Source organism: Rhodoferax sp. RT5P35, assembly GCF_056521385.1.
This window is the reverse complement of record NZ_JBWMAX010000001.1, coordinates 1-56,107: the sequence shown is the minus strand read 5'-3', so window position 1 is coordinate 56,107 and position 56,107 is coordinate 1. Positions and strand designations below refer to the sequence as shown.

General features: G+C 62.7%; 51 protein-coding genes, 2 tRNA genes and 2 riboswitches (1 of these 55 cut by a window edge). Of the genes, 31 read left to right on the top strand and 22 right to left on the bottom strand.

Translation table 11 applies throughout. The features are described 5' to 3' along the window. On the top strand, positions 1–3 hold the 3' portion of the coding sequence (locus AC097L_RS00265) for an ArnT family glycosyltransferase (RefSeq protein ID WP_479584105.1). Its footprint begins 1,494 nt before the window's first position; 3 of the gene's 1,497 nt are visible here — the last part of the coding sequence; its start codon lies beyond the left edge, outside the window; its stop codon occupies positions 1–3. A 16-nt stretch (positions 4–19) separates the two neighbouring features. Here the strand turns inward: AC097L_RS00265 and AC097L_RS00260 are convergent, their stop codons facing one another. Beyond that, on the bottom strand, positions 20–3,742 hold the full coding sequence (locus AC097L_RS00260) for a hypothetical protein (RefSeq protein WP_479584104.1): 3,723 nt from the start codon (positions 3,740–3,742) through the stop codon (positions 20–22). A gap of 175 nt (positions 3,743–3,917) precedes the next feature. Between AC097L_RS00260 and AC097L_RS00255 the strand changes: the two genes are divergently transcribed. Then, positions 3,918–4,808, top strand: coding sequence for a DMT family transporter (locus tag AC097L_RS00255; protein ID WP_479584103.1), 891 nt, complete (start codon positions 3,918–3,920; stop codon positions 4,806–4,808). A 70-nt stretch (positions 4,809–4,878) separates the two neighbouring features. After that, positions 4,879–5,901: a GGDEF domain-containing protein gene (locus AC097L_RS00250; RefSeq protein WP_479584102.1), complete on the top strand. Its 1,023-nt coding sequence runs from the start codon at positions 4,879–4,881 to the stop codon at positions 5,899–5,901. 51 nt (positions 5,902–5,952) lie between these two features. Here AC097L_RS00250 and AC097L_RS00245 read toward each other — a convergent pair whose 3' ends face one another. From AC097L_RS00245 to AC097L_RS00235, 3 genes are all read right to left on the bottom strand, one after another. Continuing rightward, a complete protein-coding gene (locus AC097L_RS00245) occupies positions 5,953–7,209 on the bottom strand; it encodes a TIGR03862 family flavoprotein (protein WP_479584101.1) in 1,257 nt (418 codons plus the stop codon). Between the two features lie 138 nt (positions 7,210–7,347). Beyond that, entirely contained in the window at positions 7,348–7,935 is a 588-nt protein-coding gene (locus tag AC097L_RS00240) for a hypothetical protein (RefSeq protein ID WP_479584100.1), read from the bottom strand. Positions 7,936–8,080: 145 nt separating this feature from the next. Next, positions 8,081–8,626: an ABC transporter ATP-binding protein gene (locus AC097L_RS00235; RefSeq protein WP_479584099.1), complete on the bottom strand. Its 546-nt coding sequence runs from the start codon at positions 8,624–8,626 to the stop codon at positions 8,081–8,083. A 212-nt stretch (positions 8,627–8,838) separates the two neighbouring features. Next, positions 8,839–8,940: riboswitch (TPP riboswitch) on the top strand. Between the two features lie 75 nt (positions 8,941–9,015). Between AC097L_RS00235 and AC097L_RS00230 the strand changes: the two genes are divergently transcribed. After that, a complete protein-coding gene (locus AC097L_RS00230) occupies positions 9,016–10,305 on the top strand; it encodes a purine-cytosine permease family protein (protein ID WP_479584098.1) in 1,290 nt (429 codons plus the stop codon). Between the two features lie 52 nt (positions 10,306–10,357). Here the strand turns inward: AC097L_RS00230 and thiD are convergent, their stop codons facing one another. Further along, on the bottom strand, positions 10,358–11,197 hold the full coding sequence (gene thiD / locus AC097L_RS00225) for a bifunctional hydroxymethylpyrimidine kinase/phosphomethylpyrimidine kinase (RefSeq protein ID WP_479584097.1): 840 nt from the start codon (positions 11,195–11,197) through the stop codon (positions 10,358–10,360). A gap of 41 nt (positions 11,198–11,238) precedes the next feature. After that, a riboswitch (TPP riboswitch) is annotated at positions 11,239–11,337 on the top strand. A gap of 25 nt (positions 11,338–11,362) precedes the next feature. Here thiD and AC097L_RS00220 point away from each other — a divergent pair. The 6 genes from AC097L_RS00220 (at position 11,363) to AC097L_RS00195 (ending at position 14,555) form a co-directional block, all read left to right on the top strand. Further along, on the top strand, positions 11,363–12,442 hold the full coding sequence (locus tag AC097L_RS00220) for an FAD-dependent oxidoreductase (protein WP_479584096.1): 1,080 nt from the start codon (positions 11,363–11,365) through the stop codon (positions 12,440–12,442). Then, positions 12,439–12,636, top strand: coding sequence for a sulfur carrier protein ThiS (thiS, locus tag AC097L_RS00215; protein ID WP_479584095.1), 198 nt, complete (start codon positions 12,439–12,441; stop codon positions 12,634–12,636). The genes AC097L_RS00220 and thiS overlap by 4 nt, the downstream gene beginning before the upstream one ends. A gap of 3 nt (positions 12,637–12,639) precedes the next feature. After that, a complete protein-coding gene (locus AC097L_RS00210) occupies positions 12,640–13,440 on the top strand; it encodes a thiazole synthase (RefSeq protein ID WP_479584094.1) in 801 nt (266 codons plus the stop codon). Between the two features lie 36 nt (positions 13,441–13,476). Continuing rightward, positions 13,477–14,307, top strand: coding sequence for a thiamine phosphate synthase (locus tag AC097L_RS00205; protein WP_479584449.1), 831 nt, complete (start codon positions 13,477–13,479; stop codon positions 14,305–14,307). Between the two features lie 31 nt (positions 14,308–14,338). Continuing rightward, positions 14,339–14,414 (top strand) — tRNA-Asn (locus AC097L_RS00200). A gap of 65 nt (positions 14,415–14,479) precedes the next feature. Then, a tRNA-Asn gene (locus AC097L_RS00195) sits at positions 14,480–14,555 on the top strand. A gap of 89 nt (positions 14,556–14,644) precedes the next feature. Here AC097L_RS00195 and AC097L_RS00190 read toward each other — a convergent pair. After that, positions 14,645–15,124, bottom strand: a complete 480-nt coding sequence (locus tag AC097L_RS00190) for a hypothetical protein (protein WP_479584093.1) — start codon at positions 15,122–15,124, stop codon at positions 14,645–14,647. A 670-nt stretch (positions 15,125–15,794) separates the two neighbouring features. Between AC097L_RS00190 and AC097L_RS00185 the strand changes: the two genes are divergently transcribed. The 4 genes from AC097L_RS00185 to AC097L_RS00170 all read left to right on the top strand — a co-directional run bounded on the left by AC097L_RS00185 (position 15,795) and on the right by AC097L_RS00170 (position 19,038). After that, positions 15,795–15,977 carry a hypothetical protein gene (locus tag AC097L_RS00185; RefSeq protein WP_479584092.1) on the top strand — a complete coding sequence of 61 codons (183 nt, stop codon included), beginning with the start codon at positions 15,795–15,797 and terminating at the stop codon, positions 15,975–15,977. A 1,042-nt stretch (positions 15,978–17,019) separates the two neighbouring features. Then, positions 17,020–17,280 carry a hypothetical protein gene (locus tag AC097L_RS00180; RefSeq protein ID WP_479584091.1) on the top strand — a complete coding sequence of 87 codons (261 nt, stop codon included), beginning with the start codon at positions 17,020–17,022 and terminating at the stop codon, positions 17,278–17,280. A 50-nt stretch (positions 17,281–17,330) separates the two neighbouring features. Further along, positions 17,331–17,945 (top strand): flavin reductase family protein, encoded by a 615-nt coding sequence (locus tag AC097L_RS00175; RefSeq protein ID WP_479584090.1) that lies wholly within the window; start codon positions 17,331–17,333, stop codon positions 17,943–17,945. 172 nt (positions 17,946–18,117) lie between these two features. Further along, positions 18,118–19,038, top strand: a complete 921-nt coding sequence (locus tag AC097L_RS00170; RefSeq protein ID WP_479584089.1) for a hypothetical protein — start codon at positions 18,118–18,120, stop codon at positions 19,036–19,038. 134 nt (positions 19,039–19,172) lie between these two features. On the opposite strand, the gene AC097L_RS00165 is transcribed toward AC097L_RS00170, so the two are convergent. Beyond that, a complete protein-coding gene (locus AC097L_RS00165; protein ID WP_479584088.1) occupies positions 19,173–19,544 on the bottom strand; it encodes a COG4315 family predicted lipoprotein in 372 nt (123 codons plus the stop codon). Between the two features lie 215 nt (positions 19,545–19,759). On the opposite strand from AC097L_RS00165, the gene AC097L_RS00160 reads away from it, so the two are divergent. Together AC097L_RS00160 and AC097L_RS00155 are read left to right on the top strand one after the other, a co-directional pair. Then, the gene (locus AC097L_RS00160) at positions 19,760–20,716 is read left to right on the top strand and encodes a LysR family transcriptional regulator (protein ID WP_479584087.1); all 957 of its coding nucleotides are present in this window, start codon (positions 19,760–19,762) and stop codon (positions 20,714–20,716) included. Positions 20,717–20,741: 25 nt separating this feature from the next. Further along, positions 20,742–21,320 carry a glutathione peroxidase gene (locus AC097L_RS00155; protein WP_479584086.1) on the top strand — a complete coding sequence of 193 codons (579 nt, stop codon included), beginning with the start codon at positions 20,742–20,744 and terminating at the stop codon, positions 21,318–21,320. A 66-nt stretch (positions 21,321–21,386) separates the two neighbouring features. On the opposite strand, the gene AC097L_RS00150 is transcribed toward AC097L_RS00155, so the two are convergent. Both AC097L_RS00150 and AC097L_RS00145 read right to left on the bottom strand, forming a co-directional pair. Next, the gene (locus tag AC097L_RS00150; RefSeq protein WP_479584085.1) at positions 21,387–22,022 is read right to left on the bottom strand and encodes a response regulator transcription factor; all 636 of its coding nucleotides are present in this window, start codon (positions 22,020–22,022) and stop codon (positions 21,387–21,389) included. Further along, positions 22,019–23,383, bottom strand: coding sequence for a cache domain-containing protein (locus tag AC097L_RS00145; protein ID WP_479584084.1), 1,365 nt, complete (start codon positions 23,381–23,383; stop codon positions 22,019–22,021). Before AC097L_RS00145 ends, AC097L_RS00150 begins: the two co-directional genes overlap by 4 nt. Before the next feature lie 156 nt (positions 23,384–23,539). Between AC097L_RS00145 and AC097L_RS00140 the strand changes: the two genes are divergently transcribed. After that, entirely contained in the window at positions 23,540–25,645 is a 2,106-nt protein-coding gene (locus tag AC097L_RS00140) for a carbon starvation CstA family protein (protein WP_479584083.1), read from the top strand. Continuing rightward, complete coding sequence (locus AC097L_RS00135) at positions 25,638–25,850, top strand: YbdD/YjiX family protein (protein WP_479584082.1); 213 nt, start codon at positions 25,638–25,640, stop codon at positions 25,848–25,850. Before AC097L_RS00140 ends, AC097L_RS00135 begins: the two co-directional genes overlap by 8 nt. Positions 25,851–25,943: 93 nt before the next feature. On the opposite strand, the gene AC097L_RS00130 is transcribed toward AC097L_RS00135, so the two are convergent. Both AC097L_RS00130 and AC097L_RS00125 read right to left on the bottom strand, forming a co-directional pair. After that, positions 25,944–26,717, bottom strand: a complete 774-nt coding sequence (locus AC097L_RS00130; RefSeq protein ID WP_479584081.1) for an anti-sigma factor — start codon at positions 26,715–26,717, stop codon at positions 25,944–25,946. 10 nt (positions 26,718–26,727) lie between these two features. Beyond that, complete coding sequence (locus tag AC097L_RS00125) at positions 26,728–27,321, bottom strand: RNA polymerase sigma factor (protein WP_479584080.1); 594 nt, start codon at positions 27,319–27,321, stop codon at positions 26,728–26,730. Positions 27,322–27,502: 181 nt separating this feature from the next. On the opposite strand from AC097L_RS00125, the gene AC097L_RS00120 reads away from it, so the two are divergent. The 9 genes from AC097L_RS00120 to AC097L_RS00080 all read left to right on the top strand — a co-directional run bounded on the left by AC097L_RS00120 (position 27,503) and on the right by AC097L_RS00080 (position 36,916). After that, positions 27,503–27,895 (top strand): c-type cytochrome, encoded by a 393-nt coding sequence (locus AC097L_RS00120; RefSeq protein WP_479584079.1) that lies wholly within the window; start codon positions 27,503–27,505, stop codon positions 27,893–27,895. A 39-nt stretch (positions 27,896–27,934) separates the two neighbouring features. Beyond that, the gene (gene serB, locus AC097L_RS00115; RefSeq protein WP_479584078.1) at positions 27,935–28,648 is read left to right on the top strand and encodes a phosphoserine phosphatase SerB; all 714 of its coding nucleotides are present in this window, start codon (positions 27,935–27,937) and stop codon (positions 28,646–28,648) included. 193 nt (positions 28,649–28,841) lie between these two features. Then, on the top strand, positions 28,842–30,764 hold the full coding sequence (locus tag AC097L_RS00110) for a PrkA family serine protein kinase (RefSeq protein ID WP_479584077.1): 1,923 nt from the start codon (positions 28,842–28,844) through the stop codon (positions 30,762–30,764). Between the two features lie 25 nt (positions 30,765–30,789). After that, complete coding sequence (locus AC097L_RS00105) at positions 30,790–32,061, top strand: YeaH/YhbH family protein (RefSeq protein ID WP_479584076.1); 1,272 nt, start codon at positions 30,790–30,792, stop codon at positions 32,059–32,061. 3 nt (positions 32,062–32,064) lie between these two features. Next, positions 32,065–33,597 carry a SpoVR family protein gene (locus AC097L_RS00100; protein WP_479584075.1) on the top strand — a complete coding sequence of 511 codons (1,533 nt, stop codon included), beginning with the start codon at positions 32,065–32,067 and terminating at the stop codon, positions 33,595–33,597. 148 nt (positions 33,598–33,745) lie between these two features. Beyond that, positions 33,746–34,183 carry a CopG family transcriptional regulator gene (locus AC097L_RS00095; RefSeq protein ID WP_479584074.1) on the top strand — a complete coding sequence of 146 codons (438 nt, stop codon included), beginning with the start codon at positions 33,746–33,748 and terminating at the stop codon, positions 34,181–34,183. Between the two features lie 16 nt (positions 34,184–34,199). After that, the gene (locus tag AC097L_RS00090; protein WP_479584073.1) at positions 34,200–35,303 is read left to right on the top strand and encodes an extracellular catalytic domain type 1 short-chain-length polyhydroxyalkanoate depolymerase; all 1,104 of its coding nucleotides are present in this window, start codon (positions 34,200–34,202) and stop codon (positions 35,301–35,303) included. A 30-nt stretch (positions 35,304–35,333) separates the two neighbouring features. After that, entirely contained in the window at positions 35,334–36,275 is a 942-nt protein-coding gene (trhO, locus tag AC097L_RS00085) for an oxygen-dependent tRNA uridine(34) hydroxylase TrhO (RefSeq protein WP_479584072.1), read from the top strand. A gap of 41 nt (positions 36,276–36,316) precedes the next feature. After that, positions 36,317–36,916 (top strand): glutathione S-transferase, encoded by a 600-nt coding sequence (locus tag AC097L_RS00080; protein ID WP_479584448.1) that lies wholly within the window; start codon positions 36,317–36,319, stop codon positions 36,914–36,916. A 121-nt stretch (positions 36,917–37,037) separates the two neighbouring features. Here the strand turns inward: AC097L_RS00080 and AC097L_RS00075 are convergent, their stop codons facing one another. The 8 genes from AC097L_RS00075 to AC097L_RS00040 all read right to left on the bottom strand — a co-directional run bounded on the left by AC097L_RS00075 (position 37,038) and on the right by AC097L_RS00040 (position 47,349). Continuing rightward, positions 37,038–38,150: an acyltransferase family protein gene (locus tag AC097L_RS00075; RefSeq protein ID WP_479584447.1), complete on the bottom strand. Its 1,113-nt coding sequence runs from the start codon at positions 38,148–38,150 to the stop codon at positions 37,038–37,040. A gap of 80 nt (positions 38,151–38,230) precedes the next feature. Beyond that, complete coding sequence (locus AC097L_RS00070; RefSeq protein WP_479584071.1) at positions 38,231–39,187, bottom strand: NAD(P)H-dependent flavin oxidoreductase; 957 nt, start codon at positions 39,185–39,187, stop codon at positions 38,231–38,233. Positions 39,188–39,270: 83 nt separating this feature from the next. Then, on the bottom strand, positions 39,271–41,061 hold the full coding sequence (locus tag AC097L_RS00065) for an acyl-CoA dehydrogenase (RefSeq protein ID WP_479584070.1): 1,791 nt from the start codon (positions 41,059–41,061) through the stop codon (positions 39,271–39,273). Between the two features lie 201 nt (positions 41,062–41,262). Continuing rightward, entirely contained in the window at positions 41,263–42,195 is a 933-nt protein-coding gene (locus tag AC097L_RS00060) for an electron transfer flavoprotein subunit alpha/FixB family protein (protein ID WP_479584069.1), read from the bottom strand. Position 42,196: 1 nt separating this feature from the next. Further along, entirely contained in the window at positions 42,197–42,946 is a 750-nt protein-coding gene (locus AC097L_RS00055) for an electron transfer flavoprotein subunit beta/FixA family protein (RefSeq protein WP_479584068.1), read from the bottom strand. Between the two features lie 226 nt (positions 42,947–43,172). Beyond that, positions 43,173–44,840: a PAS domain-containing protein gene (locus tag AC097L_RS00050; protein WP_479584067.1), complete on the bottom strand. Its 1,668-nt coding sequence runs from the start codon at positions 44,838–44,840 to the stop codon at positions 43,173–43,175. Between the two features lie 188 nt (positions 44,841–45,028). Continuing rightward, positions 45,029–46,336 carry a mechanosensitive ion channel family protein gene (locus AC097L_RS00045; RefSeq protein WP_479584066.1) on the bottom strand — a complete coding sequence of 436 codons (1,308 nt, stop codon included), beginning with the start codon at positions 46,334–46,336 and terminating at the stop codon, positions 45,029–45,031. A gap of 59 nt (positions 46,337–46,395) precedes the next feature. Further along, positions 46,396–47,349, bottom strand: a complete 954-nt coding sequence (locus AC097L_RS00040) for a histone deacetylase family protein (protein WP_479584065.1) — start codon at positions 47,347–47,349, stop codon at positions 46,396–46,398. 56 nt (positions 47,350–47,405) lie between these two features. On the opposite strand from AC097L_RS00040, the gene AC097L_RS00035 reads away from it, so the two are divergent. From AC097L_RS00035 to mltB, 4 genes are all read left to right on the top strand, one after another. Continuing rightward, positions 47,406–48,326 (top strand): AAA family ATPase, encoded by a 921-nt coding sequence (locus AC097L_RS00035; protein ID WP_479584064.1) that lies wholly within the window; start codon positions 47,406–47,408, stop codon positions 48,324–48,326. 7 nt (positions 48,327–48,333) lie between these two features. Beyond that, on the top strand, positions 48,334–49,296 hold the full coding sequence (locus AC097L_RS00030; protein ID WP_479584063.1) for a DUF58 domain-containing protein: 963 nt from the start codon (positions 48,334–48,336) through the stop codon (positions 49,294–49,296). Positions 49,297–49,362: 66 nt separating this feature from the next. Then, positions 49,363–51,366: a transglutaminase TgpA family protein gene (locus tag AC097L_RS00025; protein ID WP_479584062.1), complete on the top strand. Its 2,004-nt coding sequence runs from the start codon at positions 49,363–49,365 to the stop codon at positions 51,364–51,366. 26 nt (positions 51,367–51,392) lie between these two features. Then, the gene (mltB, locus tag AC097L_RS00020) at positions 51,393–52,478 is read left to right on the top strand and encodes a lytic murein transglycosylase B (RefSeq protein WP_479584061.1); all 1,086 of its coding nucleotides are present in this window, start codon (positions 51,393–51,395) and stop codon (positions 52,476–52,478) included. A 46-nt stretch (positions 52,479–52,524) separates the two neighbouring features. On the opposite strand, the gene AC097L_RS00015 is transcribed toward mltB, so the two are convergent. The 3 genes from AC097L_RS00015 to AC097L_RS00005 all read right to left on the bottom strand — a co-directional run bounded on the left by AC097L_RS00015 (position 52,525) and on the right by AC097L_RS00005 (position 55,900). After that, positions 52,525–53,688: a phytanoyl-CoA dioxygenase family protein gene (locus AC097L_RS00015; RefSeq protein WP_479584060.1), complete on the bottom strand. Its 1,164-nt coding sequence runs from the start codon at positions 53,686–53,688 to the stop codon at positions 52,525–52,527. A gap of 227 nt (positions 53,689–53,915) precedes the next feature. Then, positions 53,916–55,136, bottom strand: coding sequence for a GAF domain-containing sensor histidine kinase (locus AC097L_RS00010; protein WP_479584059.1), 1,221 nt, complete (start codon positions 55,134–55,136; stop codon positions 53,916–53,918). Positions 55,137–55,315: 179 nt separating this feature from the next. After that, positions 55,316–55,900, bottom strand: a complete 585-nt coding sequence (locus tag AC097L_RS00005) for an acyloxyacyl hydrolase (RefSeq protein WP_479584058.1) — start codon at positions 55,898–55,900, stop codon at positions 55,316–55,318. Between the last annotated feature and the right edge of the window lie 207 nt (positions 55,901–56,107).

Genomic DNA, 56,107 nt, shown 5'->3' with positions numbered 1-56,107 from the left:
TGACTTTCCCTGCGCACCATTACTCTGCCCACTGCGCCATGGCCAGGGGGACGTGGGTGTTGTCCATAGCCCGCTCGGCGCTTTTGCTGGCGATGGACGGTAGCCACAACTCGATCACGCCGGGTGTGGCTTTCAGCGCGTCAGGCAGGTTGCGGATCCACACCTGGTCGGGCGCGCCGGGCAGCACCCAGGGGGCACCCAGATACTGCGACAAAGCCTTGGCGCAGGCCTGGCTGCCTGTGGCCGTGGCCAGAGCATTGGGGTTGCTGCGGTCGTGCAGCACAAAGGTGGGTTTGGGCCAGGGCTCGGGGCGGCGTTGCTGGCGCAGGTCGGCGCTGCGCACCACGTTCTCCACCGGGGCGACCTGCACGGCGGCGCTGACCTGCAGGTTCAAGGTGTCGCGCAGCACATTGGCTGCCGCAAACGATGCCGGGTCGTAGACCTGGATGTACAGCGTGGTTTTGCCAGTGCAGGCCTGGGCGACCGCCTGGGCCTTGGTGTCCGGTACGTTGGGGTCCACCGGCACCACGACCGGCGGCAGCTGTACCACCGGTGGTGGTGGATAGGCCGACCCCACGCTGGGCGGTGCTACCGACAGCTGGAACAAAGCCATCACGCCCAAGGCATCCCATTTTTTGCCTAGGGTGTCGCGCAGGTTTTGGCTGGCCCGTGCCTGGTCGGCGGGGCTGGCACCGTTGACCCAATAGCCCATGGCACTGCTCAGGATGGGAGGCTTTTTGACCAGGCTGCACAGGTCTTGCACCCTTTGCTGGATGGCGTTGCTGCACACAAAATAATTCTCCAGCTTGGCGCACTGCCCGGTGATCTGCTCCACCAGCCGCTCCACACCCGAGGCATCGACGCGGCGCATGGCCGGGCTGTCGCGGCGACCCAGCAGGTCTTCGGTTTGGGTCAGCATGTGCTGGGGCAGCTTGGGGCAGGCCTCTTCCAGGGTATCCAGTTTTTCGGACACTTTGGCATACAGCTGGCTGGTGTCGGCTTGCAAATCGCTGCTTTTTCGCTGCAACTGGTCTTGCACCTGCCACAGCGACACGATCAGCGTGCCGGAGGCCCCCAGGCCCAGCGTGGTGCCGATGGCGGTGGCCCGCACGCCGCGCCGCCACAGAGGCTCGGACGGTTTGGAGTCGCCGGTTTTGACCCCACCCAGCCGGGCCGCTACCTGCATGCCGTGGTGGGCCGGGCTGCGCCAGCCGGGCAGCAGGGCCAGCCATTCGTCGGTCAGGGCGCGGCCAAAGTCTTCGCCCAGGCGGTGGTAGCTTTCCCACTGGGCCTCGTCAAAGGACTGGTCGGCGGTGGATTCGTGCGGAAAGCCGGGGTGCTTTTGTTTGTAGGCCAGCAGGTCCACGTCCAGCGCGTCGTGCATATTGGGCTTGACCACCAGCAGCGTGCCTTCCGGGCGGACCAGCGCGCCCGCCACACCGGGCCGCGGGCGGTAGCGGATACGCGCCAGCAGCACGCCCCGGCAGGAATGGTTGTCTTGCATGTCTTCGGGCGACAGCACGGTGACCTCGCGGCGCTCTTGGGTGAAAAGCCGGGTCAGTACCCGTGCGGCCTCGGCATGGCTGTAGAAGTCGATCTCGGCGCAGAAATCGATACGGGCTTTGCGCACCAGGTTTTCCAGGTCGCCAAACTCGTAGTCGGGGTCGCAGCTGGCATCGGACAGGATGATGAAGTCCAGCTCGCGCTTGAGCAAGGCGTACACCCCGGTGTTCTCGAAATGCCCGCCGTCCGACAAATACCACCAGGGCCGCTCCACCCCGTAGAAGGTGGCCAGCGCCTCGTTGACCAGCATCATCGGCTTGGGACACCAGCGCCAGCCAAACCAGCTGCCCCACTTCAGGTCCGGGCTTTTGGTGGGGGCGCGCATCCAGTGGCCCAGGCGCACGCCCAGCAGGTACAGCAGCAGCGCCAGGCCGCGCGAGGTGTAAGCCCCCGCCCCCGGCGATGCCGCGGCCCCCGACACCGCTACCCAGCGGCCTAAAGTGCCCACGTCCTGCCCCTTCTTTTGGGCGATGAAGTTCTCCGGCCCCACCTCAAAGCCGCGCCAGCTGGCGGTAACGGCCGCGCCCTTGCGGTCGGCGTTGTACAGGCCGCTGCGGTAGTCGCGGGTCTGGTTCAGGCAGGTGTTGACCAGGTGGATGGGGCCGCCCTTGTGCTCGGGTGCGTAGCTGTGCATGTGCATGTCGTCGCCGTCGACCACCTCGGTCACATTGGAGCGGGGTTGTGTAGGGTCGTTCATATGGCGGTTTTTGTTGCCCGCCGCCAGGTAGGCGCGCACCAGCCGGGCCCGGTAAAAGCTGTGCAATGACGAAGAGTTGGCCATTTGCGCATTTGCCGCCGTCAGCACCATCCAGGTGGCCCAAGCCGCCAGCAGCAGCCCGGCCCGCGGTACCGCGGGCACGTCCACAAACACCCCAAACGGGTTCAGCGCGAACACAAACCATTGCACCAGCACCAGCCAGCCCAGCCCCAGCCCCACACAGGCCAGCAGGCTGGCCAGATTCACCAGCCGGGGCACCCAGTTCTGCTTTTGCTTGCTGGTTTCGGCGGCCATTTGCTGCAGCGGCTGCACCAGGTTGCGCAGCACCAGCAACACAAAGCCGCCCACCCCCAGGCCGCCCCACAGCCACGACGGGTTGCCGCCGCGCTTGGCGTCCAGCGCCTCCAGCCAGGCCTCCAGCAGCCACCAGCTCAGCATATCCAGCACGCCCAGCGCCAGCAAACCCAGGGCCAGCAGCAAAGCCCCGCGCAGGGCGCTGGTGAGCCCATGGCGGATCTGGGCCACCAGCAGGGAATGCGATGCGTTGCGCGATTGCCAAAGCCACAGCACCACCCCCGCCTGGCCCAGGGTCAGCGAACCCATGCCCAGCGCGCAGGCGTTCAGCCAGCCCGGCCCCTGCGCCACCGATACCCCCAGCCCCGCCCTGCCCACGCTGCCCCACAGCAGCGCCGTGCACAGCCCGGCCACCAGCACAAACACCGCGTCGCGCACCCCCAGGTGGTGCGTCACCAGCATCTTGTCGCCGCCCGCATCGCGCGCCGCCCAGTAGCCCCCGATCAGGCCCGGCACCGTGGCCAGCGCCACCGCCAGCGACAGCACCCACCACGGCGTATGCCACGCCGCCCAGCCGTCTAGCCACTGCAGGCGGTGCTGCACCAGGTGCGGGGCCAGCACCAGCAAGCCCAGCGCAAAGCAGGTGAACATCAGCTCGGTGTGGATAGCCAGCCAGGCCCGCAAATAGGTGGCCACGGCCGTGCCGGTATCGCGCGAACCGGCGGGGTTCAGGTAGCGGCCATTGCGGCGCAGCCAGGCCAGCACGGGCGAGGCCCCGTCGGCCATCAGCTTTTGCGCCGCCTGGATGCCGTAGGTATCCACCAGCCGCCCCCACATGGCTCCGATGTAGCCGCCGCCCGACACCGTAGATAAATAGTCCAGCCGCCCCAGCAGGCCGTCGCGGGCCAGGCCGCGCGACATACTGGCGCTGCCGCAGCGGTTTTGCGCCAGGCCACGCATCAGCCCCAGGGCAAACGTGGCGCTGCGTATGCCGCCGCCCGACAAGGCCAGGCCCACACGGGGCAGGTCCAGGTCGCTGGCATCGCCAGGGCCAGTGGCCGTAGTGGCCGGTGGCTGGGCCAGCACGTGCTGCCTGCGCGCCAGCACTGCCGCCCGCTCGGACGCGCAAAGCGCTTGCAGGCTGTCGGGATGCGGGTCTGTGGGCATGGGTTTCTCCGGCGGGCGGCTGGTAGGCCATTTTGAACCTGCGCCCCCCAGACGGCATCCCTACGATGCAGTACGAGCCTGTATAGTCAAGCGCTACACAAAAAATAGCTGCTAGCGCAGGTGCAATCTGCGCTGGAAGCCTAAAAACCTTATAAATCCACGTATCCTCCATCCCATGCTGAAACTTTTATCCACCCGCTGGCACGGCCTGGCGGGCAATACCCGGGGCGTGCTGCTGGTGGTGCTGGCCATGCTGTGCTGGTCGGTACTAGACGCCTGCAACAAGCGCCTGATGGCCGAGGGCATTGCGCCCCGGCAGGTGCTGTTTTTGCAGTCCACCGTGGTCTTGCTGATGCTGGCCCCGCTGATCGCCTGGACGCGGGGCCGCGTGGTCCGCACCCGCAACCCGCGCATGCACCTGTTGCGCGCGGGCTTTATCGTCACCTCGGCCGGGTGCGCGGCCTGGGCCGTGTCGCACCTGCCCCTGGCCGAGGCCAGTGCCTACCTGATGACCGGCGCGCTGTTCATGCTGCCGCTGGGCGTGTGGCTGCTGGGCGAGCGCCCGCACTGGCTGCGCTGGTTGGGCGTGGCGGTGGGCTTTGGCGGCGTGCTGGCCATATTGCAGCCGGGTACCGGGGCCTTCCAACCCGCCGCGCTGGTGGCCTTGTTGGGCGCGTTGATGGAAGCCATGCTGGGCGTGGTGCTGAAAAAATACTCGGGCCGCGAGCACCCCATTGCCATCCTCACCTGGAGCCAGACCGCCTGCTGGGTCAGCTTTGGCGTACTCAGCGGCTTCGCCCTGCCCAGCGTGCCGCCTGCGCTGTGGGTGCTGCTGCCCATCGTGGGCCTGGCCGCGTCGGGCATTTACCTGTCATACTTTTTTGCCTACCGTGCGGGCGACGCTTCGGCGGTAGAGGCGGGCAGCTTTTCGCTGCTGCTGTTCAGCCCCACGCTGGGCTATGTGTTTTTTGCCGAAACCCCGGCGGCGGCCTTCTGGGCCGGCGCGGGTTTGCTGGTGTGCGGGATTGCGCTGGTGATTGTGGAGCCCAGCGGACGGGCGGGGTAGCGACCGGCCAAGCCCTCTTTTTGCCCCAAAGCCTCAGGCAGAATACGTGTCACAAATGGAGGACCCTTTCATGGATGCTTTACTCCTTCGGCTCTCACAGTCCGTCGCCTCGGCCCGCACGCTAGAGGATTTGACACGCCCTTTGCTGGAGATGCTGGAGGCGGTGACAGGGCTGGAATCCACCTACCTGACCACTATCGACCTGCAAAACAGCTTGCAGCACGTCCTGTTTGCCCATAACTCCCAGCAGTTGGCCATACCAGAGGGCATCACCGTGCCGTGGGCCGACACCTTGTGCAAGCGTGCCTTGGACGAAAACCGCTTCTACACCAGTGATGTGCCGGCCCGCTGGGGCGACTCGGATGCCGCACGTGCGCTGGGTATCCAAACCTACATCAGCATTCCCGTGAAAATGGACGACGACGCCCTGTATGGCACCCTGTGTGCAGCCAGTGCATCGGCACGGCCGCTGCCGCCCAACGCCGCCCATACCCTGCATTTGTTTGCCAGGCTGATTGCCCAGCATATTGAGCGCGAACGGCTGCTGGAGCAATTGCATAAAACCAATATCGAGCTGGCCTCCATGGCTCTCACGGATACGCTCACCGGCCTGCCCAACCGGCGCTCCATCATGGCCGAACTAAAACGCACCCTGGCCCGGGCACAGCGGGATGCCACCGGGGTGTTGGTCAGCTTTATTGATTTCGACGGCTTCAAACAAATCAATGACACCTATGGACACCAGGTGGGCGACCAATTTTTGGCCGCCATGGCCGAGAACATGTCGAACGGCCTGCGCGCGGGCGATGTGCTGGCTCGCCTGGGTGGGGACGAGTTCGTCGCCGTGGGCCGTGGACCTCGACTGGACGACGCCACCAGCGACGCAGTCCACCTGTTCCAGCAGCGCCTGACCGAGCAGTGCGCCACCCGCCTGCAACTAGGCGAGCTGGAAATCCACTCGGGCGGTGCCAGCGTGGGAGTGGTGTTGATCAACCCCCACACCACCACGGCTGAACACGCCATCACCCAGGCCGATGCCGCCATGTACGAAGTCAAACGCTTGCGCCGCCTGGAACGCAAGCCGCAGGTCTGACACAGCCGAAAGCTATCGTTTAAATAGCTGCCACCGCAGGCAGTATCTAGGCTAGAGCCCTAAAAACCTTAAAACACCCTGCCCGGCCCGCTGGCCGCTGGCCATGCTGGCGGTAAGCAGATAGCCGCCGGTGGGAGCCTCCCAGTCCAGCATTTCGCCCGCAGCGAACACGCCCGGCAGCGGCTCCAGCATCAGGTCGGGGGTCAGGGCTTCAAAAGCGATGCCACCGGCGGTGCTGATGGCCTCGTCGATGGGCCGGGTGGCCACCAGGCGGATCGGCAGGGCTTTGATGGCGGCAGCCAGCGCGGCCGGGTTCTGCAACGCGGCCTTGTCCAGCAGTTCGTGCAGGATGCCTGCCTTGATGCCTTCCAGCCCGAGGCGGCTTTTCAGGTGGCTGGACAGCGAACGGGTGCCGCGCGGGTGGGCCACGTCGGCCAGCACGCGTTCGGGGGTTTTGTCGGGCAGCAAATCCAGCAGCACGGTGGCGTGGCCGTGCAAGGCGATCTCGTCGCGCACCAGGCTCGACACCGCGTAGACCAGGCTGCCTTCGATGCCGCTGGCGGTGGCCACAAATTCGCCCTGGCGGCGGAACGTGTCGCCCTGGCTGTTGGTGAACGACAGGGCCACGGTTTTGAAGGGTTGTCCGGCGAAACGGCTGCTGAAATGTTCGGTCCAGCCCGCCACATCGAAGCCACAGTTGGCAGGCACCAGGGGTACGACCGGCACCTTGGCCGCCTGCAGCAAAGGCACCCAGGCACCGTCTGAGCCCAGGCGCGCCCAGCTGCCGCCGCCCAACGCCAGCACCACCGCGTCGGCGGTCAAATGCACCAGGCCCTTCGGTGTGTCGAAAGTCCAGGTGGTGCCCTCTGTATGGCCCTCCAGCCCCACCCAGCGGTGCCGCATGTGGAACTGCACCCCGGCCACGCGCAGGCGGTGCAGCCAGGCGCGCAAGAGCGGGGCCGACTTCATGTCGGTCGGGAACACCCGGCCCGAGCTGCCCACAAAGGTGTCCACACCAAGAGCTGAAGCCCAGTCGCGCAGTTGCGCCGCGCCCAGATCCTGCAGCCAGGGGCCAACCTGGTCCTGGCGGGCACCAAAACGGGTGGCAAAGAGCTCGGACGGCTCGGAATGGGTCAGGTTGAGCCCGCCCTTGCCCGCCAGCAGAAATTTGCGGCCCACCGAGGGCATGGCATCGCATAGCAGCACCGACACCCCCGCCTTGGCCAGCACTTCTGCCGCCATCAAGCCCGCAGGGCCCCCGCCAATGACCAGCGCGGTGGTGCCCTTGGGCTTTTGTTCTTTTTGCATTGCTTCTTTCGGTAGTACGGGGTCTTTGTTGGAGGGGGGAGGATACAAGGCTTGCTTGCCCCCAAAGAACCGGCCGCCAAGCAAGCCTTGGCCTGGTGGCGGCAGAAGTGACAGATGGATGCCCGCAGGGCCAAGGGCTTAAAACCGGGTCCGGTAGTACACCATGGGCCGACCACGGCTCAGGCGCAGCACCACTTTGTCGCCATTGCTGTTCAGCGGCAGGCCCAAAGCGCCGCCCAACTCAAACTGAATGCCGCGCGCGCTGGCGGCGCTGAACTGCATTTCCAAGCGGGTGTTGTAGTTGCCGGGGTTGGTGGTTTGGCTGGCAATGCCCACCGGGTCAGGCCAGGGGCTCAGGTGCTGACACACGCCGATACGGACCCGGCCCTGGCCCTGGTCTGCAGAGCGCCAGTGCAGGCCCAGATCCAGCCCCGGCGCCGTGTTGCGCGTATTTCCGGCCATGCGTTGGCCGGGCACTGTCCAGCACAATCCCAGGCCCATCCCCGCATTGGGCGCTGGGCCAGACCAGCCGGTCAACGTCACACGGGAATCAAGGTGTCCATCGGCCTGCTGCAGCGACGGCGCGGCCAGCGTTGCCAGCTCCAGCTGCGGGGCCGACTCACCGCCCTCCTGCGCCTGCACCCCACCACCACAGCACAACGTCGACAGCGCGATGAGGCAACACGGATACAACAGCACATCAGGGCAAAAAGCGACTACAGGCATGGCGGCTCACCTTGGTGTCATTGCCTCCATTGTGCTGCACTGCCGCATTTTTACCAGCCCTTTAACCGCCCATAAGCCGTAAAAAAAACCCGCGAAAAGCGGGCTTATCGGGAGCCTGGGTCAGGCTCGGAATGCGTTCACCGGCTTAAAACTCTTTCACCAGCGAATAGGTCAGCCCGGCCGTGCCTAGCATGTCGATCTGCGCGTTCCAGCCGCCGCTGAAGCGCCAACCCGCTGCGGGCACGATGGCGGGCGAAAAGCCTTTGTAGTTCAGCGGCACCTTGTGGTTGTACGGCGGCTTGTAGCCGTACAGCACGCCCGCCGACCATTTCAGGTAGACCTGGGGCAGGCTGTCGAAGACGTTGTAGTAGCTCTTGCCCAGATAGGCGTAGCCGCTGTCCTGGCCAAACGAGTTGGTGAAAAGTGCCAGGCCGTAGAAGCTGTTGTCTAGTGTGGATTCGCGTTCCAGACCCACCAGGTGCACCGGGCGGTGCTCGACGTTGTAGCTGAAATGGGTGGTGTGCGGGCTGAGCTCCAGCCGCCAGCGGTACGGCACCGCAGGCGCCTTGGCGGCTGGCGTGTCGGGGGCGGTCGCGGTCTGGGCCATGGCGCTGCAGGCCACACCCAGCAGCGCACAAGCGGCAAAAGCGGCACAAGCAACGAAGTGGCGGGGAATCAAAAAAGCATCCATGGGGGTCTTGAAAAAAAGTGGCTGGGAAGGTGCAAGGCCTACATCCATCGCTGAAGCGCACGAACCACGTACCTGGCTGGGCAGCATTGTAACGCTACTGTTTTAATAGCTGTATGCGCAGACAGCGCCTGCACCCCAGCCCCGTTTTGTGTAGATTTGTAAGCCACTGCGTTAGAATTCGGTCGCTCTGCCTGCGCGTCCAAGCCCGCGCAGAGTTCCGCTAGGGGTGTTGGGTCTGTCATGGCCCCGACTGAGAAAGTCCCTTTGAACCTGACTGAGGTAATCCTCGCGCAGGGAAGCATGTTCTTCAACGGCACTGCTGCCTTCTGGGCAGAGCACCCGCCCGTTCGGTTCAAGCCCCCTGCCACTATTTTGCATGGAGCAAATGAATGGCAAATTCACCGTTTTTTCACAATGATGCCCTGACACCGATCCCGGACGCAGACCGCGTTTTCGGCTGGTCATCGCACGCCGCCCTGTGGTTCAGCCTGGGCGTAGGCCTGCTGGTGATGCAGATCGGGGCCTATCTGGTGCCCGCCGTGGGTACGCAACAGGCACTGCTGGCCATCGTGCTGGGTTCGGTGCTGGGCGCGGGCCTGCTGGCCTGGGTGGCGCGCATCGCCTGCGACAGCGGTCTGTCCAGCGCCGGGCTGATGCACGCCACCTTTGGCAGCGGTTTCGCCCGCCTGCCGGTACTGCTAAACATCGTGCAACTGGTGGGCTGGACCACCTTTGAGCTGGTCATCATGCGCGACGGCACGTCCGCCATCGCCAAGCACAGCCTGGGCTGGGACCTGGGCGGCACCCAGGGCGTGCTGCTGACCACATTGCTGTGGGGCGCGGTGCTGACCGCCCTGATGGCCGGCTCCATGCTGACCCTGGTGCGCAAATTCATTGGCCGCTACGGCCTGCCGCTGGTGGTGCTGTCGCTGCTGTGGCTGAGCTGGCAGTTCGCCCAGAAGCTGCTGGCCACCGATGCGCCCGCCTTCTGGCACCGCCCCGGCGACGGCAGCATAGGCCTGTTGTCGGCCATGGACCTGGTGATCGCCATGCCGGTGTCGTGGCTGCCCCTGGTGGCCGACTACGCCCGCCACGGCCGCAACGGCAAATCGGCGATGGGCGGCACCTGGCTGGGCTACGCGCTGGCCAATATCTGGTGCTACGCGCTGGGCGTAGTGGTGGTGACGGTGGCCGCACCGGGCACCGACCTGGTCACCGCGCTGCTGATCGCCCAGGGCGGTCTGCTGGCGCTGGGACTGATCTTGTTCGATGAAATCGACAACGCCTATGGCGACGTGTACTCGGGTGCGGTCTCGGCACACAGCCTGCACCCCAAGCTGAGCATTCGCCGCTGGGGCCTGCTGCTGGCCGTGGTCTGCACGGCTCTGACGCTGGTGCTGCCGATCCACAGCCTGGAGCCATTTTTGCTGCTGTTGAGCTCGGTATTTGTGCCACTGTTTGGGGTGATTCTGGGCCGCATGGGCAGCCATGCCACCGCATCGGTGCAGCGTCTGGTAGAGCCCATGGCCGCCGGGCTGTGGCTAGCGGGTATTGCGATCTACCACCTGCTGGCCAGTTACGCACCACAGTTTGGTGCGACCCTGCCCACGCTGGCCGTGGTGTTCGTAGCGGCCTGGTTAAGCCGCCCGCTGCGGATTACCTACGCGCTACAAAAATAATAGCTACTAGCGTAGGTAGAATATGCGTTAGAAGCCTATTTCTTATAAATTTCTAGTTACGGACTACCATGGGCAAGGGCGCAAACCCATGGTTCAGCGGCCCTTGGCCGTGCCCGGTGCGCACATCGGCACCACTGGTGATGGCACCCAGGATGTAGGCACGCGCCAGCCCCACCGCCTCGGGCAAAGCGTGGTCTTGTGCCAGGTAGACGGCAATCGCCGACGACAGCGTACAGCCGGTGCCGTGGCCGTTGTGGGTGGCGATGCGCACCGACTCCCAGCGCTGGCGCGCACCATTCGCCAGGCCCAGCACATCGACCACCGCGTTGCCCGGCAGATGCCCGCCTTTGACCAGCACCGCCTGCGCGCCCTGCGCCAACAAGTCGGCCACGGCGGGCTCCAAGGCAGCTGGGTCGTCCACACTGCGGCCCAGCAGCAAGCTGGCCTCGTCCAGGTTGGGCGTGACCACGGTGGCGCGGGGGAAGAGCTGGTCCACCAGCACCTGCACCGTCTCCTGGGCCATCAGCCGGTCGCCGCTGGTGGCGACCATCACCGGGTCCAGCACCACTTTTGTGAGCTGGTAGTGGTCAATGGCCCAGGCCACCACCTCCACCATCTCCGGCGAATGCAGCATGCCAATCTTCACCGCGTCCACGCCGATGTCGTCCAGCACGACCTGCAACTGGGCTTTTAAAAACGCGGGGGGCACAGGATGGATAGCCGTCACGCCCCGGGTGTTTTGCGCGGTCAGCGCGGCCAAGGCCGTCATGCCGTAACAGCCCAGGGCGCTGAAGGTTTTGAGATCGGCCTGGATGCCCGCGCCACCGCCACTGTCGGACCCGGCGATGGAGAGCAGGCGCAGGTAGCGTGGGGAGCTTGGTGGGTTGGTCATGGATAAATTATCGGCGAGCAGATGTGATGTAATTCACACTATGGATGAAACAGGGGTGTCTGGCTAGCAAGGCTGGACTGAGAAAAACCCTCATACCCGATCCAGGTAATACTGGCGTGGGGAGTTTCCAACCAACGACCTAGCCTCGTTTCGTCCTGTTTTTTCATGGACGACTCCTTGGCCACACCACTTACCACCACCATCCTCGGCGCAGGCCTGATGGGCCGCTTGCTGGCCCTGGCTTTGGCACGCGCGGGCCACACGGTGCGGGTGTATGAAGCCGGTGGGCCAGAGGCCGAAGGCGCAGCCGCCCGTGTAGCCGCCGCCATGCTGGCACCGCTGGCGGAGTCGGCCATCACCGAAACCAGCGTCGTACAAATGGGCCAGCACGGGCTGCTACGCTGGCCGGAGTTGATCGCGCAGCTCGACGCACCCGTGTTCTTCCAGCAAAACGGCACTTTGATTCTTTGGCACCGGCAAGACGCGGCCGAGGCCACGCGCTTTAGTCACCAGCTAACCGCCACGCGCCAGGCATTGCCCAGCCTGCCCGCCCCGCAGCCGCTGGATGCTGCAGCCATCGCCCACCTGGAGCCCAGCATCGGCACCCGATTCGCCCAAGGCCTGTACCTGCCAGGTGAAGGCCAGTTGGACAACCGCCAACTGCTGGCCGCGCTGCTGCTGCAATTGCAAAAGCACGGTGTTGATCTGCACTGGCACAGCCCGCGCGAGCCAGAGGCTTGCCAGGCGGACTGGAATTTCGACTGCCGGGGCCTGGGTGCACGTGGCCAATGGCCGGGCCTGCGCGCCGTGCGTGGCGAGGTGCTGCGTCTGCACGCGCCGGGGGTGGATCTGCGCCGTCCGGTGCGCTTGGTGCACCCGCGCTATCCGCTGTACATCGCACCCAAAGAAGACAAGGTGTTTGTGGTGGGGGCCACCGAGATCGAGTCTGACGATATGTCGCCCATGAGCGTGCGCTCCAGCCTGGAGCTGCTCAGCGCCGCCTACAGCGTGCACCCCGGCTTTGGCGAGGCGCGCATTTTGGAGTCCAGCACCCAGTGCCGCCCCACCCTGCCCAACAACCTGCCCGCCATTCGCCAGCTCGGCCCCCGCGTGCTGCAAATCAATGGCCTGTACCGGCACGGCTTTCTGATTGCCCCGGCGATGCTGGACGCGGTGCTGGAATTCATGGAAAAAGGGCATTCAGCGCTTGCCGTGCATTGGGGTCTTGCTATAGAAACTGTATGAACGTCCTGATTAACAACCTCCCCCATACCCTGCCTGCCGATGCCACGCTGGCCGACGCGGTGGCGCTGCTGCAGGCGCAGCCGCCGTTTGCCGCCGCCGTCAACAAAAGCTTTGTGCCGCGCGCGCTGTACCCGCAGACCGCGCTCCAGGATGCCGACCGCATCGAAATCATCCACCCCGTCACCGGCGGCTGAAACATGACACCTGACCCCCTCATCCTTTATGGCGAAAGCTTCGCCAGCCGCTTGCTGCTGGGCACCTCGCGCTACCCGTCGCCCAGCATCCTGGGCAGCGCCATCGCGCGCGCGCAGCCCGCCATGCTGACCGCATCGCTGCGCCGCCAGAACCTGGGCCAGGCCGATGCGGGTGCCAACGGCTTTTGGGATTTGCTGCGCCAGACCGGCGTACCCGTGCTGCCCAACACCGCCGGGTGCCACGGCCTGCAAGAAGCCATCACCACCGCCCACATGGCCCGCGAGGTGTTCGACACGCCGTGGATCAAGCTGGAACTGATCGGCGACGACTACACCCTGCAGCCCGACACGCTGAACCTGGTGGAGGCCGCCAGCCGCCTCATCCACGACGGCTTCAAGGTGCTGCCCTACTGCACCGAAGACTTGGTGCTGTGCCAACGCCTGGTGGACGTGGGTTGCCAGGCCGTGATGCCCTGGGCCGCGCCCATCGGCACCGGCAAAGGCCCCATCAACCCCTACGCCATGCAGGTGCTGCGCGAACGGTTGAGCGTGCCGCTGCTGGTCGATGCCGGGCTGGGCCGCCCCTCGCACGCCTGCCAAGTGATGGAATGGGGCTACGACGCGGTGCTGCTGAACACGGCAGTCGCCCTGGCCCAAGACCCGGTGCGCATGGCCGGTGCCTTTGCCGATGCCGTGCAGGCCGGGCGCAACGCCTTTTTGGGCGGCGCGATGCTGGAGCAGCAAGCCGCCCAGCCCAGCACCCCGGTGCTCGGCACGCCGTTTTGGCACCACGCGCAGGAATAAAAAATGCCCCACACCATCACCACCCGCTTTGCCGACATGGCGCTGCCCGCCACCGAAGAAGCGCTGCGCCTCGGCGCCTGCCTGCAGCTCGGCTTCATCCCCGCCGATGCCGCCTGCATCGCCCAGGCCTGGCAGGCGCAGATTGCACGCACCGGCAACGCCACCGACTGGCCGGATGCTCCGCAAGATTTCGGTCTGCGCCCCTGGCCGCGCCCGGATGCATTCCCACCCTGCCCGCAGCAACTCGGCCTGTACGCCGTGCTGCCCGATGCGGCCTGGGTCGGTCGCATGGCGCGGGCCGGTGTGCCCACGGTGCAGTTGCGCTTCAAATCTGACGATGCGCAGGCCATCGCCCAAGAAGTCGCCGCCGCCGTGGCCGCGGTACAGGGCACGCCCGCCCTGCTGTTCATCAACGACCACTGGCAGGCAGCGGTCCAGGCCGGGGCCTACGGCGTGCACCTGGGCCAGGAAGACCTGGATGTGTTGCAGCCGGTGGACCTGGATGCCATCCGCACGGCAGGCCTGCGCCTGGGCGTCAGCACCCACGGCTACGCCGAGATGCTGCGCGCCGACCGTGTCAGCCCCAGCTACATCGCCCTGGGTGCCGTCTTCCCCACTACGCTCAAACGCATGGCCACCGCCCCCCAAGGCACGGCCCGGCTAGCCGCTTACGCCCGGCTGCTGCGCGACTACCCGCTGGTCGCCATCGGCGGTATCGACGGCGAGCGTTTGGCCGCGGTGTTGGCCAGCGGCGCAGGGTCTATTGGCGTGGTGCGGGCGTTGACTGGAGCGTCTGACCCCGAGCAGGCCGCCGTCGCCCTGGGCGCGGCCATCCAGAAGTTTTTGACTTCGGTACAGAAACCATGAAATCCCACGCTATAATTTGAGGCTACGATATTCCTCGATAGCTCAGTTGGTAGAGCGCCGGACTGTTAATCCGTAGGTCCCTGGTTCGAGCCCAGGTCGAGGAGCCAAAATTTCCAACTAGGGCTTACGCCAATCCGTAGGCCCTTTTCATTTAAGTTAAAAGTATCTGCATTCCTCGATAGCTCAGTTGGTAGAGCGCCGGACTGTTAATCCGTAGGTCCCTGGTTCGAGCCCAGGTCGAGGAGCCACCAAACCCCACTATGAACCGTCGGGTTCACACTGCGAAGAAGCGCATCTTCGCGGTAGCCCACCACCACCGACGTGTTACTGATTGTGATCAGCTGCACAAAAGTGCCCTCAGCACCCGCAGCTGCTTGGGATCGGGGTAAGCCCGGATCACCTTCTGTACCGTTTCAACCGCCATACCTCGGTCTATGTCCACCAGGCGGTAGTCTGGTGCTTCCTGCGTCTCCAGGTCGGTCAGCGATGTATCTAGGGCTTTGATGCTTTCTTGAAGGACTTTCAAGCGCTCCATGGTGGCGGGCAAATTCGGTGTGTTTTTACCCAAGGTCTCCTCCACTTCATGCAGCTTGTCGCGTTTTCCCTCGGCTTCGCGCAGTCCCTTGACCAAGGTGCGGCGGCGCACATCGCGCTCTTGGGCCCACTTTCCGCCGTTCGCCTTAATTTCATCGACCACTTTTTGCACCGCGGTGGTGGTCAGCACCTGGCCCAGCAGCTCATTCACCATCCAGGCATCAAAGGCCTCGGCCGGAGTTGCCTTCAAAAAGCGCCGTGGTTTGCCGGTTTCATGCGCCAATCAGGCGTCATAGCGGTGGACGGAATTCTTCACCAGGGGTCCTCCCAGTCAGGTCGGACATCATCGAAGCCAACTTTTTTAAGAAATCGACGAAAAAGCTTGTCGGCCAGCTTGTGGGCACTGGAAAAAAAAGAGGTCACTTTAAAAAGCTACTGGTTAGTTTAAAAAATAACCAAATGGTGCATCTTAATTGTTACATCTTCATGTAGTTTCGATGGATATTTTGTGTATTCGGCAAGAGTGTGGAAAGTTAACAACTGCGGAAATTTCGTACGAAATCTGCACCGCCGCTAACGTGTTGCGCTGCAGCAATCCTTTACAGCCGGATCACCATGATTTCAGCCAGCGCGTAGGCATCACAAAACCTTAGCTACGTTGATGCCGCTAGCGGCATAGCCATTCTCATGCTGATCCTGGTGAAAGTCTTTCCGACTGTGCCCGGGTTATCACCGCAAATAATTGCGTTCTGTAGATATGGTCAACTTTGCGTCCTACTATTCTTTGTAGCTTCAGTTTTCACGCTATGCCGCTCTTCGGGCGTTTGACGCAACAAACCGGATAATATCAAAAATTTTTTTATTCACCGCTTTTGCGAATTGCGCCTCTTTACTATGTTGGTATTGCGCTCTATTTCGCGCTATCTCGTTTCATTCCAGAAACGGACCCAAACATGAACCCTCATCCATATACTGCAGCAAATATTATCGCAAATATTCTGTTTATTCATGGATTTGTGCCGAGTGCAAACAACAGCATTGTTCCTGGTGGATGGTCTATTGGCGCAGAAATGGCTTTCTACGCCTGTTTCCCTATGTTGTTTAAGTATTTTGAATACTTGAATACCCACAATTGAATCAAATCGCTAGTCGCCGTGACTGGTGATCACAGCAACCGCTTCAAATAGTTTCATCCTACAGCTCGCGTTTGGCATCCACTTTAGCCCAGAAATTAACAACTCTTTTCAATACTACAACTTAATCAACTAGCTGTAATTTTTATTACAATAACAATAATTTTCTATATCGCCCTAAAAATATCGTCCTAATTTTATATTTGTATTAATAACCCCTGTAGCCGGACTTTCATTTTTTGACTGTTATTTCCACTTCGTCAATGAAAAAACCTGATTACCCGCTTTGCAAAATAGGAGAAGCCTAATTGTCTATTTGCATGCTCAGAAGGTGGGTAAGATTGGCAAAAACGGCACTTGATGGCTGCTGGCTTTATCGACTCCACACAAAAATGACATTGCTTATCGGCGAGCAAAGACTGCATTATGAAAAATCGTTGACGGATTGATATGACTAAACGGAAGATAATTAAGCAGTAAAAATTTATATCTCCCGGGCATATGCTCAAACCAGCACTCCAATCCATGCTAAACCGGCCTATCCCAGCAAAATTTTAAAGACCGTGACTGCAATCACTTTCAGATGGTTACGCTCATGCGCAATCCAAGTTGGAGAAAATAAAACGCTACAGTGGCGATAAATCCAACAATCACACAAACGAGGGCTATGCCGTTGCCTCCCATTCACTAGCATGCAGCCGCAAAAAATCCAAGAGCGATTATTTTAATAAAGCCCATAACGGATCCGACAGATTAAGATTCCAACCTATCAGCGCGTCAATATGGTTCACAGTGAATTTTCGACGGGGCTTACAGTACTAGAAATAAGGGCTCATTTTTAGAGAATTGCATTCAAAAAACCACCACTATAGATTCAAGCCGCCAAACGAAGCCTTTTTGGCCACACATATGGCCTTAGAATCTCAATATGTGTGATTCCTAGAGACTCCCAGACGAAGAGCCAAAAAAAGCACTTAACCATCCTGGTTAAGTGCTTTTTTATGCCCAATCAACCCGCAGTAAATGCAAATTACCGAAAGCAAACATGTTTGACCAAAGCGGCCAGTGGATTCCCCTTGAGACCTATGACGACTTCGACAACGGCCTGGGCGAGTTGATCGACTTGTGGTCCAGCGCCGACAAAACCGCCACCGCGCAACGCAAGCAAGCCGCCCTGGCCCACTACAAGGCCGACCTGGAAGCCGCCACGCTCCAGTGGGCCGAGAACAAAGCCAAGTCCAAGAAATACACCGCCATTGCACAAGAACTGGCCGAGTTTGAAGAAGTGCTGGTGAACGGCTCGTAACCAAAGACCTGAGGCAGTGCCAGACTGCACCGGACTGGTATCTTCGGACCATGCCCATCCACTCCTACGAACCCCGCCTCGGCCACGGCCTGCCGCACGATCCGTTCAACGCCATCGTCGGGCCCAGGCCTATTGGCTGGATTGCCTCACACAGTGCGGCCGGGGCTCTGAACCTGGCACCCTACAGCTTTTTTAACGCCTTCAACTACACGCCGCCCATCATTGGCTTTGCTAGCGTAGGCTACAAGGACACGGTGCGCAACATAGAGGCGACCGGCGAGTTTGTGTGGAACCTGGCGACGCGCAGCCTGGCCGAGGCCATGAACCAGACCTGCGCCGCCGTACCGCCCGAGGTCAGCGAATTCGGGCTGGCAGGGCTGACACCCGTGGCATCGCAGCTGGTAGCGGTGCCACGGGTGCGGGAGAGCCCGGTGGCATTCGAGTGCCGCACCACGCAGATTCTGCAATTGCAAAGCGCCAACGGCGACAAGGTACCAACCTGGCTGGTACTGGGTGAGGTGGTGGCCGTGCACATCGATACCGCGCTGCTCAAGGACGGGGTGTACGACACGGCCCACGCCGGACACATTCTGCGCGGCGGCGGGCCTGCGGACTACTTCCATATCGGGCCAGAGCAGCTATTCCAGATGCGCCGCCCGGTTTAAGGAAAACGGGCTGCTAGCGTTCATTCCGCCTGCGTTAGACCATCAAAATGCATAGCAAAGCATCGCCTGCAATGCAGACCGGTATTTTTCCTACAAAGCTTATCCAAACTGTCTGACAGCACGCGGGCGGGCGCTCGGCAATCATCACTCCACACAACTTTTGGAGACCTGTATGAGCCGCCCCTACCCTGCCACGGCCGATGAGATCGGCAGTTTCCGTGCAGATTCCGATATTCGCCCGACGGCCACGTCTGCCAGTGCCGTGTCTTGGGGGGCGATTTTGGCGGGTGCTGCGGCAGCTGCTGCTTTGTCGCTAATTTTGCTGATGCTGGGGGTAGGCCTGGGCCTGTCATCGGTATCCCCCTGGGCCCGCGACGGGGTCAGCGCCACCGCGTTTGGCGCGTCCACCGTGGTGTGGATTACGGTGACCCAACTGGCGGCTTCGGCGTTTGGCGGCTACTTGGCTGGTCGCCTGCGGAACCGCTGGGCTAACACCCACAGCGATGAGGTGTACTTTCGCGACACCGCGCACGGCTTTCTGGCCTGGGCGATTGCCTCGCTGGTAACGGTGACGCTGCTGGCTTCGGCGGTGGGTTCGATTCTTAGCGGTGGCGCTCAGGTGGTGGGCACAGCGGCTACCGCAGGTGCCCAGCTGGTCGCTAAAGCTGGCAGCGCTGACGGCGCCGATAACTCCATGGGCTATTTTGTTGACAGCTTGTTCCGCAAGGAAGCCAAGGAAGGTGACGTGGCTGTGGCTGAACCCTTGTCGGCAGCCCCGCTGATCGAGGTAGGCCGAATCTTTACCAGCAACCTGCAAGCTACCACCCTGCCCCCGGCCGATGTTCGCTATGTCGGCCAACTGGTAGCACAGCGCACCGGCTTGCCGCAAGCGGATGCTGAAAAGCGGGTCAGCACCGTGTATGCCCAGATGCAAAACCAGCTGCAAACCGCCAAGGCGACCGCTCTGGAGGCCGTAGAGAAAAGCCGCAAGCTCTCTGCTTACGCCGCCTTATGGTTGTTTATTGCGCTGCTGATGGGTGCGTTTGTCGCCAGTTGGGTTGCCACCTACGGCGGCCGCCAGCGTGACCTTTAAGTAGTTTGGTCCAGATTCCTTTCGATTTCCCTTTTCATTTTTTGGAGAACAGCATGCGTTCCATACTTTTGTACTTGGTTGGTATCCCAATTCCCATCATCATTTTGATTGCTCTATTTGTGCGCTAGGGCAGCTTACTTCACCAGGTGCCAGACATCTTTGAAGTTGTCACCCATGCGATCCGCGGCCGTTTTGTCATTTTGGAAAAAGTACAGAGGCTTGCCTTTGTAGGCCCACTGCTTGCTGCCGTCGTCGCGGGTGATCAGGGTGTAGCCGTCCAGGGGCTGGTCGGCTGCAGCCGCCATCAGCGGGGGCCACAGCGCAGCGCAGGGGCCATTGCAGACGCTCTTGCCGTTGCCCGCCATGTCTTTGTCAAAGGTATAAAGCGCCATGCCGTTAGGGCCCACCAGTACACCATCGGCCATTTTGGCGGGGACACCGGCAGCTGCAGCAACCAGGCTGGCACAGCCCAGCAAAAGGGCTGCGGCAAAAGATTTGGTCAACATGGTGTGGATTCCTTGAGGTGAAAATCGGTTGAGGGTCGGGTGACGGTCGGATGAGGAAGGGCATGGCAGGTAAAAAGCGCCCACCGGGTGTAGGACAACAAGTGCGCGCGGTTAATTCCCGTGGCCACACAAATATTCCCCAAGCCGGAACTTACCCATCCAGAAGTTTATGTTTGTAACATGCATCCATACAACCGATATGTAAGGGCTTGGTTATGGATGTATTGCGCCTGACCCTGCGCCAACTACAGATTTTTGTGGCCGTGGCACAGAGCGGCAGCACTACCGCAGCCAGCGTGGCAATTGCGCTGTCGCAATCGGCCACCAGCTCGGCAGTGACAGAGTTGGAGCGGCTGCTGTCTCTGCAGTTGTTTGACCGCGTGGGCAAGCGCCTGCTGCTCAACGACAACGGCCGCGCCTTGCTGCCGCGCGCGCTGGCCCTGTTGGACGGTGCCGCGGGCATTGAGCAAATGGCACGGGATGGTGTAGGCCAGGCCCAGTCGCTGCGCATTGGAGCCAGCACCACCATCGGCAACTACGTGCTGCCCCCGCTGTTGGGCGGTTGGGCGGACTGGCAGGCATCGGGGCAAGCCAGCGCCTGGCAGTCCAGGGTGCAGATTGGCAACACCGGGCAAATCGCCCGGGCTGTGGCCGACTTTGCGCTGGACGTGGGCCTGATCGAAGGGGCCTGCCACGAAGCCACGCTGCAGGTCACGCCCTGGCTGCAGGACACACTGGTGCTGGTGGCCGCGCCCACGCACCCGCTGGCGCAGGGCCACACCGCCACGCTGGACGACCTGCGCGAAGCCGTGTGGCTGCTACGCGAACCCGGCTCGGGCACCCGCGAGACCACCGACCAGGCCCTGCTGCCGCACCTGCACGCCTACCGGCGCAGTATTGAACTGGGCAGCTCCGAGGCCATGCAGCAGGCCGCCGTGCACGGCCTGGGCATTGCCTGCCTGTCGCGCTGGGTGGTGCAAGATAAACTGGCTGCCGGGCAGTTGCTCTGCCTGGATACGCCCTGGCCCGCCATCCAGCGCCAATGCCACCTGATCGTGCCGCGCCACAAGCAGATCACGCCGGCCCTGCGGGCTTTCATCGCATACGCAACAAGATTCGCAACAAGATTCGCAACAACCCCTGAACACGCTGCACTGCTGCAAAAGCACTAAAGTTCTGACAACCCAGGAACACCCCATGCACCCCATCCATTACGCCTTTGTCTTGGCTCTCGCCGCCAGTAGTCTGCCTTCTCTGGCCCAAAAAGCCGTCCAAAGCACCGCACCCGCCGCCTGCCCCGCCATCCTGCAGCACCAGTTTCCGCGCCTGCAAGACGAGGCACCCCAGAACCTGTGCCAGTACACCGGCAAGGTGGTGCTGGTGGTCAACACCGCCAGCTACTGCGGCTTTGCAGGCCAGTTCGAGGGGCTGGAGGCGTTGTACGCCAAGCAAAAAGACAAGGGCCTGGTGGTGCTGGGCTTTCCGTCCAACGACTTTGCGCAAGAGGCCAAAAGCTCCAAGGAAATTGCCGACTTCTGCTTCAACACCTATGGCGTGAAGTTTCCCATGCTGGGCAAATCGGTCGTGTCGGGTGCGGGCAAGAACGCGTTTTACGCCGAGCTGTCCAAGGCCACGGGTCAAGAACCGCGCTGGAACTTCTACAAATACCTGATCGACCGCAAAGGCCAGGTGGTGGACAGCTACACCTCGCTGACCGGGCCAGACAGCAGCAAACTGGTGGCGGCGATTGACAAGGCGCTGGCGCAGAAGCCTTAGGCATTAAATTGGCCTCTAGCGCATATATTACCTACGCCTATAGCTATTAATTTGGAAGCAAACAGCTTAATTTCTGCTGGCCTCCATCGCAAACCGCAGCAGCGCCGCGCTGCTCTCCAAATGGAAGCGCTGGCGGATATTGGCGCGGTGGGCATCCACCGTGCGAAAGTCGATGCCCAGAAAGCGGGCAATCTCTTTGCTGGTCAAGCCCTGGGCCACCAGGGCCAGCACCTCGGTCTCGCGGGCGGTCAGGCTGGGCTGCTGCTGGCGACGCTCCAGGGCGCGCATCAGCCCGGCGGGGTAATGGGTGGAGCCGCCCATTACCGCCTCGATGGCCTTGACAATCACCTCCACCTCCGACTCCTTGACCACAAAGCCGGCCGCACCCGCATCAAAGGCCTGCAGCATGTGCTCTTCTTGCGTGGAGGCCGTGAACACCACGTAGCGGATGCCCGGCTGGCGCGCGCTTAGGCGCTCGATCAAGGCGATGCCGCTGGTGGGCTGCATGCGCAGGTCGGTGAGCACGATGTCGGGCTGGCTCTGCTCGGCCAGCACCAAGGCTTCTTCGGCGCTGCGGGCCTGGGCCACCACCTGCACCGGTGGGCCGTAGGTGGTGAGCAGGCTGACCAGGCTGTGCAGCACGATGGGGTGGTCGTCCACGATCAGCAGCTTGATGGGGGCGCGGGTGGTGGAGGGGGTCACGATTTCAGGGCTTCCGGGGGCAAGTAGGCGGTCAACACGGTAGCACCGGGCTCTGACTGCAGGCTGAACTGCCCGCCCAAGGTGGCAATGCGCTCGCGCATGTGGGTCAGGCCCAGGCCCTCGCGCACCTGGCGCTGGCTGGCCTGCACGTCAAAGCCGCGGCCATCGTCGTGCAGCTCCAGGCGCAAGCCCGCAGCGTCGTGCCGCAGGTGCAGGGCTACGTGGCGGGCCTGGGCGTGCTTTTCCACATTGCCCAGCGCCTCTTGCAGCACCCGGAACACGGCGGTGGCCACGGCATCTGGCAAAAACAAGGTGTGGGGCAAACCATCCACCCGCGCATCCACCGTGATGCCGGTGCGCTCGCCAAATTCGCGGGCGATCTGGGCCACGGCACCGGCCAGGCCTACATCGTCCAGCAGCGTGGGGCGCAGGTCGTGCGAGATGCGGCGCACATCGCGCATCACGCCCTGCATAAGGTCCAGCCCGCTGCGCAGCGTGGCCGATGCATCCCCGCCTCCGCGCTGCACCTGCACCAGGGCAGACTCGAAGACAAACTTTACCGACACCAGCCACTGGCTAATGCCGTCGTGCAGCTCGCGCGAGACGCGGGAGCGCTCGGCCTCTTGCGACAGCACCACCTTCTGGGCCATGGCGCGCAGCCGGGCATCGGCAGCACGCTGCTCGACCAAATTCAGGGCAAATCCGCCACCTGCCACCAGCAGCAGCGCGGCCAGTGCGATTAAAAGGATCTGGTTGCGGGTTTGCACAATGGCCGCCGCGGTGGAGCTGGTGATCAGCGCCTCGGTTTCCTGCAGATGGTCCAGATACAGGCCGGTACCCACCACCCAGCCCCAGGCAGGGATGAATTCCACATAGCCCAGCTTGCGCTCCACGCGGTGGGTAGAGGGCCGGTTCCAGGGGTAGTCCACAAAACCGCCCCCACCCTGGGCCCGGGCCACCAGCTGCTGGATGGTCAGGCCGCCCGTGGCATCGCGCAGCTCCCACTGGCTGCGGCCCTCCAGCTGCGGCAGGCGCGGGTGCATCAGGCTGTTGCCGTTTTGGTCGTAAACAAAGAAATAGCTGTCTTCGTCAAAGTCCATGCGCCGCAACAGCGCCAGGGCTTCATTTTGGGCCGCCGCCACATCGCCCTTTTGCTCCACCAAATAGGCAATGGCACGCAGGCCGACGCGCACAAAATGCGCCAGCTCGTCCTTGCGGGCCTGCAGCAGGATGGGCTGCACCGCTGCAATCTGCGCCTGGGCCAGTTGGTCGGACTGCTGGCGCACCGTCCAGGCCACCGCCACCATCGCCAGCAGCAGCGGCACGGCGGCCAGCAGCAGCACTTTCCACCGTAAACGCATTGCCATCCTTTCGGTTTGAGCACCGATGGTAGACGGCCCGACTCTAGGGAAAACGCTTACGTATTCACACAGAGCGGCGCTCCGCACTAGCACCGATGCCAAAGCATGTCGCGGCAAGAATACTCAAGTCTTCGATTTTCACAACGAGACAAGAGCATGCAAACTCAACCGAGAAGCTGGACCAACCACGCCCTGTGGGCGCTGGTAGCCCTGGGGGGCGCGGGGGCGCTGGCCACCATTGCACTGCACCGAGGCGAGACCGTCAACGCCCTGTGGGTGGTGGCCACGGCCATTGCGGTCTACCTGATCGCCTACCGCTACTACAGCCTGTTCATTGCCGACACGGTGCTCCAGCTGGACCCCGACCGCCCTACCCCGGCGGTACGGCTCAACGACGGGCTGGATTACGTGCCCACCAACAAATACGTGCTGTTTGGCCACCACTTTGCGGCGATTGCCGGAGCCGGCCCGTTGGTGGGCCCGGTGCTGGCGGCACAAATGGGCTATCTGCCCGGCCTGCTGTGGATTCTGGCGGGCGTGGTATTTGCCGGGGCGGTACAGGACTTTCTGGTGCTGTTCATCTCCACCCGGCGCGACGGCCGCTCGCTGGGCGATTTGATCAAGTCCGAGCTCGGGCCGATCCCGGGCGTCATCGCCTTGTTTGGCACCTTCATGATCATGGTGATCATCCTGGCGGTGCTGGCGCTGATCGTGGTCAAGGCGCTGGCCGACAGCCCCTGGGGCACCTTCACCGTGGCGGCCACCATCCCGCTGGCGTTGTTCATGGGCGTGTACACCCGCTTTATGCGGCCCGGCAAGATTGGCGAAGTCTCGGTAATTGGCTTTGTGCTGTTGATTGCGTCTATCGTGGGCGGCGGCCAGGTGGCGGCCAGCCCCGAATGGGCTCCCATGTTCACCTTTGACGGCAAGCAGCTCACCTGGATTTTGATTGCCTACGGCTTCATCGCCTCGGTGCTGCCGGTGTGGCTGCTGCTGGCCCCGCGCGACTATCTGTCCACCTTCTTGAAAATCGGCGCAATTCTGGCGCTGGCCATCGGCATCGTGGTGATTGCCCCCGACCTGAAGATGCCGGCCATCACACGCTTTGTAGACGGCAGCGGCCCGGTGTGGGCAGGCAGCCTGTTTCCGTTTTTGTTCATCACCATCGCCTGCGGTGCGGTGTCGGGCTTTCACGCACTCATCGCGTCGGGCACCACGCCCAAGCTGCTGGAAAATGAGGCCCAGGCCCGCTTCATCGGCTACGGCGCGATGCTGATGGAATCCTTTGTGGCCATCATGGCCCTGGTGGCCGCGTCCATCATCGAGCCCGGTGTGTACTTTGCGATGAACAGCCCGCTGGCCGTGCTCGGCCCCACGGCCGAAAGCGCCGCGCAGGTCATCTCGCAGTGGGGCTTTGTGGTCACGCCCGAGATGCTGCTGCAAACCGCCAAGGACGTGGGCGAAACCACCATCATCTCGCGGGCCGGTGGCGCACCCACCCTGGCCGTGGGTATGGCGCAGATCTTCTCGCACATGGTGGGCGGCAAGGCCATGATGGGCTTCTGGTACCACTTTGCGATTTTGTTTGAAGCCCTGTTCATACTGACCGCGGTGGACGCGGGCACCCGTGCAGGCCGCTTCATGCTGCAAGACCTGCTGGGCACCTTCGTGCCCTCGCTCAAAAAGACCGACTCCTGGATCAGCAGCGGCCTGGCCACCGGCCTGTGCGTAGCCGCCTGGGGCTACTTTTTGTACCAGGGCGTGGTGGATCCGCTGGGCGGCATCAACACCCTGTGGCCGCTGTTTGGCATCTCCAACCAGATGCTGGCCAGCGTGGCGCTGATTCTGGGCACCGTGGTGCTGTTCAAGATGAAGCGCGAGCGCTACGCCTGGGTGAGCCTGCTGCCCGCTACCTGGCTGCTGATTTGCACCATGACTGCCGGTTGGCAAAAGCTGTTCGATGCCAACCCGAAAATCGGCTTCCTGGCCCACGCCGCCAAGTACCGCGACGCGCTGGACCAGGGCAAGCTGCTGGCTCCCGCCAAGGCCATGGAGGACATGCACCGCGTGATCGTCAACGACTACATCGATGCGACGCTGTGCGCCTTCTTCATGGTGGTGGTGGTCAGCATCCTGTTCTACGGCATCCGCGCCTGCCTGGCCGCCCGCCGCGCCAGCCAGCCCACGACCCGCGAAACCGGTGTGCCCACGCCCAAGAAACCTATCCCCATGCCCGGCCGAGGCCGCCGCGCCAATGCTTAAGGAAATCGCTAACCTTGGCCAGAACTTGGGAAGCTACCTGGGCCAGACCGCCCGCCTGATGGTCGGCGTGCCCAACTACGACATCTACGTCGCCCACCAGCGCAGCCAGCACCCGGACCAACCGGTGATGGGCTATGAGGCCTTTTTCCGTGAGCGGCAGGAAGCGCGGTACGGGGGCAAGGGGCGTGTGGGGTGCTGCTGCTGAGCCAATGCTCCTGTTTTTGACAAAGAAAACAGGAGCACTTTACGTATATTTTATATACGCTAAAGACCTTTTTTATGCCTGAAATTAGGCCTGCTACAGCATCTTCTGGATCAAAGCGCCCTTGAACAGCACTGGCCCGGTCGGCCCAGAGCCCATTGGCACGCCGCCCTTGGGCTCCAGGGTGATGGCCAGGGTGGGGACTGCTTGGACGTCGCCTTCACCTGCGGTCAGGCGCAGCAACTTGTCCGCCCCCAGCACACCTAGGGAACGTGGCCCGCCATTGGGTGGCAGAGCCCAGAGCTGCAGCGACTTGTCGCTGGCTTCCTGGTAGCCGCTCACGCGCTGCAGCAGCAGCTTGTTGTTGCGGGCATCGAAGGTCACCAGCATCGAAGGGTCGGCCTTGCCGTCGGCCAGCACGGCCACGTATTTGATCTGCGGTGCCGCCTGCAATTGGGTCTGCAGGCTGGCGATCTGGGTGCCCAGCTGCGCGCGCTGGTCCACTCCCACCACCAGGGCCATCACCGCCGCCGCCACACCGGCAACCGCCGCACCGCGCCAGACGAACAGGTTGCGGAACCAGCCAACGGCTGCGGCTGGGGCGGCATGCGCATCGCGCATGGCCTGGCGCTGCACATCGGCCTGCACCAGGTTGTCAATGCGCGTCCACACCACCGGCTCAGGCAGGATCTGGGTTTGCAGTTCGGCCACGCTGCCGATGCGGGCCTGCCAGATGAGGGCCGCAGCGCGCACCGGAGCCTGTTCGCGGGCCAGGGTTTCGAAGCGGCGGCGGGCACCACTGCGCAGCGTGCCCAGGGCGTAGCTGGCGGCCAGTTTGTCTAGCAGTTCAGGGTGTTGGGTCAGGTTCATGGCCAAGCCCTTACGCAAAACGCGCCATACAGGTACGCAGTTGCTCCAACCCGCGGCGGATCCAGGTCTTTACGGTGCCCAGCGGTAGCTTGAGCTGCTCGGCCAGCTCGCCGTGGCTCAGGTCGCGCAGATAGGCCAGGCTGACCACCTCGCGCTGGCGATTTTCCAGCCGGGCCATGCACTGGTGCAGCGCCCAGGCCTGCTGGCTGGCATGGGTGGTATCCATGGGGTTGGGGCTGTCGCCCTCAAGCGTCTCGGCCATGACTTCGTCGAGTTCTTGCGTCACGCCACTGCGGTCGGCGGTGCGGCGGCGCAAAAAGTCCAATCCCCGGCTGCGCACGATCAGCCCCAGCCAGGCCATGGGCGGGCTGAGGGTGGCGCGGTAGTCGCCTGCGGCGCGCCAGATGGTCATGAAGGCCTCTTGCAGCACGTCTTCGGCCCATTCCCGGTTGCCCACCACGCGCACCGCCAGCCCGTACAGCTTGGACGAGGTGTGCTCGTACAGGGCTTTGAGGGCGGCTGCGTCGCGTTGGGCGACTCGGTCCAGCAGTTCCATAAGTTCGGTGTCCGGGTTGAGAGAGTAGGCAGATGTGGATAGGCTCATGGACCGGATTGTCAGACATATCCAGATACAGATTCCAATGCAGGGAATACGGGGCCTGGGAAGCTTTGGATTCAGACCCTAATAACCCAGTATGCCAGTAGGGATTTACATCTACCTAGTGCGATGCTGCGTAAACATGGGCCTGGCTGCAATAGCGCAGCCCTTTATTTACTTTGACTGTATGCACACCTATTCTGGAGCCCACGCCCTGCCACGCCTATCCTTCTTCTTACTCGCCCTGTGGGCCGCCGCACCGGCCAGCGCCCAGTCGGTAGCGCATGGCCAGGCACTGTACGCCGCGCATTGCACCGCCTGCCATAGCGTGGATTACAACCTCACCGGCCCCATGCACATGGGCGTGGTGGGCCGCAAGGCGGGCAGCGTACCGGGCTTTGACTATTCGCCCGCGCTACGCCACAGCAAGCTGGTGTGGACCCGTTCCAACCTGTTGGCCTGGCTGCAAGACCCCGAGGCGCTGATTCCCGGCCAGGGCATGGACTTCAAACTGGAGGCCGCCCGCGACCGTGAAGACCTGGTGGCTTACCTGGCCACGCTGACCCCAGCCTCCAAATAAGCTCAAGCAAAATACGGCATCTTCTCAACCGTATTTGCCATGCCCTCACCGCAAGAAATTTCCCCCGGCCTCGTTATCCAAGTTATCACCCCACCGCTGCGCCTGGCCGACTTCAAACTGATTGCATTCGACATGGATTCGACCCTGATCAACATCGAATGCGTGGACGAAATAGCCGATGCCGCAGGCCGCAAGGCCGAGGTGTCGGCCATCACCGAAGCCGCCATGCGCGGCGAAATTACCGACTACAAGGACAGCCTGCGCCAGCGCGTAGCCCTGCTCAAGGGCGTAAGCGTGGCCAGCATGGAGCAGGTCTACACCCAGCGCCTGCAACTCAACCCCGGCGCTGCAGCTTTGGTCGCAGCCTGCAAGGCGGCGGGCATGCAAGTGTTGTTAGTAAGCGGCGGCTTTACATTTTTTACCGACCGGATTCGTGACTTATTGCACATAGATGCCACCCGCTCCAACCACCTGGAAGTGATGGATGGCGTGCTCACCGGCCGCATGATCGACCAACCATGGGGCGACATTTGCGACGGCGATGAAAAACGCAAGATGCTGCTGGAAACCTGCACCCAGATGGGCATTGGCCCGCACCAGGCCATCGCCATGGGCGACGGTGCCAACGATCTGCCCATGATGGGGGTCGCAGGTCTGTCGGTGGCGTACCACGCCAAACCGGCGGTGCGGGCCCAGGCGATGGTAGCTATCAACACTGGCGGGCTGGACCGGCTGTTGGAGATACTGCACTAAACCAGTGCCCCTACTGCACACGCGTTGGAGCTAAGGCTCTATGATGATTTCCAGGCTGATTTAAAAATACCAAGACTTGTGTAGCCCGCTGCGTAAGTCTTCAAGCACAAACAAAAGAACTTCCCACGAGCCTTGCGACTCTGACCCATACGACCCATACAACCGCTAACAGCACAACACCTAGGAGAATGCCATGACCATTTTCACCCGCTACCAAAGCCGATTTACCGAGGCCCAGGAAGAGGAGATGTCGGTTCAAGACTACCTGGAGTTGTGCAAACGGGACCCTTCGGCCTACGCTAGCGTGGCCGAGCGCATGCTGATGGCCATCGGCGAGCCCGCACTGGTCGACACCCGCACCGATCCGCGCCTGTCGCGCATCTTTGCCAACAAGGTGCTCAAGGTCTACCCCAGCTTCAAAGACCTGTATGGCATGGAGGAGGTGATCGAGCACATCGTCGCCTACTTCCGCCACGCGGCCCAGGGGCTGGAGGAAAAGAAACAAATTCTGTATCTGCTGGGCCCGGTGGGCGGCGGTAAGTCGTCGCTGGCCGAGAAGCTGAAGGCGCTGATCGAGAAAGTGCCGTTCTACGCGATCAAGGGCTCGCCGGTGCACGAGTCGCCGCTGGGCCTGTTCAACCCCAGCGAGGATGCCGATCTGCTGGAGTCCGACTACAGAATACCGCGCCGCTACCTGGGCACCATCATGAGCCCCTGGGCGGTGAAGCGCCTGCAGGAGTTTGGCGGCGACATTACCCAGTTCCGGGTGGTGAAGCTACGCCCCTCGGTGCTGTCGCAAATTGCCGTGTCCAAGACCGAACCCGGCGACGAAAACAACCAGGACATCTCGGCCCTGGTGGGCAAGATCGACATCCGCAAGTTAGAGACCTATTCGCAGGACGACCCCGATGCGTATTCGTATTCGGGCGGGCTGTGCCTGTCGAACCGGGGCATTCTGGAGTTTGTGGAAATGTTCAAGGCCCCCATCAAGGTCTTGCACCCGCTGCTCACCGCCACCCAAGAAGGCAACTACAAGGGCACCGAGGGCTTTGGCGCAATTCCGTTTGACGGGCTGATCCTGGCGCACTCGAACGAAGCCGAATGGCAGGCTTTCCGGAACAACCGCAACAACGAGGCCTTCCTGGACCGCATCTACATCGTCAAGGTACCGTACTCGCTGCGCGTGTCGGACGAAATCCACATCTACGAAAAGCTGGTGGAAAACTCGTCGCTGGTGAAAGCGCCCTGCGCCCCCGACACGCTGCGCATGCTGGCCCAGTTCTCGGTGCTGTCGCGCCTCAAAGAACCCGAGAACAGCAGCAGCTTCTCGAAGATGCGGGTCTACGACGGCGAGAACCTCAAAGACACCGACCCCAAGGCCAAGAGCTACCAGGAGTACCGCGACTTTGCCGGGGTAGACGAGGGCATGACGGGCCTGTCCACGCGCTTCGCGTTCAAGATTTTGTCGCGCGTGTTCAACTTCGACCACCGCGAGGTGGCTGCCAACCCGGTGCACCTGATGTACGTGCTGGAGCAGCAGATAGAGCAAGAGCAGTACCTGCCGGAGGTGGAAGAAAAGTACCTGCGCTACATCAAGGAATTTTTGTCGCCGCGCTACGCCGAATTCATCGGCAAGGAAATCCAGACCTCGTATCTGGAGAGCTATTCCGAGTACGGCCAGAACATCTTTGACCGCTACGTGGTCTATGCCGATTTCTGGATCCAGGACCAGGAATACCGCGACCCCAACACCGGCGAAATGCTGGACCGCAGCGCGCTGAACGACGAACTGGAAAAGATCGAAAAGCCCGCGGGCATCAGCAACCCCAAGGATTTCCGCAATGAGGTGGTCAACTTTGTGCTGCGCGCCCGCGCCCGCCAAGACGGCCACAACCCGCTGTGGACATCCTACGAAAAACTGCGCGCTGTCATCGAGAAGAAGATGTTCTCCAACACCGAAGAGCTGCTGCCGGTGATCTCGTTCAACACCAAGGGCAGCGGCGAAGAGCAGAAGAAGCACCAAGATTTTGTGAACCGCATGATCACCAAGGGCTACACCGAGAAGCAGGTGCGGCTGCTGTGCGAATGGTATTTGCGGGTCCGTAAGTCTTCATAACTGCCGCCTACCATTTGGAGAGTTTATGACTGTGCGCATCGTAGACCGTAGGTTTGACAGCAAGCACAAAAGCTCGGTCAACCGAAGCCGCTTCATCCAGCGCTTCAAAGGCCAGATCCGTAAGGCCGTGTCCGATGCGGTCAACAAGCGCGGCCTCAAGGATCTGGACAACGGCGAGAAAATCGGCATTTCGGGCCGTGACATCGGCGAGCCCCAGTTTGAGCACGGCAAAGGCGGAGTCTGGGAAACGGTGCGCCCCGGCAACGACCGCTTCTTGCGTGGCGACCAGGTGGAGCGCCCGCCCAGCGGCGGCGGCAAAGGCAGCGGCAAGGGCCAGGCCAGCCAGGACGGCGAGGGGCTGGACGAGTTCGTCTTCACCCTCACCCGCGACGAGTTTCTGGACATTTTTTTCGACGAGCTGGCCCTGCCCAATCTGGTCAAGCTGCAGCTGGCCCGCATCGAGCAGTACCGCCGCATCCGCGCAGGCTTTGTGCAAACCGGGGTGCCCACCAACATCAACCTCAGCCGCACCATGCGCGGCGCAGCCCTGCGGCGCATTGCCATCGGCGGGCCGTACGCGGCGCAGATCCGGGCGCTGGAGGCCGAACTGATGGAGCTGCTGAGCACCCGCGCCGAGGATGACCCCGAGGTGGAACAGGCCCGGCGCGACATCGCCAAACTGCGCGCCAAGATCGAGGCCGTGCCCTTTGTGGACACCTTTGATCTGCGCTACAACAACCGCGTGCGCGTGCCCCAGCCGACCACCCAGGCGGTGATGTTCTGCCTGCTGGACGTGTCGGGCTCGATGGACGAGGGCCGCAAGAACGTGGCCAAGCGTTTTTTCATGCTGCTGTATCTGTTTTTAACGCGCAACTACGAGCGCATAGAGGTGGTGTTCATCCGCCACCACACGGTGGCCACCGAGGTGGACGAAGACGACTTTTTCACCTCGCGCGAGTCCGGCGGTACGGTGGTGTCGAGTGCGCTCAAACTCATGCACGAGATCATCAAAGCCCGATACCCCAGCAATGCCTGGAACATCTACGGCGCGCAGGCCTCGGACGGCGACAACTGGCACGACGACTCGCCCCGCTGCAAGGCCTTGCTGGAGGAATCCATCCTGCCGCTGACCCAGTTTTTTGCCTACATCGAAATTACAGACGGCCCGCCGCAAAACCTGTGGGAGGAATACCAGAAGCTGGCCGCCGCCCAGCAAGGCAGCTTCGCCATGCAGCGCATCGCCACCGTGGCCGACATTTACCCCGTGTTCCGCGAACTCTTCAAACGCCGGGCCTGACCCATGACAAAGCCCAAACTCTTACCTACCGGCTCCGAGTGGACCTTCGAGGCCATTGAAGAGTACGACCTGGCTATCGGCGAGGTGGCGGCACGCTACGGGCTGGACGGCTACCCGCACCTGCTCGAAGTCATCAGCGCCGAGCAGATGATGGACGCCTACGCCTCCATCGGCATGCCGGTCTACTACCACCACTGGTCGTTTGGCAAACACTTCTTGGCGACAGAGAACCGCTACAAGCGCGGCCAGATGGGCCTGGCCTACGAGATCGTCATCAACTCCGACCCCTGCATCGCCTACCTGATGGACGAAAACACCTTGCCCATGCAGGCGCTGGTGATCGCCCACGCGGCTTACGGCCACAACTCGTTCTTCAAGGGCAACCACCTGTTCAAGCAGTGGACCAGCGCCGATGCCATCGTCGACTACCTGGTGTTTGCCCGCAAGTACATCGCCCAGTGCGAAGAGCGCCATGGCGTCGAGGCGGTAGAGCAGCTGCTGGATGCCTGCCACGCCCTGAGCAACCTGGGCGTAGACCGCTACAAACGCTCACCCCGCCTGTCGCTAGAGAAAGAAACCACCCGCCTCAAAGAACGTGCCGAGTACCTGCAAGCCCAAGTCAACGACCTGTGGCGCACCCTGCCCCCGCGCGCCGAGGCCGAAGAAACCCGCGAAGAAAAACGCTTCCCGCTGGAGCCCGAAGAAAACCTGCTGTACTTTGTGGAAAAAAACGCCCCCCTGCTCGACCCCTGGCAGCGCGAGGTGGTGCGCATCGTGCGCAAGATCGGCCAGTACTTCTACCCTCAGCGCCAGACCCAGGTGATGAACGAAGGCTGGGCCACCTACTGGCACTACACCCTGCTGAACACCTTGTTTGATGAAGGCCGTCTGGGTGACGGCTTCATGCTGGAATTTTTGCAGTCGCACACCAACGTGGTCTACCAGCCGCCCTACAACAGCCCGCATTTTTCCGGCATCAACCCCTACGCGCTGGGCTTTGCGATGTGGCGAGACATCCGCCGCATCTGCGAAGCGCCCACCGATGAAGACCGCGCCTGGTTCCCCGACATCGCAGGCTCCGAGTGGCGCAAGACCTTTGACTTTGCGATGCACAACTTCAAAGATGAAAGCTTTATCGCCCAGTACCTGTCGCCCAAGCTGATGCGCGAGTTCCGCTTTTTCTCGGTGCTAGACGACGATGCCCGCAAAACCCTGGGCATCCAGAGCATCCACGACGACAGCGGTTTCCGGGCCCTGCGCCAGCAGTTGTCCGAGCAGTACGACCTGGGCAACCGCGAGCCCAATATCCAGGTCTGGAACGTGGACCTGCGCGGCGACCGCTCGCTGACCCTGCGCCACTTTGCCCACCAGCGCCGCCCACTGGGCGACTCCTGCCCCACCGTGCTCAAGCACATGGGCACGCTGTGGGGCTTCAACGTGCGGCTGGAGCGGCAAAACGCCGACGGCAGCGTCTCGCTGGTCGCCGAGCACCAAAGCGAAAAACGCCGCCGCAGCGATGCCAAAAAAGGTCCCTGACCTTCTTGCTCCTATTTAAATAGCTACTAGCGCAGGCTTAATCTGCGCTATCGGCCTATTTTTTATAAATTACAGGTACCCCTGTAGCCAAAGCGGTATTTAAATAAACATCCCAATACCATCCAACAGGATGGTTTAGACTACAGGCATGTCCTCCAAAGCCATCTCCTTAACGCCCTCCACTGTCGCCAAGCCCAAAGTGCTGGACTCCGAAAAAATCACCATCAACCTCGGTTTTGTGGACCTGGGCCACATTGACTTGCTGGTGGCCGAGAGCTTTTACGCCAACCGCACAGACTTCATCCGCACGGCCATCCGCAACCAGTTGTCGCAGCATTCCGATGCCGTCAAACAGGTAGTAGCCCGCAAGATGCTGGTGCTGGGCCTGCAGCACTTCAGCCAAGCCGACCTGCTAGCCGTGCAGGCCGCGAACCAAAAATTACAGGTCCGCGTACTGGGCCTGGCCAGCATTGCCCACGACGTGCCGCCCGAGCTAGCCCTGGCCACCATCGACACCCTGGAGGTGCTGGGCTCCTTGCAAGCCAGTCCCGAAGTCAAAGCCGCCCTGGCCCACCGTTGTATCTAATCCCCCGAAAGAATCCATGAGCGCTATTTTCAAAAAACTCTTCCAGGAAGCCACCCGGCTTACCCGCCATGGCAGCCTGCAGGAGGCCACCCGTGCGATCCAGGAAGCCCTTGGCCGCGTGGCCTCGCCGCCCGCACCTGCTGCAAAATCACCATGGAAAGCCGCCAGCGACACCATCGACGTAGTGGCTCGGTCGATGCCACAACCGGTATCAGAACCCGTGCGCCCTTTGCACACCCCGGTGGAACCCGCCTCCAATGACGGCCCCGGCGAATTTACCGAAGCCAGCTTCACCCACGCAGGCACCACCCGCAGCTACAAACTCTACACCCCGCCGCATGCCATTGCTGAGCCCGCAAAGCCCTTGCCCCTGGTGCTGATGCTGCACGGCTGCACCCAGAACCCCGACGACTTCGCCGCGGGCACCGGCATGAATGCGCTGGCGCTGGAGCACGGCTTTGTGGTGGTCTACCCTGCGCAAAACGCCAGCGCCAACCCGCAGCGCTGTTGGAACTGGTTCACCCCCGCCGACCAGCAGCGCGACACCGGCGAAGCCGCCTGGCTGGCCTCCCTGGTCCACGAAGTCACCCAGTTGCGCGCCATCGACCCGGCCCGCGTCTATGTGGCCGGCCTGTCCGCAGGCGGTGCCATGGCCAGCATCCTGGGCCACACCCACCCCGACATGTTTGCCGCCGTGGGCGTGCATTCCGGCCTGGCCTGCGGCGTGGCCAGCAATGTGATCACCGCCCTGTCGGTTATGAAAAATGGCCGCAGCGTGGCCGGTGCCCAATCGCGCCTGCCCACCATCGTCTTCCATGGCGATGCCGATAAAACCGTCCATCCGCACAACGCCGAAGCCGTGCTGCAAACCGCCATCGGCCAGGCCACCACCTCCGCCAAAGTCACCCAAGGCACCGCGCCCCTAGGCCAACGCTACACCCGCACCACCTACCAGACCGCGGGCCGCGGCAGCATCGCCGAAAACTGGAACCTGCACGGTGCAGGCCACGCCTGGTCGGGCGGCAGCGCCAAAGGCAGCTACACCGATCCGCAGGGTCCGGATGCCTCGGCCGAAATGTGGCGCTTCTTTGCCGAGCACCCGCGCACTGCCGTGCACTAAACTGCCGCCCCTGCCTTGTCCAGTGCCTGCATGTCCGATTTCCTGACCGCCGCCTTCTACCAATTCGTCGCCCTGCCCGACTACACCGCTCTGCAGTCCCCTCTGCTGGCCTGCTGCGAGGCGCACGGAGTCAAGGGCATGGTGCTGCTGGCGACCGAGGGCATCAACGGCACCATCGCCGGGCCGCCAGACGGTGTGCGCGCGGTGCTGGCCTGGCTGCGCAGCGACCCGCGGCTGGCGCAGTTGCAGCACAAAGAGGCCACCGCCCGCAGCGACCCGTTCTACCGCATGAAAGTGCGGCTCAAGCGCGAAATCGTCACTCTGGGTGTGCCGGGCGTGGACCCGACCCAACTGGCCGGACAGTACGTACAGCCTGCCGACTGGAATGCGTTGATCAGCGACCCCGACGTGGTGGTGGTGGACACGCGCAACGACTACGAGGTGGCCATCGGCACATTTGAAGGTGCGCTTAATCCCCGCACCCGCAGCTTCGCCGAACTGCCCCAGTGGGTCGAGCAGGCCCGCGCTGAGGGCCAGCCGCTGGCCGATACCCCGCGCAGGCCCAAGGTCGCCATGTTCTGCACGGGCGGCATCCGCTGCGAAAAGTCCACCGCCTACCTGCGCGCCCAGGGCTTTGACGAGGTCTACCACCTGGAAGGCGGCATACTGAAATATCTGGAAACCGTGCCCGAGGCCGACAGCCTGTGGCGCGGCCAATGCTTTGTGTTTGACGAGCGCGTCTCGGTGGGCCATGGCCTGGTGCCGGGTGGGTTGGAACTGTGCCGCGCCTGCCGCCACCCGCTGACCGAAGCCGACATGGCCGACCCCGCGTTCGAACGCGGTGTGGCTTGCGACCGCTGTACTGACCAGACCACCGAAGCCCAAAAACAGGGCTTTCGCGAACGCGAGCGGCAGATGGCCTTGGCAGGCGAGCGGCAGACGCTGCACGTGGGCGCAAAGCAGAAAAATTAGTGCTCCCCGTCCTGTACTCCTTTCGCCGTTGCCCCTACGCCATGCGGGCACGGCTGGCGCTGGCTACCAGCGGCCAAACGGTAGAGCTGCGCGAAGTGGTGTTGCGCAACAAGCCGCCCGAGCTGCTGGCAGCATCCCCCAAAGCCACCGTGCCAGTATTGGTGCTGCCCGATGGCCACGTACTGGAGGAAAGCATGGACATCATGCGCTGGGCCTTGGAGCGCAACGACCCGGCAGGCTGGTTGCAAGCGCCACTAGCGGAAACGCTGGCGCTGATTGCAGAGGTAGACGGCCCCTTCAAATACCACCTGGACCGCTACAAATACCCAGGCCGCTATGAAGACGATAGCAGCATGTCCAATCAGAATCTGCACCAGAGTGCTATTGGGCGTATGGTTCTAGAATGGGAGCTGCGCTTGGCCGGGCAGCCCTGTCTGTTCGGTGCCCATCCCACGCTGGCCGACATGGCTATCGCCCCGTTCGTGCGCCAGTGTGCGCATGTGGATGCCGCCTGGTTTGCGGCCCAACCCTGGCCGCAGGTCCAACAATGGCTGGCAAATTTTGAGAAATCCACACTGTTTGCGCAGGTGATGCAGAAATGTGCGCCATGGCAGTCTGGCAGCGCCGAACGCAGCTTATAAACGCAACGCATCCTCACCAGAAACACCGCAGAACTGGCAATGCCCGGCTGTAGGTGTTGCCCCCTGCAAGGGGGTTGGCGAAAGATGCGTAGCACTGTAGCCTGGGGGTGAGCCACATTGATTACAGCGCCTTAAGCCCCATCAGCAACAAACCCGCGGCCAAAAAGCTGCCCTGCAGGCGCAAGGCCGAGGGCAGGCAGATCAGCCGGGTTTCTACGTTGCGGTACAGCCACTGCCCCGAGCGCAGCGACAGCGCAAACGCCAGCAGCATGCCCGCGGCATTCATCCACGGCTGGGCGGGAAAATACTGGCTGAACACGGTGTTGACCAGCAGGCACACCGAGAAATGCACCAAAAACACCGAGTACGACATCTGACCCAGGCGCTGCACGCGCGGCAACGGCGACCACCGGCGCGCCCAGGGGCTGGCCTGCAACACGCCCAGCACCACAGCAGTGACCAGGGCCACCGCGATGCGCTCACGAAAATCCAGCGCCAGCGCGGCCAAACCCAGCACAGCCAGGGCCGCCAGCCAGGCCCAGGGCCGGGCACTGCGCCCCGCCCAGAACGCCAGCATGCCCATGCCATAGGCCCCGGCAAAGTACAGGCACAGAGTGTCGAAATTGGCATCCAGATTGAAGTAGGCCAAAGAGGCTACGGTCAGCCCCACCACCAGTACCGGAGCCAGCCAGCGACCCGGCCATCGCCGGGCCAGGCTGAACACCAGCACCGCCAGCACAAACAACTGGAAGTCGATAGCCACGTACCAGACCCCGGCCGACAGGGCCTCGTAGCCCAGCACATCCTGCAGCATGAACACATGGGCCAGCAACTGGGGCAGCGAAGGCTCGGACGGGATGGACGGGTGCTCCATGCCGTAGCGCGCCACGGCAGCCGCCAGCAAGCCGAACAGCAGCGCAGCCAGATACGGCGTGGACAGCCGCACAAAGCGCCGCTGCACCTGCTGCCAGGACCCTTCGAACCGGGCCACGCCGTCAGGGGCCAGGGTGCTGGCCGCCAGGTAGCCACCCAGCACCAGAAACACCTGTACCGCCATGCGGCCATAGGTGAACAGCCAGTCCATCAGCTCGCTGGCAAGCGGGTAGGCGGTGGTGGACATAGGGCCGTAAAACACCAGGTGGTGGGCCACGATGAGCATGCAGGCTAGGCCTTTGAGAACATCCAGCAAGGGAATGCGGGACGCACGGGAAGTGCGGGGTGTAGAAATCGGCATCGTCACAAAAAACGTCCGCCCGCCGCTGGCAGTGCAGCGGCGGGCGGACAGGTATCAGAGGCGCAGCGCGCCGGTAAAAATTACAAAGACAAACGGGCCTTGGCCTCGGCGTATTCGCGGGAGAGTTGGGCGACATAGTCGGCCACGGGTTGGATTTTACGGACTGCGCCAATGCCCTGGCCGCAGCCCCAAATATCTTTCCAGGCCTTGGCCGCCGTATCGCCGCCAAAGTTCATCTTGGTGGGGTCGCTCTCGGGCAGGTTGTCGGGGTCCAGGCCCGCCGCGCGAATCGAAGGGGCGAGGTAGTTGCCGTGCACGCCGGTGAACAGGTTGCTCAGCACGATGTCGTCCGAATCGCCATCGACCACGGCCTGCTTGTAGGCCAGCGTGGCCCGCGCCTCGGTGGTGGCGATGAAGGCCGAGCCGATGTACGCAAAGTCGGCCCCCATGGCCTGGGCTGCCAGCACAGCGCCGCCGGTCGAGATGGAACCGCTCAGGGCCAGCGGGCCGTCGAACCATTCGCGGATTTCCTGGATAAGCGCAAACGGACTTTTGATGCCCGCATGGCCGCCCGCGCCGGTGGCCACGGCGATCAGGCCGTCGGCACCCTTTTCAATTGCCTTGTGGGCAAACTTATTGTTGATGATGTCGTGCAGCACCACGCCGCCGTAGCTGTGGGCCGCGGCATTGATGTCTTCGCGCGCGCCCAGCGAAGTGATGATGATGGGCACCTTGAACTTCATGCAGGCCTGCATGTCGTGCTCCAGCCGGTCGTTCGACTTGTGCACGATCTGGTTGATGGCAAACGGTGCCGCCGGTTTGTCGGGGTGCGCCAGGTTGTAGGCCGCCAGGGTCTCGGTGATCTCGGCCAGCCAGTCGTCCAGCTGCGCCGCCGGGCGGGCGTTCAGCGACGGCATGGAGCCCACGACCCCGGCGATGCACTGCGCAATCACCAACTGCGGCGTGCTGACAATGAACATCGGCGAAGCGATGATGGGCAGCGGCAAGGCACTTAAAGCGGCGGGAAGCTTGGACATTTCGTCTCCATCTTGTTTTTTATAAGAAATCAGGCTCTAGCGCAATAACTACCTACGCCAGTAGCTACACAATCAATAGCACATCAGAATGCGTCCACCGCCATGCCGGTCACGCTATCGGCACCTTCCACAATGCTGTCGCGCTGGCTTTGCGCTGCCACCAGCACGTGGTCGGCATAAAAGCGTGCGGTGGTGATCTTGGCCTGCATGAAGGCGGTGTCCTCCCCCTTGGCCAGCAGCTCTTCTGCCACCAGCAGCGAACGCGCCAGCTGCCAACCGGCCACCAGCTTGCCCGCCAGCATCAGGTAGGGCACGCTGCCTGCAAACACGGCATTCGGCTGGGCTTTGGCCTGGGTCACCACGAAGGTCACCACGTCGAGGAAGGCGGTACGGGCGGTTTTCAGGCGGCGGGCCACGGCCACCGCGTCGGCGCTGCCGCTTTGGGCCAGCGCGGTCTCGGTGACCACGATCTGGCGCGCAATGGCCTTGGCCGTGGCACCGGCATCGCGCAGGGTTTTGCGGCCCACCAGGTCATTCGCCTGGATGGCAGTGGTGCCCTCGTAAATGCTCAGAATCTTGGCATCGCGCAGGTACTGGGCCGCCCCGGTTTCTTCGATAAAACCCATGCCACCGTGCACCTGCACGCCCAGCGAGGCCACGTCCAGGCTCATTTCGGTGCTGTAGCCCTTGACCAGCGGCACCAGGAATTCATACACCGCCTGGTTTTGCTGGCGCGTATCGGCATCCGGGTGGTGGTGCGCCGTGTCGTAGGCCGCAGCTGCCGCCATCGCCATGGCGCGGCAGCCCTGGGTGTGGCCGCGCATGGTCATCAGCATGCGCTGCACGTCGGGGTGGTGGATGATGGCCACACTGGCTTTGACGCTGCCATCCACCGGGCGGCTCTGCACCCGGTCTTTGGCAAATTGCACCGCAGTCTGGTAAGCCCGCTCGGCCACCGCAATGCCCTGCACGCCCACGGCGTAGCGGGCGGCGTTCATCATAATGAACATGTATTCCAGGCCACGGTTTTCCTCACCCACCAGGTAACCCACCGCACCACCATGGTCGCCGTACTGCAGCACGGCGGTGGGGCTGGCCTTGATGCCCAGCTTGTGCTCGATGCTGACGCAGTGCACATCGTTGCGCGCCCCCAGCGTACCGTCGGCGTTGACCAGGAATTTGGGCACCACGAACAGGCTGATGCCCTTCACGCCCTCGGGCGCGCCGCTGACCCGCGCCAGCACCAGATGGACGATGTTCTCGGCCATGTCGTGTTCACCCCAGGTGATGTAAATCTTGGTGCCAAACACCTTGTAGCTGCCGTCACCTTGGCTGTCGGCGCGACTGCGCACCATGGCCAGGTCACTACCGGCCTGGGGTTCAGTCAGGTTCATGGTGCCGGTCCATTCGCCGCTGACCAGCTTTTCCAGGTAGGTAGCCTTGAGCGCATCCGAGCCCGCCGTCAGCAGCGCCTCGATCGCGCCGTCGCTGAGCAAGGGGCACAGCGCAAAGCTCAGGTTGGCGCTGTTGCACATTTCCACGCAGGCTGCACCAATCGACTTAGGCAGGCCCGCGCCCCCGTAGTCGGCCGGGTGCTGCAGGCCCTGCCAGCCGCCATCGGCAAATTGCTTGAACGCCGCCTTGAAGCCGGGGGTGGCGGTGACGACACCGTCGCGCCACGTGGATGGATTTTGGTCGCCCACCCAGTTCAGTGGCGCCAGCACGCCCTCGTTGAATTTGGCCGCCTCTTCTAGCACCGCCTGGGCCGTGTCCAGCCCCGCGTCTTCAAAGCCTGGCAGCGCAGCGATCTGGTCGATGCGGGCGAGGTGCTGGATGTTGAACAGCATGTCTTTCAGCGGGGCGGTGTAGCTCATGGGGTGTCTCCGGAAAAAATGTACACCCCCAGGCTTCAGCGCTGCGCGTCTTTCGCCAACCCCCTTGCAGGGGGCAACACCAGCAGCCTGGCAAAGCCAGTTCTGCGGTGTTTCTGGACGGCGTACGTTCTGACCGAAGTGGGGGTGGTGAATGGTAAAAAAGGGCACCGCGCACGATGCCCCTTTGCACTGACCTGCGTCTTACAGCGCCTTGACCAGTTCTGGTACCGCTACGAACAAATCGGCCACCAGCCCATAGTCGGCCACGCTGAAGATCGGCGCTTCTTCGTCCTTGTTGATGGCCACGATGACCTTGCTGTCCTTCATGCCTGCCAAATGCTGGATGGCACCGCTGATACCGGCAGCCACGTACAGCTGTGGCGCAACGATCTTGCCCGTCTGGCCCACTTGCCAGTCGTTCGGCGCGTAGCCTGCGTCCACAGCGGCGCGCGAAGCACCCAGGGCCGCACCCAGCTTGTCGGCCAGCGGCACCATGACTTCGTTGAACTTCTCGGCACTGCCCAGGGCCCGGCCACCGCTGACGATGATCTTTGCGGCGGTGAGTTCGGGGCGGTCGTTCTTGGCAATTTCGCTGCCCAGGAAGCTGGATTTACCGGCATCGGCGGCGGCGGCCAGTACTTGCACGGTGGCCGAACCGCCGGTAGCGGCAGCCGGGTCGAAGCCGGTGGTGCGCACGGTGAGTACCTTGGTGGCGTCCAGACTTTGCACGGTGGCGATGGCGTTACCGGCGTAGATGGGGCGCTCGAAGGTGTCGGCGCTGATGACCTTGGTCACGTCGCTGATCTGGCCCACGTCCAGCTTGGCGGCCACGCGCGGGGCCACGTTCTTGCCCGAGGCGGTGGCGGGGAAGACGATGTGGCTGTAGCCGGAGGCCAGCGCCAGTATCTGGGCGGCGACGTTTTCGGCCAGGCCGTGTGCAAACCCGGGGGCATCGGCGTGCAGGACTTTGGCCACACCGGCAATCTGGGCGGCGGCGGCGGCAGCAGCACCGGCGTTGCTGCCGGCGATGAGCACGTGCACATCACCTCCGCATGCGAGTGCGGCGGTTACGGTGTTCAGGGTGGCGCCTTTGACGCTGGCGTTGTCGTGTTCGGCAATGATGAGTACGGACATGTCAGATCACTTTCGCTTCGGTCTTGAGTTTGGCAACCAAGGTGGCCACGTCGGGGACTTTGATACCGGCGCTGCGCTTGGGTGGCTCGGAGACTTTGAGGGTCTTGATGCGCGGGCTCACATCCACACCCAGGTCTTCAGGCTTGAAGACATCGAGCTGCTTCTTTTTGGCCTTCATGATGTTGGGCAGGGTGACGTAGCGGGGTTCGTTCAGGCGCAGGTCGGTGGTGACCACGGCAGGCAGCGAGACGCTCAAGGTTTCCAGGCCGCCATCGACTTCGCGGGTGACGCTGGCTTTGCCGTCGGCGATCTCGATCTTGCTGGCGAAGGTGGCTTGGGGCAAATCCGCCAGGGCGGCGAGCATTTGCCCGGTCTGGTTGCAGTCGTCGTCGATGGCCTGTTTGCCCAGGATGATGAGACCGGGCTGTTCTTTGTCAACCAGGGCTTTGAGGAGCTTGGCGACAGCCAGGGGTTGGAGTTCTTCAGCAGTCTCAATCAAGATGGCGCGGTCGGCACCGATGGCCATGGCGGTGCGCAGGGTCTCGGAGCACTGGGTGACACCGCAGGAGACGGCGATGATCTCGGTGACCACACCTTTTTCTTTGAGGCGGACCGCTTCTTCGACGGCGATTTCGTCAAAGGGGTTCATGCTCATCTTGACGTTGGCGATGTCTACGCCCGTTCCGTCGGTTTTGACGCGGACCTTGACGTTGTAGTCAACAACGCGTTTTACGGCTACCAGGACCTTCATGTAACGGCTCCTTAAAGTTATGGAATGTGCTTGTCGCTTTTTATTTTATGCCTGAGCAGTAATGCCGTCGCTACAAAATAGAACGACCGTTCTTTTTTTTGATTATAAACCGACGGCCAATGCGCGCAAGCGCATTGGCCGTAAAAATACCAGCAGAATTTATGCAGCGAACTCCATATTTTTGTTCGAAAAAGGAGTCTTGCGCCCATTCTGGCGAAGCAAAAAATCAAGAGTGCAGCATCGTCGATATCTCGCTGGCAGAAGCGGCAGAGCGGCGCGCCAGGCTGCGCACTTCAGAGGCCACGACCGCAAATCCGCGACCGCCATCACCGGCCCTGGCGGCTTCGATGGCCGCGTTTAAGGACAATAGATTGGTTTGCATGGCCAGGTCATTGATGGTGCCCACCACCGTACGGATACGCTCCAAAGTATTACGCTGGCTAGTGATGTCACTGGCATACATGGTTATTTTGGACAGCGTGCCATCCACTTGGAAAATAGGATTGAAAGTGCAGCGCAACCACACCGGGCTACCGTCAGCAGCTGCCACTTTGACCTCACGCTCGGAGCTCTCGCCACGCAACAACCGGTTGCCACCATCACCTTGGGTCATACCGCTGTAGATGGGGTTCAGCGCCTTGGCGGCTGCGCCCAAATTCTCTACCCCCAGAAGCAGCGCCAGGGTCGGACTCACATCCAGCAACTCAGCCTGGGATGACCAGTCGGCGGTCGCGGTAGAGGCCCGTATGGCGGTAAGGCGTGTGGCATCTTCTTGGGCCTGCATCTTGGTTTGCGTGATGTTGGCCTGCACCGAGACAAATTTGCTCAGGCGGCCGCTGCCATCAAAAATCGGGTTGATTGACAAAGAAATCCAATACGGTTCGCCGGTCTTGGTGTAATTTAATATTTGCTCGTAAAACGGTTCGCGGGCGCGCAACTTGGCCCGGACCCGCTCCACCGTGGCAGGGTCTGTATGTTTACCTTGCAGCAATTGACCAGGCCTCTTACCCATGACTTCCAGCTCTGTAAAACCGGTTAACTTGGTGAAACCAGCATTGACGTATTCGACGCAGCCATCAGGTCCGGTAATCACCACCGAGTTGTCGGTGCCATTGGCCACCAGCGACAGCAATTCGAACGACTGGCGTTGCTCCACATCCTGGGTGATATCGGTGGCAAATTTGACCACCTTCACCGGGTTGCCGGCCAGATCCAACACAGGGTTGTAACTGGCCTGAATCCATACATCGCGGCCAGACTTGCCAACACGCCGAAATTCTGCCGTTTGGTAGTGGCCCGCGCGCAACTTGTCCCAAAAGGCACGGTATGGCGCACCCTGGCTTTCGGCTCGGTCCACAAATATCCGGTGGTGCTGACCCTGCACTTCGTCCAAGGTGTAACCCAACAAACTCAAAAAGTTTTCATTGGCGTAGAGGATGTTGCCATCCATGTCAAATTCAATAACCCCCTGGGATTTGCTAATGGCATCAATCTGGCCCTGGTAGTTCGCATCACGCAGCTTACGTTGCGTGGTGTCTTGGGCAATTTTGATAATCCGACTGGGTCGGCCAAAGCGGTCGACCACCGGGTTGTAACTGGCTTGCAACCACACGGTGTCGCCATTTTTAGTAAACCGCTGAAATTCGGCTGTCTGAAAATGACCTGCCCGCAACACGGACCAAAAATCTTCGTATTCCCGGCTTGCGCCATAGTCCCGATCCACAAACATCCTGTGGTGCTTGCCCTTGACTTCGCTGAGCGTGTAACCCATAAGTTCCAGAAATCTAGCGTTGGCAAAGGTGATGTAACCGGACAAATCAAACTCGATCGAAGCTTGGGATGCCATCAAGGCCCGCAGTTGACGGTCCGAACGGGAGCGAAAAATATTGAACATTGCATGGCCGCTTAGTAAGGATTAGTTGACATTTTAACCATCCAGTTCAAAAAGCTACCAATCAGTAACTAATCCACACCGACTCCAGTGATTTACATCACGCCCCACAAAATTTGAATGGTCGGGTACCCGGTGCGCGCCCCTACACCAGGCTTTGCACAGCCTTGTGCAAACCTTTACGGGCCACTTCACGGTCCACTGTGGGGCTCTTGAACATGCACCACGCGTTGCGGATACGGCACGTTAATCTGGTGGGTGCGCAGGGCCTGCAGGATGCGCAGGTTGATGGCGGAGCGCAGGTTGCCCTGGCCGTTTTCGGGGTCAGCAATCCAGTAGCCCAGGGCAAATTCCAGCCCGTCGGCACCAAAGGCGGTCAGGGTGACACTGGGAGCGGGCTCGCGCAGCACGCGTGGCTCTTGCAACGCGGCATCGGTGAGCAGGCGCATCACCAGGTCGGCATCGCTGTCATAGCCCACAGCCACTTCGGTCGATTGCGAAATGCGGGAGTTGTTGAGCGACAGGTTTTCCACCCGCTGTATCAGCAGCATTTCATTGGGCACGATGGATTCGCGGCCATTGGGGGCGCTGACCACGGTGTAGCGGGCGTTGATGTCCGTCACCCGACCTTCAAAGTTGTCCACCTTTACAAAGTCGCCGATGCGGATGCTGCGCTCGGCCAGGATCACAAAGCCGCTCACGTAGTTGGCCGCCAGTTTTTGCAGGCCAAAGCCTATACCCACCCCCACCGCGCCGCCCAGCACCGACAGCGCCGTCAGGTCGATACCCACCGAAGACAAGGCCACCAGCAGCCCCACAAACATCAGCAAGGCCCGGGTGGCGTTGCTGATGGCCTTGCGCAGCGACAGCGCGCTGCCGGTGGCCGACTTGAGCAGCCGCGCTTCAATGGCAGCCGAAATCCACAGCGTGAAGATCAGCACCGCGCCCGCCGTGAGCCCGCCCTCCACCAGGTTGCGGGCCGACAGCATGGAGCCGCCCACTTTCCATTTGAACTGGTCCAGTTCGTCCAGCAGGACCGGCAGCAGGCCGCTGACCCACAGCACCATGGCCAGCCAGGCCACCCAGGAAATGGTGCGCTCCAGCAGCCGCACCACCGGTGCGTTGTGGAACGCCACCTGCAGCACCTTGACCCCGGTGCGGATCACCGCCAGCGACACCAGCACCGGCATGGCGATCTTGAACAGCGCCAGCGGAATCCACTGTTGCAGCAGCACCTCGTCCAGCAGGCCCAGGGCCAGCAGCAGCAGCGGGAACATCACGCCGTCGACGATGCGGCGGCCAAACAGAATGGACTTTTCGTCCGGCGTGCCCACCGCCCGGCGGACCAGCCACACCAGCGTCCAGGCCAGCACGAGGCACACGCCCAAGGAGCCCAGTTCCACCAGGGCGGTGGGGCGTAGCAGGGCGGCGAGCCAGCTGTCTAAATCGATGATGGGGGCGGGGTTGGAGGCGGCGTTCGCGGTAGAAACAGGAGTCATGGAGCTCAGAGAATACTAAGGAAAAAAGGTTCCCGTGCTTACGGGAAGGGCGCAAGCAGCTACAAATCCGCTAGCACCCTAATATGCGCCTCGACGCTGCGACCCAGCGCGCTCAGGTCGTAGCCGCCCTCCAGGCTGCTGACGATGCGGCCCTTGGCGTAGCGGCGGGCGATGTCCTTGATGCGCATGGTGATCCAGGCGTAGTCTTGCTCCACCAAGCCCATCTGGCCCATGTCGTCTTCGCGGTGCGCGTCGAAACCGGCGCTGATGAAAATCATCTCGGGCCGGTGCGCCTCCAAGCGCGGCACCCAAACCATCTCGATCAGCTCACGCACTTCCATGCCGCGGGTGTAGGCGGGCACGGGGATGTTGACCAGGTTGGCCGCATCCGACTGCGCCCCGCCCTCGGGGTAGAACGGGTGCTGGTAGAAGCTGACCATCAGAATGCGGTCATCCCCGGCCACGATGTTCTCGGTGCCGTTGCCGTGGTGCACGTCAAAGTCCACAATCGCCACCCGCTGCAGGCCGTGGCGCTCCAGCGCGTACTTGGCGGCAATCGCCACGTTATTGAAAAAGCAAAAGCCGCTGGAGGTGTCGCGCCCCGCGTGGTGGCCCGGCGGGCGCACTGCGCAAAAGGCGTTTTCCAGCTCGCCCGCAATGACGGCGTCGGTGGCGGCCAGCGTGGCCCCGGCAGCGGCCAGCGCGGCATCCCAGGTGTAGATGTTCAGGCTGGTGTCGGGATCTACCTGCGCGTGGCTGGGGCCACCGGCGTTGATGTCCTCACGCAGCGTGTCGGTCAGTCCGCGCAGGGTGGAGATCAGGCTGCGGCTGTGGGCCAGTTCGATGTCGGCCAGTGCGGCGGGGGCGGCCTGCAGGTGCTCCAGCGCGTCGCCCACGCCGCTGATCAGCAAACGGTCGTCAATCGCGTCCAGTCGCGCCGGGCATTCGGGGTGGCCTGCGCCCATTTCATGCTTGCGGCAGGCGGGGTGGGTGAAGTAGCCAGTCTTGTTCACGGTGAACTGCTTTTCTGAGGGATTAGAGGTCTTTGTATTTCGGGTAACGTCAAGGAATGCACGTACAAAACAAACTCAACGAACTGCTAAAACAGCTTAACACGGTGATTGTGGGCAAACCCGCGCAGGTGCAGGACTGTGTGGCCTGTCTGCTGGCGGGCGGTCACCTGCTGATCGAAGACGTGCCCGGGGTGGGCAAAACCACGCTAGCCCATGCGCTGGCCCGCACCTTTGGCCTGCAGTTCTCGCGCGTTCAATTCACCGCCGACCTGATGCCCAGCGACCTGACCGGCGTATCGATCTACGAGCGCGGCAAAGAGGCCTTTGTGTTCCACCCCGGCCCGCTGTTTGCGCAAATTCTGCTGGCCGACGAAATCAACCGCGCCAGCCCCAAAACCCAGAGCGCGCTGCTGGAGGCCATGGAGGAAAAGCAGGTCACCGTGGAGGGCGCGACACGCCCCCTGCCCTCGCCCTTCTTCGTCATCGCCACGCAAAACCCGCTGGACCAACTGGGCACCTTCGCCCTGCCCGAGTCGCAGCTGGACCGGTTTTTGATGCGCATCTCGCTGGGCTACCCCGACCGCGCCTCCGAACGCCAACTGCTTGCCGGGCAGGACCGGCGCGACCTGGTGGAGCACCTGCCCAGCCTGCTGAGCCCAAATGAGCTGCAAAGCCTGCAACAGCAGGTGCTGCAAGTCCATGCCGCCGATGCGCTGCTCGACTACGTGCAAGACCTGGTGGCCGCCACCCGCTCGGGCCGCTGGTTTCTGCAAGGCCTGAGCCCGCGCGCCGGCATTGCCGTGGTGCGCGCCGCTAAGGCCCAGGCGCTGCTCAGTGGCCGCGACTACGTGGCCCCGGACGACGTGCAGGCCATCCTGGCGCAAACCGTGGCGCACCGCCTGGTGCCGGTGGGCGATGCAGGCCGTGGTGCGGTGGCGCAAGTCCAAGCCATGATTGCAGGCACGCCCCTGCCGTGAACATGCCGTGATCCAACCAGCCAAATTGCTGCGGGCCCGCTTCCAGCGCTGGTGGCAGGCGCGCATCCATCTCACCGATACCACGCTGCTGACCCAACGCAACGTCTACATCCTGCCCACCGGCCCCGGCTGCATGCTGGCGGCCACCTTGCTGGTGCTGCTGGTGGCCAGCATCAACTACCAGCTCAATCTGGGCTATGTGCTGACCTTTTTGCTGGCCGGATGCGCCGTGGTGGGTATGCACGTAGGCCACGCCACGCTGCGCGGACTCACTCTGCATTTGATAGCACCTGACGCACAGTACATGGGCGCTAGCGCTCCTATTTCCATACAAGTCAGCAGCACGCGCAAAACCACCCGCCACGGCATCGGCCTGGGTTTGCTGGGCAGTGGCCACTGGGCCTGGACCGACGTGCCTGCCCAAGGCAGCAGCCGGGTGCAGATCGCCTTCACCCCCACCCAGCGCGGCCTGCAGCATCTGCCCGCCATCACCGCCGAGACCCGCTTCCCGCTGGGCACCTTCCGCGTCTGGACCTACTGGCGGCCCGCCGCGCAGTTGCTGGTCTACCCCCGCCCCGAAGCCCACCCGCCCCCACTCCCCCCTGGCCAGCCGCGCGCCGGTGGAGCCAGCCACAGTGCGCCCCACGCCAGCGGCGAATTCGACGGCGTGCGTCCCTACCGGCGTGGCGACCCACTAAAGCTGGTGGTTTGGAAGAAGGTGGCAAAGGCGGATGAGCTGGTCAGCCGCGACAGCCAGCAAGCCCAGCGGCACGAACTCTGGCTGGATTACGCGCAAGCCGGGTCGCTGGGCGCGGAAGCGAAACTCTCGCGCCTGTGCGCCTGGGTGCTGCTGGCCGACAAACTGGGGCTGGACTACGGGTTGCGCCTGCCGGGGCAAGAGCTTGCACCGGGTGCGGGCGAGGCCCACCGGCGGCGTTGCCTGGAGGCGCTGGCCTTGTGCAAACTTTAAGCCAAATCGGCTTCTAGCGCTTATTTCACCTACACGACTAGCTACTTATTTAATAGCAACCACTTTATGCGCTGGTTAACACCCTTTACCACCCTTCCCAGAGACAGCCGCGACACGCTGTTTCTGCTGGCCGTCATCGCCTGGGTGGTGCTGCCGCAGGTGGGTAACCTGCCGGTCTGGTGTGCCCTGGCGACGGCGGGGGTGCTGGGGTGGCGCGGCTGGCTGGCGTGGAAATCACGGCCATTGCCGTCGCGCTGGTGGCTGGCAGTGCTGCTGGGGATGGCGCTGGCGGCCACGTTGGCGACCCACCAAACCCTGCTGGGGCGCGATGCCGGGGTGACGCTGATCGTGGTGCTGCTGGCGCTCAAAACCCTGGAGCTGCGGGCGCGGCGGGATGCTTTTGTGGTGTTCTTCCTGGGCTTTTTCACCATGCTCAGCAACTTCTTTTTCTCGCAGTCGCTGCTGACCGCCATCGCCATGCTGGTGGCGCTGCTGGGGCTACTGACGGCGCTGGTCAACGCCCATATGCCGAACAGTGGGCCGGTGGAAAACAAGGCCCCGCTGCGCGAGGCGGCGCGCATTGCCGGCGGCATGGCGCTGCTGGGCGCGCCCATCATGGCGGTGCTGTTTGTGCTGTTTCCGCGCATGGCCCCGCTGTGGGGCATGCCCAGCGATGCTATGGCCGGGCGCAGCGGTTTATCCAACCAAATGCAGGTGGGCACCATGGCCAGCCTGGCGCTGGACGACGGCATTGCCATGCGGGTGAAGTTTGACGGCCCGCCGCCTGCACAGCGCGACCTGTACTTTCGCGGCCCGGTGCTGTCGCTATTTGACGGGCGTACCTGGCATCCACGCTACACCGATTTTTCGCGCACGGGAGCCAGCGACTTACAGGTGTCTGGCCCGCCGCTGAAGTACCAGGTGACCCTGGAGCCCAACAACCGCCCCTGGCTGCTGGCGCTGGATGCCACACCCCAGGCCCCAACCTTGCCCGACGGCCTGAGCGCAGTGATGACCCCCGACTTGCAGTGGCTGGCCAGCCGCCCCACCACCGACCTGCTGCGCTACCAGGCGCAAAGCTACCCACAGTTCCGCTACGGGCCCAAACGGGCCAATGACGGCACCAACCTGGACCTGCAGCGCTATGTCGATTTGCCCCCCGGCTTCAATCCGCGCACCCTGCAACTGGCAGCCGACCTGCGCCGTGCCCAGCCCGGTGCCGACACTGCAGCCCTGGTGCAAACCGTGCTGACCCGGCTGCGCACCGGTGGCTACCTCTACACGCTGGACCCCGGCCTGTACGGGCGCGACACCGCAGACGAATTCTGGTTTGACCGCAAAGAGGGTTTTTGCGAACACATCGCCTCGTCCTTTGTGGTTCTGATGCGGGCGCTGGACATCCCCGCACGCATCGTCACCGGCTACCAGGGCGGCGAACTTAATGGCGTGGGCAGCTTCTGGGTGGTGCGCCAAAGCGATGCCCATGCCTGGGCCGAGGTATGGACCGCGGGCCAGGGCTGGACCAGGGTGGACCCCACCGGTGCGGTGTCGCCGGGCCGCGTGGGCAGCTTCACCCGGCTACAAGCCCCGCGCGGAGCCATTGCCAACACCCTGGCCAATGTCAGCCCCGACACCGCCCGCCGCCTGCGCGCCGCCTGGGACGCGGTCAACAACGGCTGGAACCAGTGGGTGCTGAACTACAGCCAGAGCAAGCAACTCAATCTGCTGAAAAATATCGGCTTTGACAGCCCGGAATGGGAAGACCTGGGCAAGCTACTGGCCGCCCTGTTGGTGCTGGCCAGCCTGGGCGGGGCCGCCTGGACCCAGTGGGAACGCCGCCAGCACGACCCCTGGCTGCGCCTGCTCGACCAGGCCCGGCGCAAACTGGCCAAAGTTGGCATCACCGTGCCCGCCAGCGCCCCACCCCGGCAGATGGCCGCGCTGGTGCCGGGCCAACCCGCCCTGCGCGATTGGCTGCTGCAAATGGAAAGCCTGCGGTATGCGCCGGACAACCCCGGCAGCATGGCGGCGCAGCGAAGGGCGTTCAAACGGCTGGTGTGGCCGCGCTAGACTTGGGCGACCACCTACTTACGCCCATGCACAAACTCCTCCCGATTGCTCTTCTTTTAATAGCTACATGCCTAGTTCCCGTCTGCGCCAGTACCAAAAAAAGTATAAAGAATAAGCCCACCATTACGGCCACGCCTAGCGGCCCTTTGTATGCCAGCCGCATGGACGTCATGGCCCTCGCCGACGACATCGCCGAGCGCCGCGGCCTGGACCCGGCCTGGGTGCACCAGATACTGGCGCAAGCCCGGTTCATACCCAGCGTGCCGCGCCTGATGGCCCCCGCACCCACGGGCACGGTGAAAAACTGGCAGCTCTACCGCAGCCGCTTCATCGACCCCGCACGCATCGCCGCCGGGGTGCGCTTCTGGCAGGCCAACCGCGCCACGCTGGAACGGGCCGAAAAAGAGTACGGCGTACCGGCCGAAATCATCGTCGGCATCCTCGGTGTGGAGACGATTTACGGCCAGAACATGGGTAACTTCCGGGTGCTGGATGCGCTGGCCACACTGGCCTTTGACTTCCCCGCCAGCCACCCGCGCGCCAAGGAACGCGGTGCCTACTTCAAGGGCGAGCTGGAGCAGTACCTGAGCCTGACGCAACGCGCGGGCATCGACCCGCTGAGCCTGCGCGGCAGCTACGCCGGGGCCATGGGCCTGCCACAGTTCATGCCCACCAGCTGGGTGCATTACGCGGTGGACTTTGACGGTGACAGCCACGTTGATCTGTTCAATAGCCCGGCCGACGCGATTGGCTCGGTGGCCAGCTACTTCAAGGCCTTCCACTGGCAGCCCGGTATGCCGATCTACTACCCGGTGCGCTTTGACCCCGCCAGCGTGGACATGGACGCGCTGCTGGCCCCGGACATCCTGCCCACCTTCAGCGTAGCCCGCTTCCAGGCACTGGGTGTCGTGCTGGACGGCCCGGCCCTGCAGCACACCGGTCCGCTGGCACTGGTGGAGCTGCAAAACGGTGGCAACCCACCCCAGTACGTGGCCGGCACCGAAAACTTCTACGCCATCACCCGCTACAACTGGAGCAGCTACTACGCCATGGCGGTGGTCGCGCTGGGACAGGCCGTAGCGGCCATCGCCAAACCCGAAACCGCCCCCTGAGACTGACGGGCATCGGCGACTTTGCCGGGGAAACATGCGGCGTTGTTCATAGAGACTTCTGGTGGCTCGGTTTTTTATGGGCCTGCTGCTGCAAGGCCTGCTGGATTTGCGCCAAAGGCCAGTCTTCTTGCAGCGCCCGCATCAACAGGCCTTGCTGGCTCTCGGGGGCCAGGCCGCCCAGCGGCGGGTCGCAGTCAAGGTTGGTGGGGAAGGCATAGCCCTCGGCACAGGCCGCCACGGCGCTGGCCTGCTCTGCGGCGGGCAGGCCGCGCAGGGCCGGATACAAGGCCTGGCACATGCGCAGCCGGTCCACCGATTCCATGGCACGGCCAAAGGCGCTGGAGACCTGCAGCAGGTTCGCCAAGCGGTAAATGTCCGCCGAGCGGTTGTGGCCTGCGGCGTGCATCAGCGCCGGGTTGAAAAACACCGCGTCGCCTTTTGTCAAAGGCAGTTGCACGTGCTGCGCATCAAAGTAGGCCTGGAAGTCCGGGTGGCCCGCCACCAGGTAGCCGGGCGCGTATTTTTGCGAATGCGGCAGATACAGTGTGGGGCCGCTTTCCACCGGCATGTCGACATGCGCCACCGCCCCCTGCAGCGTGAGGGCGGGCGACAGACGGTGCACGTGCGCCGGGTAGCGGGCGGCCTGTACCGGGCCCAAGAACCCCAGGTGGTAGTCGCGGTGGGCCATTTGCGCAGCGCCGCCGGGGTTGACCGAGTTGATCTGCGAAGTCACCTGGTAGGCCGGGCCCAACCAGGCCTCGCACACCCAGGTCAATAATGGGTTGCCGTAGTAGGCGGCAAACACCTCGGGTGCGGCCACACAGAGCTTTTCCAGCGCGTTCCAGACCCGGTCGTTGGCACCGGGCTTGGCGAAGTGGTCGGCCTTGGTACCGGTGAGGCGCTCGGCGGCAATCAGCTTATAGAATTCAGCCGTGGCCGCGTCCACCACGGCCAGGTCGGCAAACGCTGCCTGCAACACCAGCACGCCAGGGCCGCTGTGCCACACGCGGCACCACTCGGCCATCAAGTCGCGCTGCAGGGCCGGGCTGGCCTCGCGGATCTGCGCGCCGTCGTACACCGGCACGCCCTGGGTGATGGTGTGGGCCAGCGGGTAGTCGGCGGGCTGCGTGGGCGTGCGCACCAGGGCATCCAGCTCAACGACCTTGCAGGTTTGCGGGTCCAGCCAATGGGGGAAATCGTGTGCGGGCATGGCGTGTTTTTGTATCGGAAAAGATGGGCACAGTGTAGGCAGGGCTGGCGGAGCTGGAGCGACCAAAAGGCCAGGTGGGGCTGGGGGGCCACAAGTTTTTGATCGACCGGTGGTGCACGCCTCGGACCGCTTCTCACGCCTGGTGCGCGGCGCGGCACCGGTGCTGCCCATGCTCTCGTCGGTGCAGGTGGTGAAGCCTTTTAACGCGCCGGAACAGCTTCTGGCCTTTACTGCGGCAGCGCAGCCACCGGTCCAGCGGCTTCTCGGGGCAAGGTGGCGATAAACACCGTACCGGCATCGGCCGAGGATGTGACGCTCAAACGACCTTGGTGGGCTTGGACGATCTGCGCGCAGATGTGCAAACCCAGGCCCAGCCCTTCACGCTGTGCTGAGGTCCTGCTGCGCCAGAACGGCGCAAAAACCTTGTCCAGGCTGTCGGGCGGAATGGGGGAACCCTGGTTGGACACTTCCAGTACTAAGCTGTCAGCCGTGGTCATGGCCTTGAGTTGCACCGGGCTGTCGGGTGCACCATGCACCAGCGCGTTGCTGAGCAAATTGGACACCAGTTGCAGCACCCGGCAGCGGTCAACCTGTACCGGCCGGGAGATGTCAAACAGGCATTCGATCTCGCGCCCCGGAAAGCTCGCCTGCATTTCGGTGACCGCGCTGAACAGGGCCTCGTCCATGCGCTCCACCAGCGCTGGTGTCACCTGGATCACGCTGCCCAGACGGCCACGCGCGAAGTCCAGCGCATGGTCGATCAGCGTAGAGACTTGTTTTACACCCACGTGGATATCGCTGGCAATGCGTGCCACCGCCGCCGGGTCTTGGGCCTTGGCCAACAAACGTTGGCTGTTCAGTGCGATCAGGCTGACGGGTGTGCGCAGGTCGTAGCCCAGGATGGCGATCAGTTGCTCGCGCAGTTCGCTGGCGGCACGTTCGCCCAGCAGCGCGGCCTGCACCAGGTACTGGCGGCGCGCGTTTTCCAGCTCCATGCCAATCAGCGCCGCAAAATGTTGGAACATGGCTACGATGCGGGGCTCGGACACCTGGGCCGGGCGGGGGTCAATAGCGCACAGGTTGCCAAAATAACTGCCGTCGGGCAACACAATGGGTACCGACACATAGCTTTCAATCGCGTAGGTGCGCGGGGTGATGTGGTCACAGTAGCGGGTATCGGTGCTGGCCTGGTCGATCACCACTGCCGTGCGGGAGAAGCGCACTTCCTTGCACAAGGTGGTGTTGACATCCAACTGGCCACCGGGCAGTAGGCCGAAGCTGATCTCGTCGCGTACCGCGCAGGCGGTCCAGGTGCCATCGGTTACACGGGCCAGTGCGGCAAAGCCCATACCCGTGATCTCACACAGCACCCGCAGGAGTGTGGGAATAGATTCGATACGGCCCACCAGGGCAACGTCGTGCACGATCTCTTCTGCGGAATCGCCCATAGTTCACACCCAGCTTTCATTTTTACAACACGCACCCACTACACGCCCGGAGCAAGCCCTACCTTCAACTCGGAAAAGAGAAGGTTTGTATGCACGGTTCAGTAGGCTTATTGTGCTTGATACAAACTGCGCTGGGACGCAATGCACATATCTGGAATGTGGTCCGGTGGACTATTTGGCTAGAACGCGTAGGCGTAGCGCAACAGCACAAAGGTTTCGCCCGGGTTGGGGCGGCGCAGTCCGGCATTGGATACGTGCTTGACGTACACGCCCAGTTCCTGGTGCCGGTCCGCCCCCAAGCTGCGGCCCACGCCCAGGTGGTCGCTGAAGTTCCATTGGGTGCTGAAGGACTTGTTGGGGGTCTGGTACGACTCGCTCAGGTAGGACAGGCCCACCCCACCCTCCACGAACCACGGCGACTGCCCTGCATCGAAGCGGTAGCGGAACATCGGCACCACCCCAATCTGGCTAAAGTGCGAACGTGCGCCCGGCAAGGCATTCACCTCCCAGTCGCTCAGGTACAAGTCCCAGGAGACCGTGATGCGTCCGTCCGAAAAAGTACGCTGCACCGGCAGGCGCAGGCCGATGGTGGCCGTACGCGTGTCGCTGCCCTGCTGCAATGTGGGTCCGCCTTCAAGATACACCGACGGCTCCGTCGGCTCTGCCGCGCTGGCATAGGCACCACAGGCCAGCGCCCACAGCGATACCGCCATCGGCCGAAAGACCTGCGCCAAGCCGCGCGACTGTTCTGGTCTGTGGTCCATAATTTTCATTTCCCCATGTAGATGCCATACAAACCGGGGACCGATCTGCCACTAAGCACAGAGAAGAAATTGTGCCGTTGCGCCAGAAAAGTAAGCGTCCGGCCATCCCATGTTGACCACTGGCCACAGCCATGGTTGATTTCAAGGAGGGATGGGCTGCCAGCGATGCGGCAGCAGTTGTTCAATGTCCCGGGCCCTGTGCGTTGG

Excerpts from the sequence above, each read along its gene's own strand:
- AC097L_RS00230 (WP_479584098.1), top strand. The coding sequence starts at position 9,016 with ATGGCAAATTCACCGTTTTTTCACAATGATGCCCTGACACCGATCCCG.
- AC097L_RS00110 (WP_479584077.1), top strand. The coding sequence starts at position 28,842 with ATGACCATTTTCACCCGCTACCAAAGCCGATTTACCGAGGCCCAGGAA.
- AC097L_RS00060 (WP_479584069.1), bottom strand. The coding sequence starts at position 42,195 with ATGTCCGTACTCATCATTGCCGAACACGACAACGCCAGCGTCAAAGGC.
- AC097L_RS00140 (WP_479584083.1), top strand. The coding sequence starts at position 23,540 with ATGCAAACTCAACCGAGAAGCTGGACCAACCACGCCCTGTGGGCGCTG.
- AC097L_RS00155 (WP_479584086.1), top strand. The coding sequence starts at position 20,742 with ATGCACCCCATCCATTACGCCTTTGTCTTGGCTCTCGCCGCCAGTAGT.
- AC097L_RS00165 (WP_479584088.1), bottom strand. The coding sequence starts at position 19,544 with ATGTTGACCAAATCTTTTGCCGCAGCCCTTTTGCTGGGCTGTGCCAGC.
- AC097L_RS00220 (WP_479584096.1), top strand. The coding sequence starts at position 11,363 with ATGGACGACTCCTTGGCCACACCACTTACCACCACCATCCTCGGCGCA.
- AC097L_RS00045 (WP_479584066.1), bottom strand. The coding sequence starts at position 46,336 with ATGACTCCTGTTTCTACCGCGAACGCCGCCTCCAACCCCGCCCCCATC.
- AC097L_RS00175 (WP_479584090.1), top strand. The coding sequence starts at position 17,331 with ATGCCCATCCACTCCTACGAACCCCGCCTCGGCCACGGCCTGCCGCAC.
- AC097L_RS00185 (WP_479584092.1), top strand. The coding sequence starts at position 15,795 with ATGAACCCTCATCCATATACTGCAGCAAATATTATCGCAAATATTCTG.
- AC097L_RS00125 (WP_479584080.1), bottom strand. The coding sequence starts at position 27,321 with ATGAGCCTATCCACATCTGCCTACTCTCTCAACCCGGACACCGAACTT.
- AC097L_RS00090 (WP_479584073.1), top strand. The coding sequence starts at position 34,200 with ATGAGCGCTATTTTCAAAAAACTCTTCCAGGAAGCCACCCGGCTTACC.
- AC097L_RS00245 (WP_479584101.1), bottom strand. The coding sequence starts at position 7,209 with ATGCAAAAAGAACAAAAGCCCAAGGGCACCACCGCGCTGGTCATTGGC.
- AC097L_RS00130 (WP_479584081.1), bottom strand. The coding sequence starts at position 26,717 with ATGAACCTGACCCAACACCCTGAACTGCTAGACAAACTGGCCGCCAGC.
- AC097L_RS00080 (WP_479584448.1), top strand. The coding sequence starts at position 36,317 with ATGCGGGCACGGCTGGCGCTGGCTACCAGCGGCCAAACGGTAGAGCTG.
- serB (WP_479584078.1), top strand. The coding sequence starts at position 27,935 with ATGCCCTCACCGCAAGAAATTTCCCCCGGCCTCGTTATCCAAGTTATC.
- AC097L_RS00135 (WP_479584082.1), top strand. The coding sequence starts at position 25,638 with ATGCTTAAGGAAATCGCTAACCTTGGCCAGAACTTGGGAAGCTACCTG.
- AC097L_RS00105 (WP_479584076.1), top strand. The coding sequence starts at position 30,790 with ATGACTGTGCGCATCGTAGACCGTAGGTTTGACAGCAAGCACAAAAGC.
- AC097L_RS00145 (WP_479584084.1), bottom strand. The coding sequence starts at position 23,383 with ATGCGTTTACGGTGGAAAGTGCTGCTGCTGGCCGCCGTGCCGCTGCTG.
- AC097L_RS00260 (WP_479584104.1), bottom strand. The coding sequence starts at position 3,742 with ATGCCCACAGACCCGCATCCCGACAGCCTGCAAGCGCTTTGCGCGTCC.
- AC097L_RS00015 (WP_479584060.1), bottom strand. The coding sequence starts at position 53,688 with ATGCCCGCACACGATTTCCCCCATTGGCTGGACCCGCAAACCTGCAAG.
- thiS (WP_479584095.1), top strand. The coding sequence starts at position 12,439 with ATGAACGTCCTGATTAACAACCTCCCCCATACCCTGCCTGCCGATGCC.
- AC097L_RS00095 (WP_479584074.1), top strand. The coding sequence starts at position 33,746 with ATGTCCTCCAAAGCCATCTCCTTAACGCCCTCCACTGTCGCCAAGCCC.
- AC097L_RS00180 (WP_479584091.1), top strand. The coding sequence starts at position 17,020 with ATGTTTGACCAAAGCGGCCAGTGGATTCCCCTTGAGACCTATGACGAC.
- AC097L_RS00070 (WP_479584071.1), bottom strand. The coding sequence starts at position 39,187 with ATGTCCAAGCTTCCCGCCGCTTTAAGTGCCTTGCCGCTGCCCATCATC.
- thiD (WP_479584097.1), bottom strand. The coding sequence starts at position 11,197 with ATGACCAACCCACCAAGCTCCCCACGCTACCTGCGCCTGCTCTCCATC.
- AC097L_RS00100 (WP_479584075.1), top strand. The coding sequence starts at position 32,065 with ATGACAAAGCCCAAACTCTTACCTACCGGCTCCGAGTGGACCTTCGAG.
- AC097L_RS00120 (WP_479584079.1), top strand. The coding sequence starts at position 27,503 with ATGCACACCTATTCTGGAGCCCACGCCCTGCCACGCCTATCCTTCTTC.
- AC097L_RS00075 (WP_479584447.1), bottom strand. The coding sequence starts at position 38,150 with ATGCCGATTTCTACACCCCGCACTTCCCGTGCGTCCCGCATTCCCTTG.
- AC097L_RS00160 (WP_479584087.1), top strand. The coding sequence starts at position 19,760 with ATGGATGTATTGCGCCTGACCCTGCGCCAACTACAGATTTTTGTGGCC.
- AC097L_RS00005 (WP_479584058.1), bottom strand. The coding sequence starts at position 55,900 with ATGGACCACAGACCAGAACAGTCGCGCGGCTTGGCGCAGGTCTTTCGG.
- AC097L_RS00025 (WP_479584062.1), top strand. The coding sequence starts at position 49,363 with ATGCGCTGGTTAACACCCTTTACCACCCTTCCCAGAGACAGCCGCGAC.
- AC097L_RS00170 (WP_479584089.1), top strand. The coding sequence starts at position 18,118 with ATGAGCCGCCCCTACCCTGCCACGGCCGATGAGATCGGCAGTTTCCGT.
- AC097L_RS00240 (WP_479584100.1), bottom strand. The coding sequence starts at position 7,935 with ATGCCTGTAGTCGCTTTTTGCCCTGATGTGCTGTTGTATCCGTGTTGC.
- AC097L_RS00205 (WP_479584449.1), top strand. The coding sequence starts at position 13,477 with ATGGCGCTGCCCGCCACCGAAGAAGCGCTGCGCCTCGGCGCCTGCCTG.
- mltB (WP_479584061.1), top strand. The coding sequence starts at position 51,393 with ATGCACAAACTCCTCCCGATTGCTCTTCTTTTAATAGCTACATGCCTA.
- AC097L_RS00010 (WP_479584059.1), bottom strand. The coding sequence starts at position 55,136 with ATGGGCGATTCCGCAGAAGAGATCGTGCACGACGTTGCCCTGGTGGGC.
- AC097L_RS00035 (WP_479584064.1), top strand. The coding sequence starts at position 47,406 with ATGCACGTACAAAACAAACTCAACGAACTGCTAAAACAGCTTAACACG.
- AC097L_RS00055 (WP_479584068.1), bottom strand. The coding sequence starts at position 42,946 with ATGAAGGTCCTGGTAGCCGTAAAACGCGTTGTTGACTACAACGTCAAG.
- AC097L_RS00250 (WP_479584102.1), top strand. The coding sequence starts at position 4,879 with ATGGATGCTTTACTCCTTCGGCTCTCACAGTCCGTCGCCTCGGCCCGC.
- AC097L_RS00065 (WP_479584070.1), bottom strand. The coding sequence starts at position 41,061 with ATGAGCTACACCGCCCCGCTGAAAGACATGCTGTTCAACATCCAGCAC.
- AC097L_RS00255 (WP_479584103.1), top strand. The coding sequence starts at position 3,918 with ATGCTGAAACTTTTATCCACCCGCTGGCACGGCCTGGCGGGCAATACC.
- AC097L_RS00050 (WP_479584067.1), bottom strand. The coding sequence starts at position 44,840 with ATGTTCAATATTTTTCGCTCCCGTTCGGACCGTCAACTGCGGGCCTTG.
- AC097L_RS00235 (WP_479584099.1), bottom strand. The coding sequence starts at position 8,626 with ATGGATGCTTTTTTGATTCCCCGCCACTTCGTTGCTTGTGCCGCTTTT.
- trhO (WP_479584072.1), top strand. The coding sequence starts at position 35,334 with ATGTCCGATTTCCTGACCGCCGCCTTCTACCAATTCGTCGCCCTGCCC.
- AC097L_RS00210 (WP_479584094.1), top strand. The coding sequence starts at position 12,640 with ATGACACCTGACCCCCTCATCCTTTATGGCGAAAGCTTCGCCAGCCGC.